Annotated in this window: 54 protein-coding genes and 1 riboswitch (1 of these 55 running past the window's edge); of the genes, 31 read left to right on the top strand and 23 right to left on the bottom strand. The window is 71.1% G+C overall.

Features of this window, described 5'->3' with window-relative positions; all coding sequences use genetic code 11:
* Positions 1-385 precede the first annotated feature (385 nt).
* Entirely contained in the window at positions 386-1,162 is a 777-nt protein-coding gene (locus tag ACIQ8J_RS26945; RefSeq protein WP_403268565.1) for a hypothetical protein, read from the bottom strand.
* Between the two features lie 323 nt (positions 1,163-1,485).
* Here ACIQ8J_RS26945 and purN point away from each other — a divergent pair, with 323 nt between their 5' ends.
* Positions 1,486-2,190 carry a phosphoribosylglycinamide formyltransferase gene (purN, locus tag ACIQ8J_RS26950; RefSeq protein ID WP_403268567.1) on the top strand — a complete coding sequence of 235 codons (705 nt, stop codon included), beginning with the start codon at positions 1,486-1,488 and terminating at the stop codon, positions 2,188-2,190.
* Positions 2,117-3,760 carry a bifunctional phosphoribosylaminoimidazolecarboxamide formyltransferase/IMP cyclohydrolase gene (purH, locus tag ACIQ8J_RS26955; protein WP_403268570.1) on the top strand — a complete coding sequence of 548 codons (1,644 nt, stop codon included), beginning with the start codon at positions 2,117-2,119 and terminating at the stop codon, positions 3,758-3,760. The genes purN and purH overlap by 74 nt, the downstream gene beginning before the upstream one ends.
* Positions 3,761-3,840: 80 nt before the next feature.
* On the opposite strand, the gene ACIQ8J_RS26960 is transcribed toward purH, so the two are convergent.
* Positions 3,841-4,458, bottom strand: coding sequence for an RDD family protein (locus tag ACIQ8J_RS26960; RefSeq protein ID WP_403268573.1), 618 nt, complete (start codon positions 4,456-4,458; stop codon positions 3,841-3,843).
* Positions 4,459-4,703: 245 nt separating this feature from the next.
* On the opposite strand from ACIQ8J_RS26960, the gene ACIQ8J_RS26965 reads away from it, so the two are divergent.
* The 4 genes from ACIQ8J_RS26965 (at position 4,704) to ACIQ8J_RS26980 (ending at position 8,382) form a co-directional block, all read left to right on the top strand.
* Positions 4,704-5,561, top strand: a complete 858-nt coding sequence (locus tag ACIQ8J_RS26965; protein WP_399056017.1) for a bifunctional methylenetetrahydrofolate dehydrogenase/methenyltetrahydrofolate cyclohydrolase — start codon at positions 4,704-4,706, stop codon at positions 5,559-5,561.
* A gap of 19 nt (positions 5,562-5,580) precedes the next feature.
* Entirely contained in the window at positions 5,581-6,066 is a 486-nt protein-coding gene (locus tag ACIQ8J_RS26970) for a DUF3017 domain-containing protein (protein WP_403268576.1), read from the top strand.
* Positions 6,067-6,223: 157 nt separating this feature from the next.
* On the top strand, positions 6,224-7,186 hold the full coding sequence (locus ACIQ8J_RS26975; protein WP_403268579.1) for a DUF2690 domain-containing protein: 963 nt from the start codon (positions 6,224-6,226) through the stop codon (positions 7,184-7,186).
* A 206-nt stretch (positions 7,187-7,392) separates the two neighbouring features.
* On the top strand, positions 7,393-8,382 hold the full coding sequence (locus ACIQ8J_RS26980; protein WP_403268581.1) for a malate dehydrogenase: 990 nt from the start codon (positions 7,393-7,395) through the stop codon (positions 8,380-8,382).
* A 119-nt stretch (positions 8,383-8,501) separates the two neighbouring features.
* Here the strand turns inward: ACIQ8J_RS26980 and ACIQ8J_RS26985 are convergent, their stop codons facing one another.
* Entirely contained in the window at positions 8,502-8,816 is a 315-nt protein-coding gene (locus ACIQ8J_RS26985; protein WP_403268584.1) for a hypothetical protein, read from the bottom strand.
* An 83-nt stretch (positions 8,817-8,899) separates the two neighbouring features.
* On the opposite strand from ACIQ8J_RS26985, the gene ACIQ8J_RS26990 reads away from it, so the two are divergent.
* Positions 8,900-9,145 carry a helix-turn-helix transcriptional regulator gene (locus ACIQ8J_RS26990; RefSeq protein WP_399056031.1) on the top strand — a complete coding sequence of 82 codons (246 nt, stop codon included), beginning with the start codon at positions 8,900-8,902 and terminating at the stop codon, positions 9,143-9,145.
* The gene (locus tag ACIQ8J_RS26995; protein WP_403268587.1) at positions 9,145-9,651 is read left to right on the top strand and encodes a hypothetical protein; all 507 of its coding nucleotides are present in this window, start codon (positions 9,145-9,147) and stop codon (positions 9,649-9,651) included. The genes ACIQ8J_RS26990 and ACIQ8J_RS26995 overlap by 1 nt, the downstream gene beginning before the upstream one ends.
* Positions 9,652-9,717: 66 nt before the next feature.
* Here the strand turns inward: ACIQ8J_RS26995 and ACIQ8J_RS27000 are convergent, their stop codons facing one another.
* Genes ACIQ8J_RS27000 through ACIQ8J_RS27010 form a run of 3 tightly spaced genes read right to left on the bottom strand, consistent with a single transcriptional unit; the run spans position 9,718 to position 11,413 of the window.
* Positions 9,718-10,446: an isocitrate lyase/phosphoenolpyruvate mutase family protein gene (locus ACIQ8J_RS27000; protein ID WP_403268590.1), complete on the bottom strand. Its 729-nt coding sequence runs from the start codon at positions 10,444-10,446 to the stop codon at positions 9,718-9,720.
* A complete protein-coding gene (locus ACIQ8J_RS27005) occupies positions 10,434-10,892 on the bottom strand; it encodes a carboxymuconolactone decarboxylase family protein (protein ID WP_403268592.1) in 459 nt (152 codons plus the stop codon). Before ACIQ8J_RS27005 ends, ACIQ8J_RS27000 begins: the two co-directional genes overlap by 13 nt.
* Positions 10,889-11,413, bottom strand: a complete 525-nt coding sequence (locus tag ACIQ8J_RS27010; protein ID WP_403268594.1) for a carboxymuconolactone decarboxylase family protein — start codon at positions 11,411-11,413, stop codon at positions 10,889-10,891. The genes ACIQ8J_RS27005 and ACIQ8J_RS27010 overlap by 4 nt, the downstream gene beginning before the upstream one ends.
* 47 nt (positions 11,414-11,460) lie before the next feature.
* Here ACIQ8J_RS27010 and ACIQ8J_RS27015 point away from each other — a divergent pair, with 47 nt between their 5' ends.
* Positions 11,461-12,870 carry a PLP-dependent aminotransferase family protein gene (locus ACIQ8J_RS27015; protein WP_403268597.1) on the top strand — a complete coding sequence of 470 codons (1,410 nt, stop codon included), beginning with the start codon at positions 11,461-11,463 and terminating at the stop codon, positions 12,868-12,870.
* Positions 12,871-13,051: 181 nt separating this feature from the next.
* On the opposite strand, the gene ACIQ8J_RS27020 is transcribed toward ACIQ8J_RS27015, so the two are convergent.
* Entirely contained in the window at positions 13,052-13,903 is an 852-nt protein-coding gene (locus ACIQ8J_RS27020; RefSeq protein WP_403268855.1) for a hypothetical protein, read from the bottom strand.
* Between the two features lie 186 nt (positions 13,904-14,089).
* Entirely contained in the window at positions 14,090-14,836 is a 747-nt protein-coding gene (locus tag ACIQ8J_RS27025) for an SAM-dependent methyltransferase (protein WP_403268600.1), read from the bottom strand.
* A 184-nt stretch (positions 14,837-15,020) separates the two neighbouring features.
* On the opposite strand from ACIQ8J_RS27025, the gene ACIQ8J_RS27030 reads away from it, so the two are divergent.
* The 3 genes from ACIQ8J_RS27030 to ACIQ8J_RS27040 are packed head-to-tail and all read left to right on the top strand — an operon-like array spanning position 15,021 to position 18,034.
* Positions 15,021-16,778, top strand: a complete 1,758-nt coding sequence (locus ACIQ8J_RS27030) for a hypothetical protein (RefSeq protein WP_403268603.1) — start codon at positions 15,021-15,023, stop codon at positions 16,776-16,778.
* Between the two features lie 7 nt (positions 16,779-16,785).
* Positions 16,786-17,157, top strand: coding sequence for a hypothetical protein (locus ACIQ8J_RS27035; protein WP_403268605.1), 372 nt, complete (start codon positions 16,786-16,788; stop codon positions 17,155-17,157).
* Between the two features lie 7 nt (positions 17,158-17,164).
* The gene (locus ACIQ8J_RS27040) at positions 17,165-18,034 is read left to right on the top strand and encodes a hypothetical protein (RefSeq protein WP_403268608.1); all 870 of its coding nucleotides are present in this window, start codon (positions 17,165-17,167) and stop codon (positions 18,032-18,034) included.
* 3 nt (positions 18,035-18,037) lie between these two features.
* Here the strand turns inward: ACIQ8J_RS27040 and rocD are convergent, their stop codons facing one another.
* A complete protein-coding gene (gene rocD, locus ACIQ8J_RS27045; protein ID WP_403268610.1) occupies positions 18,038-19,273 on the bottom strand; it encodes an ornithine--oxo-acid transaminase in 1,236 nt (411 codons plus the stop codon).
* A 91-nt stretch (positions 19,274-19,364) separates the two neighbouring features.
* Positions 19,365-19,455: riboswitch (ZMP/ZTP riboswitch) on the top strand.
* A gap of 29 nt (positions 19,456-19,484) precedes the next feature.
* Between rocD and glyA the strand changes: the two genes are divergently transcribed.
* The 3 genes from glyA (at position 19,485) to ACIQ8J_RS27060 (ending at position 22,723) form a co-directional block, all read left to right on the top strand.
* On the top strand, positions 19,485-20,756 hold the full coding sequence (gene glyA, locus ACIQ8J_RS27050) for a serine hydroxymethyltransferase (RefSeq protein WP_403268613.1): 1,272 nt from the start codon (positions 19,485-19,487) through the stop codon (positions 20,754-20,756).
* A gap of 260 nt (positions 20,757-21,016) precedes the next feature.
* Positions 21,017-22,027: a tryptophan--tRNA ligase gene (gene trpS, locus ACIQ8J_RS27055; protein ID WP_403268616.1), complete on the top strand. Its 1,011-nt coding sequence runs from the start codon at positions 21,017-21,019 to the stop codon at positions 22,025-22,027.
* A gap of 117 nt (positions 22,028-22,144) precedes the next feature.
* Positions 22,145-22,723 (top strand): 2'-5' RNA ligase family protein, encoded by a 579-nt coding sequence (locus tag ACIQ8J_RS27060; RefSeq protein ID WP_403268619.1) that lies wholly within the window; start codon positions 22,145-22,147, stop codon positions 22,721-22,723.
* A gap of 150 nt (positions 22,724-22,873) precedes the next feature.
* Here the strand turns inward: ACIQ8J_RS27060 and ACIQ8J_RS27065 are convergent, their stop codons facing one another.
* The gene (locus tag ACIQ8J_RS27065) at positions 22,874-23,629 is read right to left on the bottom strand and encodes a decaprenylphospho-beta-D-erythro-pentofuranosid-2-ulose 2-reductase (RefSeq protein WP_403268622.1); all 756 of its coding nucleotides are present in this window, start codon (positions 23,627-23,629) and stop codon (positions 22,874-22,876) included.
* Positions 23,630-23,691: 62 nt separating this feature from the next.
* Positions 23,692-25,089 carry an FAD-binding protein gene (locus tag ACIQ8J_RS27070; protein ID WP_403268625.1) on the bottom strand — a complete coding sequence of 466 codons (1,398 nt, stop codon included), beginning with the start codon at positions 25,087-25,089 and terminating at the stop codon, positions 23,692-23,694.
* Positions 25,090-25,296: 207 nt separating this feature from the next.
* Between ACIQ8J_RS27070 and ACIQ8J_RS27075 the strand changes: the two genes are divergently transcribed.
* The 4 genes from ACIQ8J_RS27075 to ACIQ8J_RS27090 are packed head-to-tail and all read left to right on the top strand — an operon-like array spanning position 25,297 to position 28,125.
* Positions 25,297-25,836 carry a phosphatase PAP2 family protein gene (locus ACIQ8J_RS27075; protein ID WP_403268628.1) on the top strand — a complete coding sequence of 180 codons (540 nt, stop codon included), beginning with the start codon at positions 25,297-25,299 and terminating at the stop codon, positions 25,834-25,836.
* A complete protein-coding gene (locus ACIQ8J_RS27080) occupies positions 25,833-26,777 on the top strand; it encodes a decaprenyl-phosphate phosphoribosyltransferase (RefSeq protein WP_403268631.1) in 945 nt (314 codons plus the stop codon). Before ACIQ8J_RS27075 ends, ACIQ8J_RS27080 begins: the two co-directional genes overlap by 4 nt.
* Positions 26,774-27,238, top strand: coding sequence for a GtrA family protein (locus tag ACIQ8J_RS27085; RefSeq protein WP_403268634.1), 465 nt, complete (start codon positions 26,774-26,776; stop codon positions 27,236-27,238). Before ACIQ8J_RS27080 ends, ACIQ8J_RS27085 begins: the two co-directional genes overlap by 4 nt.
* Positions 27,226-28,125, top strand: coding sequence for a YihY/virulence factor BrkB family protein (locus tag ACIQ8J_RS27090; RefSeq protein ID WP_403268637.1), 900 nt, complete (start codon positions 27,226-27,228; stop codon positions 28,123-28,125). Before ACIQ8J_RS27085 ends, ACIQ8J_RS27090 begins: the two co-directional genes overlap by 13 nt.
* Here ACIQ8J_RS27090 and ACIQ8J_RS27095 read toward each other — a convergent pair.
* Both ACIQ8J_RS27095 and ACIQ8J_RS27100 read right to left on the bottom strand, forming a co-directional pair.
* Complete coding sequence (locus ACIQ8J_RS27095; protein ID WP_403268640.1) at positions 28,094-29,386, bottom strand: D-alanyl-D-alanine carboxypeptidase family protein; 1,293 nt, start codon at positions 29,384-29,386, stop codon at positions 28,094-28,096. The two genes, ACIQ8J_RS27090 and ACIQ8J_RS27095, sit on opposite strands and share 32 nt — an antisense overlap.
* Before the next feature lie 260 nt (positions 29,387-29,646).
* Complete coding sequence (locus tag ACIQ8J_RS27100) at positions 29,647-30,885, bottom strand: helix-turn-helix transcriptional regulator (RefSeq protein ID WP_403268643.1); 1,239 nt, start codon at positions 30,883-30,885, stop codon at positions 29,647-29,649.
* A 1,194-nt stretch (positions 30,886-32,079) separates the two neighbouring features.
* Between ACIQ8J_RS27100 and ACIQ8J_RS27105 the strand changes: the two genes are divergently transcribed.
* Positions 32,080-32,289, top strand: coding sequence for a DUF397 domain-containing protein (locus ACIQ8J_RS27105; protein ID WP_403268645.1), 210 nt, complete (start codon positions 32,080-32,082; stop codon positions 32,287-32,289).
* 269 nt (positions 32,290-32,558) lie between these two features.
* Here the strand turns inward: ACIQ8J_RS27105 and ACIQ8J_RS27110 are convergent, their stop codons facing one another.
* Positions 32,559-32,789: an SCO4848 family membrane protein gene (locus ACIQ8J_RS27110; protein WP_403268649.1), complete on the bottom strand. Its 231-nt coding sequence runs from the start codon at positions 32,787-32,789 to the stop codon at positions 32,559-32,561.
* A gap of 298 nt (positions 32,790-33,087) precedes the next feature.
* On the opposite strand from ACIQ8J_RS27110, the gene ACIQ8J_RS27115 reads away from it, so the two are divergent.
* Together ACIQ8J_RS27115 and ACIQ8J_RS27120 are read left to right on the top strand one after the other, a co-directional pair.
* Positions 33,088-34,659 carry an ABC transporter substrate-binding protein gene (locus tag ACIQ8J_RS27115; protein WP_403268652.1) on the top strand — a complete coding sequence of 524 codons (1,572 nt, stop codon included), beginning with the start codon at positions 33,088-33,090 and terminating at the stop codon, positions 34,657-34,659.
* A gap of 117 nt (positions 34,660-34,776) precedes the next feature.
* Positions 34,777-36,975 carry an alpha-N-acetylglucosaminidase gene (locus tag ACIQ8J_RS27120; protein ID WP_403268653.1) on the top strand — a complete coding sequence of 733 codons (2,199 nt, stop codon included), beginning with the start codon at positions 34,777-34,779 and terminating at the stop codon, positions 36,973-36,975.
* A gap of 185 nt (positions 36,976-37,160) precedes the next feature.
* Here the strand turns inward: ACIQ8J_RS27120 and ACIQ8J_RS27125 are convergent, their stop codons facing one another.
* Together ACIQ8J_RS27125 and ACIQ8J_RS27130 are read right to left on the bottom strand one after the other, a co-directional pair.
* Positions 37,161-37,928, bottom strand: a complete 768-nt coding sequence (locus tag ACIQ8J_RS27125; protein ID WP_403268656.1) for a TetR/AcrR family transcriptional regulator — start codon at positions 37,926-37,928, stop codon at positions 37,161-37,163.
* Between the two features lie 9 nt (positions 37,929-37,937).
* On the bottom strand, positions 37,938-39,188 hold the full coding sequence (locus ACIQ8J_RS27130) for an MFS transporter (RefSeq protein ID WP_403268659.1): 1,251 nt from the start codon (positions 39,186-39,188) through the stop codon (positions 37,938-37,940).
* A gap of 117 nt (positions 39,189-39,305) precedes the next feature.
* On the opposite strand from ACIQ8J_RS27130, the gene ACIQ8J_RS27135 reads away from it, so the two are divergent.
* From ACIQ8J_RS27135 to ACIQ8J_RS27150, 4 genes are all read left to right on the top strand, one after another.
* A complete protein-coding gene (locus tag ACIQ8J_RS27135) occupies positions 39,306-39,830 on the top strand; it encodes a MarR family winged helix-turn-helix transcriptional regulator (RefSeq protein ID WP_403268662.1) in 525 nt (174 codons plus the stop codon).
* Between the two features lie 248 nt (positions 39,831-40,078).
* Positions 40,079-40,963: a hypothetical protein gene (locus tag ACIQ8J_RS27140; RefSeq protein WP_403268665.1), complete on the top strand. Its 885-nt coding sequence runs from the start codon at positions 40,079-40,081 to the stop codon at positions 40,961-40,963.
* 101 nt (positions 40,964-41,064) lie between these two features.
* Entirely contained in the window at positions 41,065-41,328 is a 264-nt protein-coding gene (locus ACIQ8J_RS27145) for a hypothetical protein (RefSeq protein WP_403268667.1), read from the top strand.
* The gene (locus ACIQ8J_RS27150; protein WP_403268670.1) at positions 41,325-41,723 is read left to right on the top strand and encodes a hypothetical protein; all 399 of its coding nucleotides are present in this window, start codon (positions 41,325-41,327) and stop codon (positions 41,721-41,723) included. Before ACIQ8J_RS27145 ends, ACIQ8J_RS27150 begins: the two co-directional genes overlap by 4 nt.
* 75 nt (positions 41,724-41,798) lie before the next feature.
* Here ACIQ8J_RS27150 and ACIQ8J_RS27155 read toward each other — a convergent pair whose 3' ends face one another.
* The 5 genes from ACIQ8J_RS27155 to ACIQ8J_RS27175 form a co-directional block, all read right to left on the bottom strand.
* A complete protein-coding gene (locus ACIQ8J_RS27155) occupies positions 41,799-42,563 on the bottom strand; it encodes a succinate dehydrogenase iron-sulfur subunit (RefSeq protein WP_403268673.1) in 765 nt (254 codons plus the stop codon).
* The gene (sdhA, locus tag ACIQ8J_RS27160; RefSeq protein ID WP_403268676.1) at positions 42,563-44,317 is read right to left on the bottom strand and encodes a succinate dehydrogenase flavoprotein subunit; all 1,755 of its coding nucleotides are present in this window, start codon (positions 44,315-44,317) and stop codon (positions 42,563-42,565) included. The genes ACIQ8J_RS27155 and sdhA overlap by 1 nt, the downstream gene beginning before the upstream one ends.
* 31 nt (positions 44,318-44,348) lie before the next feature.
* Positions 44,349-44,831 carry a succinate dehydrogenase hydrophobic membrane anchor subunit gene (locus ACIQ8J_RS27165; RefSeq protein WP_403268679.1) on the bottom strand — a complete coding sequence of 161 codons (483 nt, stop codon included), beginning with the start codon at positions 44,829-44,831 and terminating at the stop codon, positions 44,349-44,351.
* Between the two features lie 7 nt (positions 44,832-44,838).
* Positions 44,839-45,219 carry a succinate dehydrogenase, cytochrome b556 subunit gene (gene sdhC, locus ACIQ8J_RS27170; RefSeq protein WP_399055119.1) on the bottom strand — a complete coding sequence of 127 codons (381 nt, stop codon included), beginning with the start codon at positions 45,217-45,219 and terminating at the stop codon, positions 44,839-44,841.
* A gap of 189 nt (positions 45,220-45,408) precedes the next feature.
* On the bottom strand, positions 45,409-45,924 hold the full coding sequence (locus tag ACIQ8J_RS27175) for a 2-oxo-4-hydroxy-4-carboxy-5-ureidoimidazoline decarboxylase (RefSeq protein ID WP_403268683.1): 516 nt from the start codon (positions 45,922-45,924) through the stop codon (positions 45,409-45,411).
* Between the two features lie 451 nt (positions 45,925-46,375).
* On the opposite strand from ACIQ8J_RS27175, the gene ACIQ8J_RS27180 reads away from it, so the two are divergent.
* The 3 genes from ACIQ8J_RS27180 (at position 46,376) to ACIQ8J_RS27190 (ending at position 50,030) form a co-directional block, all read left to right on the top strand.
* Positions 46,376-48,091, top strand: coding sequence for a glycoside hydrolase family 20 protein (locus ACIQ8J_RS27180; RefSeq protein ID WP_403268686.1), 1,716 nt, complete (start codon positions 46,376-46,378; stop codon positions 48,089-48,091).
* 272 nt (positions 48,092-48,363) lie between these two features.
* Positions 48,364-49,026 carry an RNA polymerase sigma factor gene (locus ACIQ8J_RS27185; RefSeq protein WP_403268689.1) on the top strand — a complete coding sequence of 221 codons (663 nt, stop codon included), beginning with the start codon at positions 48,364-48,366 and terminating at the stop codon, positions 49,024-49,026.
* A complete protein-coding gene (locus ACIQ8J_RS27190; RefSeq protein WP_403268692.1) occupies positions 49,026-50,030 on the top strand; it encodes a hypothetical protein in 1,005 nt (334 codons plus the stop codon). Before ACIQ8J_RS27185 ends, ACIQ8J_RS27190 begins: the two co-directional genes overlap by 1 nt.
* A 272-nt stretch (positions 50,031-50,302) precedes the next feature.
* On the opposite strand, the gene ACIQ8J_RS27195 is transcribed toward ACIQ8J_RS27190, so the two are convergent.
* Positions 50,303-51,181, bottom strand: a complete 879-nt coding sequence (locus ACIQ8J_RS27195) for a L,D-transpeptidase family protein (RefSeq protein WP_403268695.1) — start codon at positions 51,179-51,181, stop codon at positions 50,303-50,305.
* A gap of 198 nt (positions 51,182-51,379) precedes the next feature.
* On the opposite strand from ACIQ8J_RS27195, the gene ACIQ8J_RS27200 reads away from it, so the two are divergent.
* Positions 51,380-52,960: a methylmalonyl-CoA mutase gene (locus ACIQ8J_RS27200; RefSeq protein WP_403268697.1), complete on the top strand. Its 1,581-nt coding sequence runs from the start codon at positions 51,380-51,382 to the stop codon at positions 52,958-52,960.
* A 93-nt stretch (positions 52,961-53,053) separates the two neighbouring features.
* Positions 53,054-53,632 (top strand): Uma2 family endonuclease, encoded by a 579-nt coding sequence (locus tag ACIQ8J_RS27205; RefSeq protein ID WP_403268700.1) that lies wholly within the window; start codon positions 53,054-53,056, stop codon positions 53,630-53,632.
* A 25-nt stretch (positions 53,633-53,657) separates the two neighbouring features.
* On the opposite strand, the gene ACIQ8J_RS27210 is transcribed toward ACIQ8J_RS27205, so the two are convergent.
* A protein-coding gene (locus ACIQ8J_RS27210; protein WP_403268703.1) for an acyltransferase family protein crosses the window boundary here: on the bottom strand, positions 53,658-53,999 show its 3' portion. Its footprint extends 813 nt past the window's final position; 342 of the gene's 1,155 nt are visible here — the last part of the coding sequence; the start codon falls outside the window, past its right edge; the stop codon is at positions 53,658-53,660.

The raw sequence follows: 53,999 nt of genomic DNA on the forward strand, positions 1-53,999 counted from the left end.
GGGGGGGGGGGGGGGGGGGGGGGGGGGGGGGGGGGGGGGGGGGGGGGGGGGGGGTTGGGGGGGGGGGGGGGGGGGGGGGGGGGGGGGGGGGGGGCCCCGCTGCGCGCTGCCTCTTCCCCGCCCCGCCCCTTCCCGACCTGGGGCTCCGCCCCAGGCCCCGCTCCTCAAACGCCGGAGGGGCTGGAATTTGTTGCCGAGCCGGATGTGCCGGATGCAGAGGCCGAACCTGTGCCCGCGCCCGAACCGGTGGCCGCGCCCGAACCGGTGCCGACGCCGGAACCAGTGCCCGAACCCGCGCCCGCAACCGCAACCGAACCAGCACCCGGCCCGGCACCAGGCCCCGCCCCCGACCGCGATCCCGACCCCCACGCCACCTGAAAGCCCCCTACTCCTTCACCCCGAACAGCGGGACCAGCTTTGCCGGGAGGAGGTCGTTGCAGGCGAGCTGGCCCGTCTTGGTCAGGGCGTCGTCCACGCACGTGTAGTAGTCGCGGTACACGATCTGCACCGTGAAGCTCGACGCCACGACCGCCAGCGCGAGGACCGCCGTGACCAGGCCGGTCACCGCGGCCGTCATCTGCGGCTTGCCCGGCACGGGCTGCGGCGCGGCCGGGACGGCGGGGGCGGTCGGATAGGCGGCGGTGGCGGGCGCCTTCTCCGGCGGCTTCGGCTTGGCCCGCAGCGCGCTGATCGCCCAGTACAGACCCAGCGCCCCCAGGAGCAGCGCGATCTCCGGCATGTCGAACAGGGCGAAGAAGAAGGCCCACATCCCGGACAGCAGGGCGTAGCGGGCGCGCCGCTGGGCCGGGTCCGTGGGGTCCCAGCGCAGGCCGGCCGGGGGCGGCGGGTTCTGCCCGGGGCCGCCCTCGGGCCGCTCGGGACGCTGGCCGAAGCCGCCCGGCGCGCGGCCCGGCTGGTGGTTGCTCCACTGGCTCCCCCAGGGCGAACCCTGGTTTTCGTCGTCGCCCGGCGCGGGGCGGCGGGGCTGCCAGGGCTGGTCGGGACGGCCCTCGGGCGGCGGTGCGAAGGGGTTGTCGTCGCCGGATCCCGCTCCGGCGCCGCTCCCCGTGCTCCCCGGTCCCGAGTTCCCCGGGTCCGTCGAAGAGGAGCCAGGGGAGGGGGACTGGCGTGCTGCGAACAGCTGGTGGCGTCGGTCCGGCATCTGGTGAACGTCTTCCCCTCGGACCCGTGGCCGGCCGGTCGGGCCGGAGGGGTCGCATCTCGCATGTATGTGGAACAAGTCGGTGGGACAAGTGAGCTGGGCAACTGACTGGGCACCGGCGGAGACGAGTGGGTGAGACACGTCTCGTGTCGCGGCGTCTTCCCAGACGCTACCTGGCGGTCCGGCCCCCGTCCCGTGGGGGCCGTCCGGTGTGCCGGTATCGTTGCTGACGGTCGGCGCTTTCGTAGAGTTCCCCGTATCGAGGGGCGCGATTCGTTCGTACGACCACACAAAGACGTACGACTGCGAGAAAGAGCCCCGCTGTGGCCTCCCCGCCCCCCTCCGCGTCCCCTTCCCCGCCCGAAGACCCGCCCGAGGACCAGACCGCCGCCCGGCCCGAAGCGGCCCGCCCCGCCCGGCTCGTGGTGCTGGTGTCCGGGTCCGGCACGAATCTGCAGGCCCTGCTCGACGCCATCGCCGCCGATCCGGGCGGATACGGCGCCGAGATCGTGGCCGTCGGCGCCGACCGGGGTGCCATCGCCGGTCTGGAGCGCGCCGAGCGGGCCGGGATCCCGACCTTCGTCTGCCGGGTCAAGGACCACGGCTCGCGCGAGGAGTGGGATGCCGCGCTGACCGCGGCGACCGCGGCGTACGCACCGGACCTGGTCGTCTCGGCCGGGTTCATGAAGATCGTGGGCAAGGAGTTCCTCGCCCGGTTCGGCGGGCGTGTGGTCAACACCCACCCCGCGCTGCTGCCCAGTTTTCCCGGAGCCCACGGCGTACGTGACGCACTCGCGTACGGCGCCAGGGTGACCGGGTGCACCGTCCACTTCGTCGACGACGGCGTCGACACCGGCCCGATCATCGCCCAGGGCGTGGTCGAGATCCGGGATGAGGACGATGAAGCCGCTCTGCACGAGCGGATCAAGGACGTCGAGCGACGGCTGCTCGTCGATGTCGTGGGGCGCCTGGCCCGTAACGGCTACCGCATTGAGGGACGAAAGGTTCAGATCGGTGAACTCGGTTAACACGGACGCCGTCAAGCCCATTCGGCGGGCGCTGGTCAGCGTCTACGACAAAACGGGTCTGGAGGAGCTGGCGCAAGGGCTCCACGCGGCCGGGGTCGAGCTGGTGTCCACCGGGTCGACCGCCGCGAAGATCGCCGCCGCCGGGGTGCCCGTCACCAAGGTCGAGGAGCTCACCGGCTTCCCCGAGTGCCTGGACGGCCGGGTCAAGACGCTGCACCCGCGCGTCCACGCGGGCATCCTCGCCGACCTGCGCCTGGACACCCACCGCGCGCAGCTCGACGAGCTCGGGGTGCGCCCCTTCGAGCTGGTCGTCGTCAACCTCTACCCGTTCAAGGAGACCGTCGCCTCCGGCGCGAGCCCCGACGAGTGCGTCGAGCAGATCGACATCGGCGGGCCCTCGATGGTCCGGGCCGCCGCGAAGAACCACCCGTCGGTGGCCGTCGTCACCAGCCCGCAGCGGTACGCGGCCGTGCTCGACGCCGTGAAGAACGGCGGCTTCGACCTGGCCGCCCGCAAGCGCCTGGCCGCAGAAGCGTTCCAGCACACCGCCGCGTACGACGTGGCCGTGGCGTCCTGGATGACCAATGTGTACGCGCCCGAGAAGGCCGAGGAGGGGGGCGCCCAGCTGCCCGAGTTCCTCGGCGGCACCTGGGAGCGCAAGTCCACCCTGCGCTACGGCGAGAACCCGCACCAGGCCGCCGCGCTCTACACCGACGGTCAGCCGGGCGGGATCGCCAACGCCGAGCAGCTGCATGGCAAGGAGATGTCCTTCAACAACTACGTGGACACCGAGGCCGCGCGCCGCGCCGCCTACGACCACGAAGAGCCCTGCGTCGCGATCATCAAGCACGCCAACCCGTGCGGCATCGCGATCGACGCGGACCTCGCCGCCGCCCACCGCAAGGCCCACGAGTGCGACCCGCTGTCCGCGTTCGGCGGCGTCATCGCCGTCAACCGGCCGGTGACGGTGGCGATGGCCGAGCAGGTCGCCGAGATCTTCACCGAGGTCATCGCGGCCCCGGCGTACGAGGACGGCGCCGTCGAGGTGCTCGCCCGCAAGAAGAACATCCGGGTGCTCAAGGTGGACGGCACCCCGCACCAGCCCGGCGACCTCAAGCCGGTCTCCGGCGGCGCGGTGCTCCAGCAGACCGACGTCTTCCAGGCCCCGGGCGACGACCCCGCGAACTGGACGCTGGCCAGCGGACAGGCCCTGAACGAGGCCGAGTTGAAGGAACTCGCCTTCGCCTGGATCGCCTGCCGGGCCGTCAAGTCCAACGCGATCCTGCTCGCCAAGGACGGCGCTTCGGTCGGCGTCGGCATGGGCCAGGTCAACCGGGTCGACTCCGCGAAGCTCGCTGTCGAGCGGGCGGGCGAGGAGCGCGCGCGGGGCTCGTACGCCGCGTCCGACGCCTTCTTCCCGTTCCCCGACGGCTTCGAGATCCTGGCGAACGCCGGGGTCAAGGCCGTGGTCCAGCCCGGCGGTTCGGTCCGCGACGAGCTGGTGGTCGAGGCCGCGAAGAAGGCGGGCGTGACGATGTACTTCACCGGCACGCGCCACTTCTTCCACTGACCCCGGGCGCGTCCGATTCGGCGCAGGTACGCGGAAGGCCGCACCCCGGTGCGGGGTGCGGCCTTCCGGGCCGGGGCGGGTCAGAAGGACTTGACCACCACGGTCGAGCACACCTTGTCGGCGAAGGTCTGCTTCTTGGAGTCCCACAGCGGCCACAGCCAGCCGATGTAGCAGGCGAGGCTGTCCAGGAAGTGGGCGAGACGGCGGACGAAGGCCATGCCGAAGCCGATCGTCTGCCCGTCGCTCTCGCGCAGCACCTTGATGCCGACGGCCTTCTTGCCGGGAGTCTGGCCGGTGGTGCCCTCCTGGTACAGGAGCCAGAGCATGACGCCGATGAGGAGGAGGAAGCCGAGGAGCGCGAAGACGACGGCCACGCCTCCCTTGCCCACGGCCGCGCCGATGATCGACATCAGGGCGTACGGGACACCGACGATCAGGCCGTCGATGATGGTGGCGCCGACGCGCTGGATCCAGCCGGCGAACGGCGGCATGCCGCCGCTGTAGCCGAGCGGGGCCTGCGGGTAGGCGGGGCCGCCCTGCTGAGGGTAGCCGTAGCCCTGCGGCGGGATGCCCTGGGGGGCCTGCTGGCCCTGGGGGTAGCCGTAGCCGGGCTGGCCCTGCTGCTGGCCGTACGGGTTGCCCGGCTGGGGCTGCTGGGGCTGCTGCCCGTAAGGGTTGTTGGGGTCGCCGAAGCTCATGACGGATTTTCCTCCGTTGGTTAATGCGGGGACGACGCGGCCCGAGCGGAGGAAATGCTGTTCTGAGCTTCCCCAAGCTCTCGAACCTCCTCGAGCAGGGGAGGCCCCACTCGCCCCCCGGCACTGCCCGCGGCACTGCGCCGATCATCGTTCTAAATGAGACATAAGTTTGTCCAGCTGAACGCTGGATGTGTTGTGCAAGTGCAACTTGGGCGATGACGCGTCGCCCTGAAAGAATGGGAAACATGACCGCCCAGATTCTCGATGGCAAGGCCACCGCCGCAGCGATCAAGTCCGAACTGGCCGTCCGCGTGGCGGCCCTGAAGGAGCGGGGCGTCACGCCCGGCCTGGGGACCGTGCTCGTCGGGGAGGACCCCGGCAGCCAGAAGTACGTCGCGGGCAAGCACCGCGACTGCGCCGAGGTCGGCATCGCCTCCATCCAGCGCGAACTGCCCGCGACCGCGACGCAGGACGAGATCGAGGCGGTGGTGCGGGAGTTGAACGAGGACCCCGCGTGCACCGGCTACATCGTCCAGCTCCCGCTGCCCAAGGGCATCGACGAGAACCGCATCCTGGAGCTGATGGACCCCGCGAAGGACGCGGACGGTCTGCACCCGATGAACCTCGGGCGCCTCGTCCTCAACGAGCCGGGACCGCTGCCCTGCACCCCGTACGGCATCATCCAGTTGCTCCGCAAGCACGGCGTCGAGATCAACGGGGCCGAGGTCGTCGTGGTCGGACGCGGTGTCACCATCGGGCGCTCCATGCCGCTGCTGCTCACCCGCCGCTCCGAGAACGCCACCGTGACGCAGTGCCACACCGGCACGCGTGACCTGTCGACGCACCTGAAGCAGGCCGACATCGTCATCGCGGCGGCCGGTGTGCCGCACCTGATCAAGCCCGAGGACGTGAAGCCGGGCGCGGCCGTGCTCGACGTCGGCGTCAGCCGCGACGAGAGCGGGAAGATCGTCGGCGATGTGCACCCCGGCGTCGCCGAGGTCGCGGGCTGGCTCTCGCCGAACCCGGGCGGCGTCGGCCCGATGACCCGCGCCCAACTGCTCGTCAACGTCGTCGAGGCGGCCGAGCTCGCCGCGGCCGGCTGACCGGAAAGGGCCTGACCCCATGGGTGCTGGTACGAGTCACGACCCGGCCAAGGACGCGAAGTCTTCGGCGGGCTCGAAGGGCGGGCCCGCCGCGCGGCCCCGCACGGGCGGCTCGCGGCGGTTCCCCTCCGTCACGCGGGACACCGCACGCCCCGAGGGCGGCGGCCGGGCCGCGCCGGGGGACGCCTCGGCACCCGCCCGCCAGTGGCCGCTGCTCTCGGTGCTGCTCGCGGTCGGCCTCGGGCTGCTGATGGTGGCCACCGGGCCGTTCGGACAGGCCTTCAGGGTCGGGCTCGTCATCATCGGCGCCGCCCTCATGGCGGCCGCGGCGATGCGCTGGGCGCTGCCGTCGGTCGGCATGCTCGCGGTCAGGTCCCGCTTCACGGACATCACCACGTACGGAGCGCTGGGCCTCGTCATCGTGCTGCTCGCGCTGATGGCGCAGCCCCGCCCGTGGCTGAACGTGCCGTTCCTCGAAGACGCCGTGCACTTCACGGTGCGCTGAAGCGGCGCGGTGGCCCGCGCTCTCCCCCGGACGAGTGCGGGCCACCGCCATGTCAACCCTGACCCCGGCCCCCGTACCGCATCCGGTGCGCCCCTCCCCGGGAACTGACATCCTGGGGCCGTGCATCCCTGGGGGAGCGACGACAAGGGGGGAAGCGATGCCTCGCTGGAAGGCGCTGCCGGATGAACTGGACCCGCAGGTAAGGGAGTTCGCGAGCCAGCTGCGCAGGCTGGTGGACCGCAGCGGGCTCAGCGTCGCGGCGGTCGCCGACCGCACCGGGTACAGCAGGACGTCGTGGGAGCGGTACCTGGGCGGCCGGCTGCTCGCCCCCAAGCCGGCCGTGCTCGCCCTCGCCGAGGTGACCGGCGCCAACCCGGTCCATCTGACCACCATGTGGGAGCTGGCCGAGCGGGCCTGGAGCCGCTCCGAGCAGCGGCACGACCGGACCATGGAGGACGTCCGGGTCGCCCAGGCGCGGGCCGCGCTCGGGGAGTTCGGGCCCCCCGGATCCGGCGGGGCGCGCGTCCAGTCGCCCAGCGCGGGCCTCGCCGCCGAGCGGCCGGGGAAGACGAAGGCGCCTTCGCGCGCCGGGCCGCCCCCGGGCCGGGCGGACAACCGGCGCCGGATCCTCATGTTCCTGACCGGGGTGGTGGGCGCGCTGCTCGTCATCACGTCGGCGGTGCTCCTCACCGACCTCGGCGGCAGCGACGGCAAGCCCCGGGCGAAGGCGAGCCCGAGCCCGTCGGCATCGGCGCCCGCGCTGCCCGCCGGAGTCAAGTGCGTCGCCGCGTCGTGCACCGGCCAGGACCCCGAAGTCATGGGCTGCACCGACAAGTTGGTCAAGACGGTGGCCAGTGCCAAGGTCGGCGTCTCGGTCGTCGAGGTGCGCTACAGCACGACCTGCCGGGCCGCCTGGGCCCGGCTCAAGCAGGTGGCCCTCGGTGACAAGGTGCAGATCAGCGCGGGCGGCACGGCGGGGGAGTCGGTGGTGGCGGACGCGTACCGCGACACGTACACGAAGATGCTCGCGGTGGACGGGCCGGCGGCGGCGAAGGCGTGCGCCACGCTGAAGAGCGGAAAGAGCGGCTGCGCCGCCGGATCGGCCGCGACCGGTCGATGATCGATCAGCGTGAGGCGTCCCACAGGCGTGCGGGGGTGCGGGACGCCCAGGGTCGGATAGCCTGACCGCGGACATCTCTTCACGTCAAGATTCAGACGGTCGCACGTCAGACTTTCCGGCGGACGGGGTGCCCGGAACGAGAGGGGCCCCTGCTCTACGAGCCCGGGGCACAACCCCACCACCTGCTGTTTCTAACGGAGATCGCCATGACCCGCACTCCCGTGAATGTCACCGTCACCGGCGCGGCCGGCCAGATCGGCTACGCGCTGCTCTTCCGCATCGCCTCCGGTCACCTGCTCGGCCCGGACGTGCCGGTCAACCTGCGCCTCCTGGAGATCACCCCGGCCCTGAAGGCCGCCGAGGGCACCGCCATGGAGCTCGACGACTGCGCGTTCCCGCTGCTGCGCGGCATCGAGATCACCGACGACGCCAATGTCGCCTTCGACGGTGCCAACGTGGCCCTGCTCGTCGGCGCCCGCCCGCGCACCAAGGGCATGGAGCGCGGCGACCTGCTCTCCGCCAACGGCGGCATCTTCAAGCCGCAGGGCAAGGCCATCAACGACAACGCCGCGGACGACATCAAGGTCCTCGTCGTCGGCAACCCGGCCAACACCAACGCGCTCATCGCGCAGGCCTCGGCCCCGGACGTACCGGCCGAGCGCTTCACCGCGATGACCCGTCTGGACCACAACCGGGCGCTCACGCAGCTGGCGAAGAAGACCGGCACCACGGTCTCCGACATCAAGCGCCTCACCATCTGGGGCAACCACTCGGCGACCCAGTACCCGGACATCTTCCACGCGGAGATCGCCGGTAAGAACGCCGCCGAGGTCGTGGGCGACGAGCAGTGGCTGGCCGACGAGTTCATCCCGACCGTCGCCAAGCGCGGCGCCGCGATCATCGAGGCCCGTGGCGCGTCCTCGGCCGCTTCGGCCGCCAACGCCGCCATCGACCACGTGCACACCTGGGTCAACGGCACCGCCGAGGGCGACTGGACCTCGATGGGCATCCCGTCGGACGGCTCCTACGGCGTCCCCGAGGGCCTCATCTCCTCCTTCCCGGTCACCGTCAAGGACGGCCAGTACTCGATCGTCCAGGGCCTGGACATCAACGAGTTCTCCCGCAAGCGCATCGACGCCTCCGTCAAGGAGCTCACCGAGGAGCGCGACGCGGTCCGCGCTCTCGGCCTCATCTGAGCCTGACGACAGGCCTCAACTGAGCCCAGCGGCAGGCGAGTTGACGCGGACCACGATCCGCCGACGCGTCCCGACGAAGCCCCGGCAGCCACTGCCGGGGCTTCGCCCGTTTCCGGCCGCTACCGGGCCGCGTCCTTCGTCAGTTGTACGGCGGCCAGCAGGCTGAGCCCCGGCTGGGCCTGGCGGAGCGCCTTGATGGCGTGCATCGACTCGTCGTCCGGGCCCGGGTAGCCGACCGAGGCCCGCTGGAGGCGGACCCAGCGGGCGCGCAGCTCGCGGTCCGGGACGGCCGCCGCCCGCTCCGCGATCCGGACAGCCGCTTCGAGCCCCGGCCGCTCCGCCTCGCCCGCGCCGGCCAGTGCGTCCCGTATCGCCTCCGTGACGGTGTCCGCGTCGCGCAGCACCAGGACCTCAAGTTCCTTACGGCCGAACATGCAACTCCCCGTTCCTTCGTGTTCCAACGTTGCTTCGTGTTCCAACGTTGTGTACCTGCTCACCAATGTAGTACTTCTTATACATGAGCGAGCAGGTACACAACAGGTTGGCGATGGTGCGTGCCGAGCGCAAGGTGTCGCGCCAGAGCCTGGCCGAGGCGGTGGGCGCCCACTACCAGACCATCGGCTACATCGAACGGGGCCAGTACAACCCGAGCCTCGACCTGGCGTTGAAGATCGCGAAGTACTTCGGACTGCCGGTGGAGGCGCTGTTCTCCCTCGAACCGTTCCGCCCGCTCACCGACGAGGCCTACGGGAGGAACCAGTGATGAACGGGCAACTGACGCGCTACGACCGGCGGATGCAGGAGATCATGAACCGGCGCGAGGCGGCGCCGCTGTACGCGACCGCCGGCCGCAGGCGCCTGCTGGTCGTCGTCCACATCGCACTGACCGCCGCGTTCGTGGCGGCCGGGCTCGCCACCACCCTCGGCGGCTCGGTGGTCGCGCTCTGTCTGCTGCTCGCGCTGCTGCTGCCGTGGTGCGTCGCCACCGGCGCCATCAACGCCTCGACGCGGGGCCTGCTCGAACTGCGCCGCCGCGCCCTCGACGAGCGCCAGCGCACGGAGCGCAGCGAGGTCCTGGCCCGCGCCCACCGCCTCTCCACCGCACTGCTGCTCGCCACCGTCGTGGCCGTCGGCGGGTACCGGCTCGCGGGCGGCGACCTGGGCGGAGCGGCGCTCTTCCGGGTGCTGGTCGGCGCCCTGGTCGTGCACTGGCTGATGCCGCACTGGGTGGCGGGCCTGCGCGCGCAGGACGAGCCGGACGACGAGTGACCGGTCGCGGACATGGGGGTGCCCCCGGCCTCGGTGGCCGGGGGCACCCCCATGTCGGTACGTCCGCTACAACTCACGCACCTGGCGGGCGATGTCCCGCAGCGCCTCCGTCGCACGGATCTGGAGGCCGGGGCCGAACGTGATGCGGCCCGCGCCCAGTTCGCCGAGGCGGCGCGGCGACGGAGCGCCCGGCCGCACGGCCATGTTGACCGGCACCGGTACCGCCGCCGCGATCTCCGGGAGGTGCTCCGGCGGCGCGCCGAACGGATAGACGCCGTCCGCGCCCGCCGCCACGTAGGCGCGGGCCCGCGCGATCGTCGCGGGCAGCTCGGAAACACCGCGGATGTACGTGTCGACCCGGGCGTTGATGAACAGCCGGTCACCCGCCTCCGCCCGCACCTCGGCCAGCCAGTCGGCGTGCCGGGCCGGGTCCTTGAGGGCGCCCTCGGCGGAGTCCTCCAGGTTGCAGCCGACCGCGCCCGTCTCCAGGAGCCGGGCCACCAGTTCCTTCGGGTCGAGGCCGTAGCCGTCCTCGATGTCCGCCGAGACGGGGACCGAGACCGCACGGGCGATCCGGGCGACCGCCGCGAACATCTCGTCCGCGGGCGTCGACCCGTCCTCGTACCCCAGCGACGCCGAGACCCCCGCGCTCGGCGTTGCCAGGGCCGGGAAGCCGGCCTCCTCGAAGACCCGGGCGCTGGCCGCGTCCCACGGGCCCGGCAGCACGAGCGGATCGCTCGGACTGCGGCCCTGGTGCAGGGCGCGGAAGGTGGCGGCGGGGTTCAGCTGTGCCATTCCGTCTCTCCGGGTGCCGTGCGGCGGGTCACCATCAGCCGGTTCCAGCTGTTGATGACGGTGATCGCCGCGATGAGGTGGGCGAGTTGGGTGTCGTCGAAGTGCTGGGCGGCCTTCTCGTACACCGCGTCGGGTACGAAGCCGGGCGCGAGGACGGTGACCGCCTCGGTGAGGGCGAGCGCCGCCCGCTCCCGTTCGGTGAAGACGTCACCCGCCTCCTCCCAGGCGCCCAGGAGGTCGAGCCTGGTCTGCGACTCGCCGCCCTTACGGGCGATCGCGAGGTGCATGTCCAGGCAGAACGCGCAGTGGTTGAGCTGGGAGGCGCGGATCATCACCAGCTCGGCGAGGGCCGGATCGCCCAGTCCCCGCTTGGCGGCGGCGGAGAGCCCCGCGAGGCTCAGATGGACCCGCTCGGGAACCTGGAACTCCCGTGCCGCACCGCTCACTTGTACATGCCGGGGGTGTAGTGACCGGCCACGCCCCGGGTGGTCACGCCGAAGCGGTTCCAGGCGTTGATCATGGTGATGGTGGAGATGAGATGCGCCAGCTCGGTCTCCTCGAACTGCTTGGCGGCCTTCTCGTACACCTCGTCCGGTACGAAGCCTCCCCCAGACTTCGTCCGGGAGGTGCCCCCAGTGAGGACCGTGATCGCCTCGGTCAGCTCGATCGCCGCGAGCTCCTTCTCGGTGTAGAAGTGCGCGGACTCCTCCCAGGCGCTGAGCTGCACGATCCGCTCCACCGACTCGCCCGCCGCGAGCGCGTCCTTGGTGTGCATGTCCAGGCAGAGCGCGCAGTGGTTGAGCTGCGAGGCGCGGATCTTGACCAGCTCGGCGATCACCGGGTCGAGCCCCTGCTCGGCGGCGGTGCTCAGCTTGATCATGGCCTTGTAGACCTCCGGCGCGGCCTTGGCCCACTGGAGGCGGGGGGACTGCTCGGGTGCGTACGTCTTGGTCTCGTTCGTCGTCATGGATGCGACGGTACGTGTCGTATGGCACAGGGGTATGGTCCATTTCCATGGTGAATTCCTGGGCCACTTCTCCGGAAACTCTCGGTGTCGATCTGCACATCGACGTGGGCGGGGTCGGCCTGCGCTCGGGGCTCATGGACGCGCTGCGCGAAGCCGTGCGCAGCGGCCGGCTCGCCCCCGGCACCCGGCTGCCCTCCTCGCGCACGCTCGCCGCCGACCTCGGGATCGCCCGCAACACGGTCGCCGACGCCTACGCCGAACTCGTCGCCGAGGGCTGGCTCACCGCCCGCCAGGGATCCGGCACGAAAGTGGCCCAGCGTGCCGTCGCCCGCCGGGACAAGCGTCTCACCCACCGGCTCCCGGCCCGCCGCAAGCCCACGTACAACCTGATGGCGGGCACCCCCGACCTCGCCTCCTTCCCGCGCGCCGAATGGCTCAAGGCGGCCCGCCGGGCGCTCACCGAGGCCCCGCACGAGGCGTTCGGGTACGGCGATCCGCGCGGCCGGATCGAGCTGCGCACGGTCCTCGCGGACTATCTGGCGCGGGCGCGCGGGGTGTACGCCTCGCCGGACCGCATCGTCGTCTGCTCCGGGTTCGTGCACGGCTTGATGCTGATCGGCAAGGTGCTGCGGGCCCGCCGGGTGCGGGACGTGGCGGTCGAGTCGTACGGCCTGGACGTGCACTGGAACCTGCTGGCCGACGCGGGGCTGCGCCTGCCGCCGCTCCCCTTCGACGAACTGGGCACCCGCACCGAGGAGTTGGGGTCGATGAAGGGGGCCGGGGCGGTGCTCATGACGCCCGCGCACCAGTTCCCGATCGGGGTGCCGCTGCTGCCGGACCGGCGGGCGGCCGCCGTGGACTGGGCGCGCGCCACGGGCGGGCTGATCGTGGAGGACGACTACGACGGGGAGTTCCGCTACGACCGCCAGCCGGTCGGCGCGCTCCAGGGACTCGACCCCGAGCGCGTCGTCTACATCGGCACCGCGAGCAAGTCGCTGGCGCCCGGACTGCGCATCGCGTGGATGGTGCTGCCCGAGCACCTCGCCGACGAGGTCGCCGAGGCGAAGGGCGGGGCGGACTGGACGGGCAGCGCGCTCGACCAGCTGACGCTCGCCGAGTTCATCGGCTCCGGCGCGTACGACCGCCATGTGCGCGGCATGCGGCTGCACTACCGGCGCCGCCGCGACCAACTGGTGGCCGCGATCGCCGAACGGGCCCCCGATGTGCGGGTCAGCGGAATCGCCGCCGGGCTGCACGCGCTGCTCGAACTGCCGCCCGGCACCGAGCGCTCCGTCATCCAGGCCGCCACCTGGCAGGGCCTGGCCCTGGAAGGCCTCTCCCGCTTCCGCCACCCCGAACTCCCGCCGGACCGGGACGCGTTGGTGGTGGGGTACGCGACACCGCCCGACTCGGGATGGGCGGGGGCGCTCGACGCGCTGTGCAGGGCGCTGCCGTAACGCTCCGCGGGAGGTGGCGTTCGTCGGCTGCGGGCCGGCCGTGGCTGGTCGGTCCCCCAAGTTCTCGACTCCGCTCGCACAGGGGGGACCCCCATGCACAGGGGGACCCCCATCGCGGCGGAGCCGCACGGTGTCACAGCCCCGCGCCCCTTCAGGTGTCCGGTGTCGCACCGGACACCCCCTAGCCGTCCTGGAGGGAGGGCTCCGGCGCCGTCTCCGGGGCCTCGCCGAAGCGGGCCAGGGCGAGGGCGCCCGCCACCGCCACCGCGAAGCCGGTGACCGTCAGCCAGCCGAGGCCGTCGCGGGTGCGGTCGCCCAGCCAGGCGACGCCGACCAGGGCCGGGCCGATGGTCTCGCCGATGACCATGCCGGCGGTCGCGGTGGTGACCGAGCCGCGCGACAGCGCGGAGGTGAGCAGCAGGAACGCGGCGCCGCCGCCGAGCAGCAGCGCGTACAGCGCGGGATTCGTCAGGTCGAAGGGGTTGTCGATGAGGCGGACCGCGACCTCGACCACGCCGAATCCGCAGCCCGCGCCGAGACCGAGGACCAGGGCCCGCACGCGGTCCGGAAGGCGGCCCCCGAGCACGCCGGCGGTCAGCACCGCGCCGCTCACCCCGAGCAGCCACCAGGACAGCGAGGCGGGGCCCGCGTCCTTGCCCTCCGCGCCGGACGACAGGCCCAGCATGGCGAGGCCCGCGCAGACCACCCCGACCGCCGCCCACTCCGTACCGGACAGCCTGACCTTCAGGATGCGGGCCGCGACCACCGCCGTCACCGCGAGCGAGGCGGCGAGCGCCGCGCCGACCGCGTAGATCGGCACCGAGCGCAGGGCGACGATCTGGAAGACGAAGCCGAGGCCGTCGAGCGCCAGACCCGCCACATAGCGCCACTGGCGCACGGCACGCAGCAGCAGCGCCGCATCGACACCGGAGCCGGCGCCCGCCCCCGTACTCGGCTCGGTGGCGCGCGTCGCGGCGGCCTGGAGGACGGTGGCCGTACCGAAGCAGACCGCGGACGCAAGCGCGCAGATCATCCCAAAGAACACAGGGGGGACTGTAGCCGCACCCTCGGACGCCCCCTCGGCGGGGCCGGAAAACCCGGAGGCGGGACGTGGCCGACCGGGAACCAGTGTGTGGCCGCAACGCGTCCCGCAACAAGTTCGCCAAGGCCGACAAGGGAACGGGGGAGGTCCGCTGAGGCGAAGGTTCGGCTCCGCCCCCTACCCCGCCCGCAGCTCAAGCGTCACAAAGCCCATCACTCCCCGGTACCCGCGCACGTACCCCGCCCGGTGCTCCTGCGCCACCTTCAACGCCTCGGCCGCGTCCGGGTGTTCGGGGTGGTCCAGGGACCAGCGGGAGAGGGAGCCGGTCCAGGAGAACTCGTAGGTGTCCCACTCCTCCTGTGAGCTGACGTGCGCGGACACCGGCACCCAGCCCGCCCCGGTCACCCGGTCGAAGGTGCCCGCCAGATCGGGATACTCGCCGGGGGTGAAGCCCGCTTCCCGCATCACCCCGTTGATCTCGCCGCCGAAGAAGCCCTCGCCCACCAGGACACCGCCGCCCGGCGCGAGATGGCGGCGGGCCGCCTCCAGGGTGGGGAGCAGGCCGCCGAAGGCGTGGGTGGCGCCGACGCACAGCACCAGGTCGTACGGGTGCGGCTCCGGCGGAGCGAACTCCCTGGCGTCGCCTTCGTGCAGCCGCACCCGGTCCGCGAGGCCCGCCGCCTCGACCGCCGCGCGGGCCTTGTCCAGGGCCGTCCGGCTGATGTCGACCCCGTCCGCCCGCAGGCCGGGCCGGCCGTCCAGGGCCCGCACCAGCCACTCCGCCTCCGCGCAGCCGAGATCGAGCACTCTCCCCTCGCCGCGCGGCAGGGCGCGATCGAGGATCCGGCGTACCGACTCGTCCGAGAGCGGCGCGGCGATCGGGTGGTCGGCGTGGGCGAGGGTGCTGATGAGTCCGTGTTCCATGCCCGCATCGTGCCCGCGCCCCTGCGGAGGCGCGAGGCAATTACGGCGCACTGAGTGATCGCGGGGGTGCGGCGGGCCGGAGCGCCGCTACCATGGCCCCTCTGGCAGCAGCCGCCCTCGAACCCCCTGTCCGGCCGGGCAAGTTGGAGGGCGCGCACGCCCACATCCTCGGGGGAGCAGGAACATGACGCAGGCCCAAGTGCCGCACCAGGGGCAGCCGACGGCCCAGCAGCCGGGCGGGCTGCCGCCGGTCCATCCGGCGCTCAGCGAGGCGACCCGGCTGATGGCCGCGGGCACGTACCTGGACGAGGAGTACCGCGACGCCGTCATCGACGAGCTGTACGTCCACGAGGAGCGGATCGTCGCCCCCTCGCTCGGCTTCGACGCGGCCCGGGTGCTCGCGCACGCGCTGCGCGCCCGCAACCTGGAGATCGCCTGGTCGCTCGGCATCCTCGTGCTCTGGGTGCTGAGCGTGGTCGTCACCCACTACGCCTTCCTCATCGTCCTGGTGCCCTGCCTGCTGCTCGGCCTGGCCCGGATCGTCCGCGGCACCACCGGACCCGCACCCTGGTACCGCACCGTGCCGGCCTTCTTCCTGCGCTGGTGGGGGCGGAGCCTGCTCGTCCTGTTCGCCGTCGCGCTGGTGGTCTCGCTGTTCGGCGGACACCACTCCTCCTCGCACAACTACTCGTCCGGCTACGGGAGTTACGGGGGTTACGGCGGCGGATACGGCGGCTCCTACGGCAGCTCGGGCTCCGTCCCGCAGTTCATCGGCGGCTCCGGTGCGCTCGACCTGGCGAACCAGAGCTTCGGTCCGGGCCTCTCCTGGGGGATCCTCGCCTGCTTCGCCGCACTCGCGCTCTGCGTCGCGATGCAGCGCGCCCAGTTCGCCCGGATCATGGCGGGCGAGCTCTCGCCGGAGGGCTTCCAGGACTTCGCCGCCGACCCCGCGCAGACCAACGCCAACGGGCGGTTCCACCGGCTGGCCGCCATGATCCGCGCCGAGCAGCACGCCAAGCTCGCGGTCTACCGCGCGTACGCCCCGTTCCGCGGCGCGGGCGACCCGTTCGAACCCTGGTCGGTCTCCATCCAGCTGCGCCCCCGCAAGTCGCTCGGCGACCGGAGCCCGGCCCGGGTCAGCAACGCCGAGATCCTGCGCATGGTCGAGCCCCTCATCGCCCAGCTCCGCGTCCCGGCGCCGACGGCGGCGGCCCAGGCCCTCGCCGTACGGGACCGGCTGCGGCAGCTGGAGATGACCGAGTACGTCTTCCTTCCGGTCGACGGGCTCCCCTCGCGCACCCACGCGCCCTACCGCGACGGCGACTTCGAGCAGCACCGGTCCGCCGCTCTGGAGGAGGGCGGCGAGGCCCGCAGGCACTTCCTGCGGATCCGGGTCGGAGGCTGGGAGGAGCACCTGGTCACCACCGTGTTCGTACGGGTCCACACGCAGGGCGGCATGCTGGTCCTGGAAATCGCGCCGCACGTCCTGCCGCCGCTGCGCGAGGACTTCTTCCGCGCCGACCGGGCCGCCCACGACTTCCGCTGCCGCAACCCGCTGGGCAAGGCGGCCTGGGCGCTGCTGCACACCCCGGCGTCCGCGCTGCGCTCCCTCGTCGTCGTGGGCCGCGCGATCGGCTCCACCTGGCACCGCCTCACCGGCGGGTACGGGCGGGCGCTGCCCGACGGCCCCGCCCGGTCGGTGCGCGAGCTGGCCGCGGCGCCCGACACCTCCCTGTTCCAGGCGATGGACTACCAGCGCTATGTGAAGTCCGTCGAGGACCGGGTCACCAGCGGGGTGCGGAACGTGCTGTACGAAGCTGGGTACGACACCGGGCAGTTCGAGCAGAAGATCGTCAATGTCGCCCAGGGCGGAGTCATGATCGAGAACGCCCGCGGGGCGATCAGTGTCGGCGACCACAACACCGTCAAGAACGAGGGGTGAGACGACCATGTCCGACGGCGACAACACACAGCGGTCCGTGCACATCAGCGGGGTGACCGGATCCGTCTCGGTCGGTGACCACAACAAGGTGCAGAGCACGTACCACGCGGGGGCCGGCGACGACGAGGCCCACCGCCAACTCCTGGACGCCATCGTGGAGTTCAGGACCGGCCTCGCCCAGCTCGTCGTCAATGACCAGACCAGCACCCTGGACGCGGAACTGGCCGACGCCGAGGACGAGATCCGCACCGCCGGCCGCGCGACCCCCGGTCGCCTCGCCCGCCTCGGAGAGCTCCTCACCGGAGCCACCGCCATCACGGGCCTGCTCGCCTCGGGCGAGACGCTGGTCCAGCGGGTCCGCGAAGTGATCGGGCTGTGATCGGGCGATGAGCGCGGGCAAGGGCGAGGTCCGCTGGAACGCGGCGACGCAGAAGTGGGAGACGGTACAGGGGTCGGAACCGGCACCCCCCGCACCTCCGGGGCCCCCGGCGCCGCCGACGCCCCCCGCCCCCGAGCCGCCCCCGGAGGAGCCGCACGCCGAGCCCCCCGGGGCGCGCCCCGCCCGGCGGGTGCCGGTCGCCGTCGTCGTCGCGATGGTCGTGGTGGCCGCGGCCGGCGCGGGCGGCGGCTGGCTGCTGGCCCGGGGCGGGTCGGACCACCCGAAGGTCGTGGTCGGCCCGCCCGCGTCCGGGTCGCCCTCCGTCACCCCCGAGCGGAGCGACGACGGCAAGGGCAGCCCCTCGGCCTCCAGCTCCGCCTCCGCCTCACCGGGCTCCACCGCGCCCGCCGGGTTCCAACTCGTCCAGGATCCAAGGGGGTTCACGCTCTACGTGCCGCAGGGCTGGACCCGCGAGGACCAGGGGGTCAAGGGCGTCTTCTACAACTCCGCCGACCACGCCCGGCTGATCCAGGTGTACCCGGTCGCCGAGACGGGCCTCAGCCCGTACGACGCGCTGAAGCAGACCTCGGGGGAGCTGGCGAAGAACCCCGGCTACCAGGAGATCAGCCTCGGCAACGACGCGACCGTGCCCGGCGGCGCCACCCAGGCCGCGCGGCTCGTCTACGCGTACGACAACCAGCAGCTCGGCCACCGGCGCCAGGTGGTCGACTACGCCTTCCTGACGCCCGGCGGCGAACACTACGCCGTACTCTCCGCGGCCCCGGCCGAGGCCTGGCCGGAACAGGAACAGACCCTGAAGGCGGCGCTGAGTGCCTTCTGCTCAGGGTCCAACTGCCGTTCCGCGCAAGCTGGTTGACGGCTACTCCGTCGCGAGCACCGCGCGCAGCTGATCGAGGCCCCAGTCCAGGTCCTCCTTGCTGATGACCAGCGGCGGTGCGATGCGGATCGTGGAACCGTGGGTGTCCTTGACCAGGACCCCGCGGTCCATCAGCTTCTCGGAGATCTGCCGTCCGGTCCCGTACGCCGGATTGATGTCCACGCCCGCCCACAGCCCGCGCCCGCGCACGGTCTCGACCGTGCCGGTGCCGGTCAGCAGGCCGAGCTCGTGGTGCAGGTGCTCACCCAGCTCGGTGGCCCGCTGCTGGTACTCGCCGGTGCGCAGCATGGCGATGACCTCCAGGGCGACCGCGCAGGCGAGGGGGTTCCCGCCGAACGTCGAGCCGTGCTCGCCCGGCCGGAACACGCCGAGCACGTCCGCCGAGGCGACGACCGCGGACACCGGGACCACGCCGCCGCCCAGCGCCTTGCCCAGGATGTAGACGTCCGGCACCACGCCCTCGTGCTCACAGGCGAAGGTCTTCCCGGTGCGGCCGAGGCCGGACTGGATCTCGTCCGCCATGAACAGCACGTTCCGCTCGCGCGTCAACTCCCTTACGCCCGCGAGGTATCCGGGCGGCGGAACGAGGACGCCCGCCTCGCCCTGGATGGGTTCGAGCAGTACGGCCACGGTGTTCTCGGTGACCGCGGCCCGCATCGCGGTGAGATCGCCGTACGGGACGATCTCGAAGCCCGGCGTGTAGGGGCCGTAGTCCGCGCGGGCCTCCGGGTCGGTGGAGAAGCTGACGATCGTGGTCGTACGGCCGTGGAAGTTGTCCCGGGCGACCACGATCTTCGCCGTCCCGTCCTTCACGCCCTTGACCTTGTACCCCCACTTGCGGGCGGTCTTCACGGCGGTCTCCACCGCCTCCGCCCCGGTGTTCATGGGCAGCACCATGTCCTTGCCGCACAGCTCGGCGAGCTCCGTACAGAACTGGGCGAAGCGGTCGTGGTGGAACGCCCTCGACGTCAGCGTCACTCTCTCCAGCTGCGCCTTCGCCGCTTCGATGAGGCGGCGGTTGCCGTGGCCGAAGTTGAGCGCCGAGTAGCCGGCCAGCATGTCGAGATAGCGCCGGCCCTCGATGTCCGTCATCCAGGCGCCCTCGGCGGAGGCGACGACGACGGGCAGGGGGTGGTAGTTGTGCGCACTGTGTGCCTCGGCGGAACGGATGGCGTCTTCGGTCGCTGCGTGGGTCGACACGGGTTCTCCGATCGTCATGCGGCATGGGGCGTAGATGGTGCCCTTTTCTATCGTCGCTCGGATGCCGGACGAAGAAACCTTGCCGTTCGGCGCGGCCGGTAGGGTGTTCGGTACGTACGGCGACTGGCGAACGGGGAAACGACCCCGGGGGAGCCGTGCGCGGCCTGCCGCACGAGGTGCCGCCCGCCTGGGCACCCCGGGAATCTGTCAACGGACCCCGGAGGACGTCATGAGCCTGCCCCTTTCCCATCCCGCCCTGCTCGCCACCGACCCCGAGCTGGCCGCGCTCGTCGCCGCCGAGGAGCGGCTCCAGTCGGACACCCTGCGCCTGATCCCCAGCGAGAACTACGTCTCGACGGCGGTCCTGGAGGCCTCGGGGACGGTGCTGCAGAACAAGTACAGCGAGGGCTACGCGGGCCGCCGCTACTACGAGGGCCAGCAGAACATCGACAAGGTCGAGACGCTGGCCGTCGACCGGGCCAAGGCGCTGTTCGGCGTCGAGCACGCCAACGTCCAGCCGTACTCCGGCTCGCCCGCCAACCTCGCCGTGTACCTCGCGTTCGCCCAGCCCGGCGACACCGTGATGGGCATGGCGCTGCCGATGGGCGGCCACCTCACGCACGGCTGGGGCGTCTCGGCGACCGGCAAGTGGTTCCGGGGCGTGCAGTACGGCGTGCGCGCCGACACCGGTCTGATCGACTTCGACGAGGTGCGCGAACTCGCCCTCAAGGAGCGCCCGAAGCTGATCTTCTGCGGCGGCACGGCGCTGCCCCGCACGATCGACTTCGCCGCGTTCGCGGAGATCGCGCAGGAGGCGGGCGCGGTGCTCGTCGCCGATGTCGCGCACATCGCGGGCCTGATCGCGGGCGGCGCCCACCCGTCCCCGACCCCGTACGCGGACGTCATTTCGACCACCACGCACAAGACCCTGCGGGGTCCGCGCGGGGCGATGCTGATGTCCCGCGAGGAGCACGCGAAGGCCATCGACAAGGCGGTCTTCCCCGGGCTCCAGGGCGGCCCGCACAACCAGACCACGGCGGCGATCGCGGTCGCGCTGCACGAGGCGGCGCAGCCGGCGTTCTGCGCGTACGCGCACGAGGTGGTCGCCAACGCGAAGGCCCTCGCTCAGGCGCTGCTGGCCCGGGGCTTCGACCTGGTGTCGGGCGGCACCGACAACCACCTGATCCTGATGGACCTCACGCCGAAGGACGTTCCCGGCAAGGTCGCGGCGAAGGCGCTCGACCGGGCGGGGATCGTCGTCAACTACAACACGGTCCCGTACGACCCCCGGAAGCCCTTCGACCCCTCCGGCATCCGCATCGGCACGCCGTCCCTGACCTCTCGGGGTCTGGGCGTCGACCACATGCCTGCGGTGGCGGAGTGGATCGACCGGGGTGTGACGGCGGCGCGGGCGGGCGACGAGTCCGCCCTCGCGGTGATCCGGGCGGAGGTGGCCGACCTGATGTCGTCCTACCCGGCCCCGGGCCTGCCCCTGAATTGAGCCCCCACCCCGCCAGGGGCGCGGGGCTGTGACCTGGTGCGGCTCCGCCGCGTGGGCGCGAGCAACCACGCACGGCCCGCAGCCGACGGAACACCTGCACGGGGGTTCGGGGGCGGAGCCCCCGCGGTGCTGGGGCGGTTGTGGGGGCGGTCACAACGGCGCGGGTTTCCGGGCGGGCGCGCGCACCTGAGAGAATGCTGGGCATGGCCTCGACTCGCCCGCCCGTCACCCACCACCACCCTCAGGGGAATGGCTCCGCCATGCAGCGTCGTCCGCGAGTGCTCTCCGGAATCCAGCCCACCGCAGGCTCGTTCCACCTCGGCAACTACCTCGGCGCGGTCCGCCAGTGGGTCGCCCTGCAGGAGTCCCACGACGCGTTCTACATGGTCGTGGACCTCCACGCGATCACCGTCCCGCAGGACCCGGCCGAGCTGCGCGCCAACACCCGCCTCGCCGCGGCCCAGCTGCTCGCCGCGGGTCTCGACCCCGAGCACTGCACGCTGTTCGTCCAGAGCCACGTCCCCGAGCACGCCCAGCTCGCCTGGGTGATGAACTGCCTCACCGGCTTCGGCGAGGCCAGCCGCATGACCCAGTTCAAGGACAAGTCCGCCAAGCAGGGCGCGGGCAACGCGACCGTCGGCCTCTTCACCTACCCGGTCCTCCAGGTCGCCGACATCCTGCTGTACCAGGCCGACCAGGTCCCGGTCGGCGAGGACCAGCGCCAGCACGTCGAGCTGACCCGCGACCTCGCCGAGCGCTTCAACGGCCGCTTCGGCGAGACGTTCACGATCCCGGCGCCGTACATCCTCAAGGAGACGGCGAAGATCTACGACCTCCAGGACCCGTCGATCAAGATGAGCAAGTCGGCGTCGACGCCGAAGGGTCTCATCAACCTCCTCGACGAGCCGAAGACGACGGCCAAGAAGGTCAAGAGCGCGGTCACCGACACCGACACGGTGATCAGGTACGACGCCGAGAACAAGCCCGGCGTCTCGAACCTGCTCACCATCTACTCCACCCTCACCGGCAAGACCGTCGCCGAGCTGGAGGCCGAGTACGAGGGCAAGATGTACGGCGCGCTCAAGACCGAGCTCGCCGAGGTGCTGGTGGAGTTCGTCACGCCCTTCAGGACCCGTACGCAGGAGTACCTGGACGACCCCGAGACGCTCGACTCGCTGCTCGCCAAGGGCGCCGAGAAGGCCCGCGCGGTCGCCGCCGAGACGCTGGCGGCTGCGTACGACAAGGTCGGCTTCCTGCCCGCCAAGCACTGAACCCGAGGGGCGGCCGGTGCCCTGACCCGGGGCACTGGCCAGACGGCGGTGCGGCCGTCACACTGCACACTGACGTATCCGGGACCGACCTGTCCGGACATGACTGAGGAGAACGACGTGGGGACCGTAACGCTCGGCGTTTCGATCGCGGTCCCGGAGCCGTACGGCAGCCTGCTCCAGGAGCGGCGCGCGGGCTTCGGGGACCCCGCCGCACACGGCATCCCCACGCATGTCACCCTCCTCCCGCCGCACGAGGTCGAGGCGGAGCGGCTGCCGGAGATCGAGGCGCACCTGTCCTCGGTCGCGGCGGCGGGCCGCCCGTTCCCGATGCGGCTCGCGGGCACGGGGACGTTCCGTCCGCTCTCCCCGGTCGTGTTCGTCAAGGTGGTGGAGGGCGCGGGCGACTGCGCGTGGCTCCAGCAGCGGGTACGGGACGAGGCGGGCCCGCTCGTGCGCGAGCTCCAGTTCCCCTACCACCCCCATGTGACGGTGGCGCACGCGATCTCCGAGGAGGCGATGGACCGGGCGTACGAGGCGCTGGCGGGGTTCTCGGCGGCCTGGACGTGCGGCGGCTTCGCCCTCTACGAGCAGGGTGCGGACGGGGTGTGGCGCAAGCTCCACGAGTACGCCTTCGGCACGGGAGCAGCGGGCGTCCCACCCCAGGGAGCCTCCCTGGACGCCCCCTCCCTGCGCTGACCAGCCAAAATCCAGCCCCTCATGGGGGTCCCCCCCTGGCCCTTCAGGCCTTGGGGGAGTTTGAGGAGCGGGGGTCCGGGGGCGGAGCCCCAGGGCTCGGCGCTCTCAACCCCCGTCACGGGCGGGCGGGTGGGCGAACCCCCCCCCGGGTCATACCGGCAGGCGTCGGAACACCCCCCGCGGCGCATGCCTGAGCGCTGACATCACCACCCTCAGCGCCCCCGGCACCCACACCACCTCCGCCCGCCTGCGCAGCCCCGATTCGATGGCCAGGGCCACCGCCTCGGGGGTGGTGGCGAGCGGCGCCTGGGCGAGCCCCGCCGTCATCTTCGTGCGGACGAACCCGGGGCGTACGACCATCACGTGCACCCCCGTACCGTGCAGCGCGTCCCCCAGACCCTGCGCGAACGCGTCGAGCCCCGCCTTGCTCGACCCGTAGATGAAGTTGGCGCGGCGGGCCCGCTCGCCGGCCACCGAGGACAGCACGACCAGCGAGCCGTGGCCCTGCGCCTGGAGGGCCTTCGCGCAGATGAGGCCCGCCGAGACCGCGCCGGTGTAGTTGGTCTGCGCGACCCGTACCGCCGCGAGCGGCTCGCCCTCGTCGCGGGACTGGTCGCCGAGCACCCCGAACGCCAGCAGCACCATGTCGATGTCGCCCTGGGAAAACACCCTGCCGAGCGCGCCCTCGTGGGAGACGGCGTCGAGCGCGTCGAAGGAGAGCGTGTGGACGTCCGCGCCCAGTTCGCGCAGCCCGGCCGCCGCCGCGTCCAGGGCGGGGGAGGGGCGGCCCGCGAGCCACACCGTACGGGTGCGGCGGGCCACGAGGCGGCGTGCGGTGGCGAGGCCGATCTCGGACGTGCCGCCGAGCACGAGCAGGGACTGCGGGGTGCCGAATGCGTCCTTCATCAGGGGGCTCCTTCTCGGGAATCGGGCGTGGGGCAGGGCGGTTCACAGGGCCGGGCGGCGGTTCACAGGGACAGGCGGCGGCTCATGTCCGAGGTGAAGATCCCCGACGGGTCCAACTCGGCGCGCAGCGACCGGAATTGGGGCAGCTTCGGATACATGCGCTCCACCAGCTCCCCCCGCATCCGCGCGTCCTTCGCCAGGTAGACGCGGCCGCCCGCGTCCGCCACCTCCTCGTCGAGTTCGTCGAGGAACGCGCCGAGGCCCGGCAGGTTCGCGGGGATGTCCAGGGCCAGGGTCCAGCCCGGCAGCGGGAAGGACAGCCAGCCGGGGTCGCCCTCGCCGAAGCGTTTCAGTACGGCCAGGAAGGACGGGCAGCCGCGCCGGGAGATGCGCCGCACGATCGCGCGCAGGGCGTCCTCCTGCCCGTACCCGACGACGAACTGGTACTGGACGAAGCCGCCCCGGCCGTAGACGCGGTTCCAGTGCGGCACCCCGTCCAGGGGGTGGAAGAACGTCGGGATCCGCTGGAGCTCGCCGGTCCGGCGCCGGGGTGCCTTGCGGTACCAGAGTGCGTTGAACGCCGATACGGAGGCCCGGCCGAGCAGTCCTTCCGGCAGGAAGGAGGGGGCGGCCGGGAGCCGGCCGGGGCGGAAGGCGAGCGGGGTGCGGCGGGCGCGGGGCGGCAGGGCGTCCAGCGGCGCGTGCTCACCGCGGGTCAGCACCGCCCGCCCGGTCCCGGCGCCCCGCGCGAGGAGGTCGATCCACGCCACCGAGTAGCGGTAGCGGTGGTCGGTGGCGCTCAGCCGGGCCATCAAGTCGTCCAGATCCGCCGCCCGTTCGGTGTCGACCACCATCAACGAGCTCTGGACGGGCAGGAGTTGGGCGGTCGCCCGGAGGATCACGCCCGTCAGGCCCATGCCGCCCGCCGTCGCGTCGAACAGCTCGCTGCCCGGCACCACGGTGCGTACCGTGCCGTCCGCCGTGAGCAGTTCCAGCTCGTGCACATGGCGGGCGAAGGACCCCGAGACGTGGTGGTTCTTGCCGTGGATGTCGGCGCCGATCGCCCCGCCGACGGTGACGTACCGCGTGCCGGGCGTCACCGGCACGAACCAGCCGAGCGGCAGCAGTACTTCCATCAGCCGGTGCAGGCTCACGCCCGCGTCGCAGACGACCACGCCCGCATCGGCGTCGATGGTGCGGATGCGGTCGAGGCCGGTCATGTCGAGGACCGCGCCGCCCGCGTTCTGCGCGGCGTCGCCGTACGCCCGGCCGAGCCCGCGGGCGATCGTGCCGCGCGTCCCGCACGCCCGCACGGCGGCCGCGGCCTCCTCGTAGCTGCGGGGGCGCAGCAGCCGGGCGGCGGTGGGGGCGGTGCGCCCCCAGCCGCTCACCGACGTCGGAGCGGCGGATGCGGGCTGTACGGGGTCGGGTGCGGCGGTGGCCTCGGTGTCGGCGGACATGAATGCGACCGTATCGCCTAACTTGCCCTGTTTGTCGCAATCACTCGCGCCGGTATGCGTCGTTCGCCCCGGCGCATCGCTCACCGAAATGGGTGATTAGGTGGGTGTCGGTACCTTTTGTCCCAAATCTGCCTTCCTCGGAGCAGGAGAGTCGCCCATGGCCTACGGCCAGTTGGCGGGGCCGACGTCACGGAAGAGGGGTGGCAGATGCAGAAGCCGTCGTGCACCGACGCCGACCAACGGCTCCTGGCCGCACTGCGCGACTGCGGCACGGACCCACGGGTGGCCGCCGCCGCCCGCGCGCTGTCCCGGGCCGGTGAGCACGGCGCGCTCTGGCTCGCGGCCGGGCTCGCCGCGGCCGCCGCCGACCGGGACCGGCGCGGGGCCTGGCTGCGCGGCACCGCCCTGGTCGCCGCCGCCCACCTCGCCAGCATGGGCGTGAAGCGGGTGGTGCGCAGGCCCCGGCCGCACCTGGTGGCGGGCGAGCCCCTGGTGCGTACCGCCGGGCGGCACTCCTTCCCCAGCTCGCACGCGACGTCCGCGGCCGCCGCGGCCGTCGCCTACGGGGCGCTGCGGCCGGCCGGCGCGCGCCTCGTGCCGCCGCTGGCCGCCGCGGTGTGCGTGTCCCGCCTGGTCGCCGGGGTGCACTACCCCAGCGACATCGCGGCGGGCGCGCTGCTCGGCGGTGTCACCGCGCGGGCCGGCGCCGCCTGGATGCGCAAACCGCTCGAAGGGCGGCGCGGATGACCGAGCCCGGCGCGGCACTCCTCGACGACCCCGGGCCGCTCTCACCGGCCCGGCGCCTGCTCGCGCTGCCCGGCGGCCTGGTGCGCACCGCCCGGCCCCGCCAGTGGATCAAAAATGTGCTCGTGGTGGCCGCGCCCGCCGCCGCCGGCCGGCTCACCAGCCCGCATGTGGTCGGCCAACTCGCCCTGGCCTTCGGCCTGTTCACGGCCGCCGCGTCCGCCGTCTACCTCGTCAACGACGCCCGCGACGCCGACGCCGACCGCGCCCACCCCGACAAGTGCCGCCGCCCGGTCGCCGCCGGGCGGGTGCCGGTGGCCGCCGCCTACGCGACCGGCGGGGTCCTGGCACTGCTCGCCCCGCTCGGCGCAGCCCTGACCTGCAACGCCATGACGGCCGCGCTCCTCACCGCGTACGTCGTCATGCAACTCGCCTACTGCGTCAAGCTGAAGCACGTCCTCGTCGTGGATCTGGTCGTCGTCACCGCCGGGTTCCTGATGCGGGCCATGACCGGCGGGGTCGCGCTCGGCATCCCGCTGTCCCGCTGGTTCCTGATCACCGCCGGGTTCGGCGCGCTGTTCATGGTCTCCGCCAAGCGGTACTCCGAGGCCGTCCAGATGGAGGGCCACGGCGCCGCGACCCGCTCGCTCCTCGACGCCTACACCACCGGCTATCTGCGCTTCGTCTGGCAGCTCGCCGCGGGCGTCGCGGTGCTCGCCTACTGCATGTGGGCGCTGGAGAGCGGCGGCGTCTCGAACGGATCGCTGCTGCCCTGGCGGCAGTTGTCGATGGTCCCGTTCATCGGGGCGATCCTGCGGTACGCCGTCTTCGCCGACCGGGGCAGCGCGGGCGCGCCCGAGGACGTCGTCCTGCACGACCGCGCGCTCGCCGTCATCGGTCTGGTGTGGGTCGCGATGTACGCGCTCGCGGTGGCCGACCTGTGAGCATCGCCAGGTCCGAGGTGATCGGGTTCGCGCTGGCCGGGATCTGCGCGTACGCCGCCGACCTCGGGCTCTTCGTGTGGCTGCGGTCCGGGCTCGGCTGGGACCCGATCGCCGCCAAGTGCCTCTCGTTCGTGGCCGGTTGCACGGTCGCCTACCTCGGCAACGCGTTCGGCACCTATCGCCGGCGGCGGGTCGGCCGGCGCGAGTACGCCGTGTTCCTCGCCGTGAATATCGCGGGCGCGCTGGTGCAGTTGCTCTGCATCGCGGTCTCGCACTACGGCCTCGGTCTCACATCACCGCGCGCCGACACCCTCTCCGGTGCGGTCTTCGGCATGGCCCTCGCCACCTGCCTGCGATTCTGGGGTACGAGAACGCTGGTCTTCGGCCGGGGGCCGGGCAGTCGGCCCGCGCAGGACACGGCCGAGGTCGGAGAGGGTAGTCGTACGTCATGGACTGGCTGAAGAAACTCCCGGTGGTCGGGCCCTGGATCACCCTGCTCATGCGGACCCACGCCTGGCGTTCGTACGAGCGGCTCGACCGGGTCCACTGGTCCCGGCTCGCGGCCGCCATCACCTTCATCAGCTTCCTGGCGCTCTTCCCGCTGCTCACGGTCGGCGCCGCCGTGGCGGCCGCGCTGCTCTCCACCGCACAGGTGCACAAACTCCAGAACACCATCGCCGAACAGGTCCCCGGCATCTCCGACCAGCTCAACCTCCAGACGCTGATCAACAACGCCGGGACCGTGGGCGGCGTCGCGGGCGCCCTGCTGCTGCTCACCGGCATCGGCTGGATCGGGCAGATGCGCGGCTGCCTGCGCGTGGTGTGGGACATGGAGGAGGCCGACGAGGGCGAGAACCTGTTTCTGCGCAAGCTCAAGGACGCGGGCGTCCTCAGCGGGCTCGGTGCCGCGGGCCTCGCCTCCGCGGCGGCCTCGTCCATCGGCTCCACCGCGGTCGGCTGGACCGCCGGCCGGCTCGGCATCGACCAGGGCGCCGCGGGCGGGGTGCTGCTGCGGATCGCGGCCATCGCGGTCGCCGTCCTCGCCGACTTCCTGCTCCTGCTGTACGTACTGACCCTGCTGCCTGGCGTGAACCCGCCGCGCCGCCGCCTGGTGGTGGCCGGGCTGATCGGCGCGGTCGGCTTCGAACTCCTCAAGCTGCTGCTCGGCGGCTACATGAAGGGCGTGGCCGCCAAGAACATGTACGGGGCCTTCGGGGTGCCCATCGCGCTGCTGCTCTGGATCAACTTCACGGCGAAGCTGCTCCTGTTCTGCGCGGCGTGGACGGCCACCCCGTCCGAAGAGAACGCCCCGGAACTCAGCTCTTCCGCAGCGGCCAGCGACGATTGATGAGGAACACCGCGCCCGCGACGAGCACCAGCGCGCCGCCGGTGACGGCGAGCGCGATGCCCACGCCGCCGCTCTCGCCCTTGGCGGCGGCGCTCTGGCCGGTACGGGTCTTCGCACCGCCCTGGGCGGCCGTGGCCGAGCCGTCGCCGTCCCCGGCCAGCGCCGACTTCGGCGGGACCAGCTCACCGACCGGGGTCACCTTGCCGTAGGCCGCGAACCCCCAGTCGAGCAGCCGGGCCGCCTCCTTGTAGACGGCCTGGCTCTCGGTCGGCTGGGGGTTCATGACGGTGACGAGCAGTACCCGGCCGCCCCGGTCGGCGACCCCGGTGAAGGTCGCGCCCGCGTTGGTGGTGTTGCCGTTCTTGACGCCCGCGATGCCCTTGTACGGGCTCAGACCGAAGTCGCCGGTGAGCAGCCGGTTGGTGTTCTGGATGTCGACGCTCTCGCGCTTCTTGTCCTTGCCCTCGGCGCCCGGGAACTTCGCGGTCGCCGTCGCGCAGTACTCGCGGAAGTCCTGCTTCTGGAGCCCCGAGCGGGCGAACAGGGTCAGGTCGTACGCGCTGGACACCTGGCCCGGCGCGTCGTAGCCGTCCGGCGAGATCACGTGGGTGTCCAGGGCCTGGAGTTCGTCCGCGTGGTCCTGCATGTCCTTGACGGTCTTGGGCACCCCGCCGTTCATCGAGGCCAGTACGTGCACGGCGTCGTTGCCGGAGCGCAGGAACACCCCGAGCCACAGGTCGTGCACCGAGTACGGCAGGTTCGGCTTGACCCCCACCAGACTGCTGCCGGGGCCGAGCCCGGCGAGCTCGGCCGGGGTGACGGTGTGCTGCTCGTCCTTGGGGAACTTGGGCAGCACGGTGTCCGCGAAGAGCATCTTCAGGGTGGAGGCGGGCGGCAGCCGCCAGTGCGCGTTGTGCGCGGCGAGCACCTGGCCGCTCTTGGCGTCCGCGACGATCCACGACCGGCCCGTCACGTCCTTGGGCAGGACGGGCGCGCCGGCGCCCAGGCGTACCTGGGTGCCCGGCTCGCCGAGCTGGTCGCCGCCGACCTTCGACATCTCCGCGGGCGGCGGGTCGTTGCGGGGCGCGCCGGGCGCGCCGGGAGTGCTGGACGCGGCCGGCTTCTCGTCCTGGGGCAGCGCGGCGGCGGGGGACGCGGCCAGGGCGGGCAGCAGGGCGGCGGCCACGGCGACGGACAGGGCGAGCCCGGTGGGCCTCTTCGGCGCGTAGGGATGCGATGCGCACTTCTTCACGGCAGACACGATCGAGAACGTACAGGCTGTGCACACCGATCCGATCACCGGACGGATGACCCGTCGCACGCGCCCACCCGGCCGGAGGCGCGGGGCGGCCGGGACGGATGCTGAACTCGACGCGCACACGGCAGACGCCGTGCGGATTCCGACTGACGTCGGGAGTTGTCCCGGCCGGGGCTTTCGCGTGCACCGAGACGGCCTGTACGGCGCCGTGAGGGGCGTTCGATACCCAACCGAAGCCAGAGCCCTGGGCGTGCGGCAAAATCTCAGGTTTCGTCGGCTGAGCCTCGTCCCTCTGTGGCCAGTGCCTTCATTCCCTGATACGCCTCACGCAGATCCAACGCTTCCGGCAGTCTCTTCGACTCCACAGCATTGACGACTTCAAGTGCACGCCAGTGGTTCGACGGAACGATACGACCGGAAAGGATCGCCCTCTGAGCCGCATTACACGCTTCGTCAAGCCGGTCACTTCCCAGCAAGGCCAGGGCCAAATCAATGTTGGCTGACGCGACCCTGCGTGGCCATTTATGGATGTTATCTCCGGGGGAAAGCCTTGAAATCACTTCTCGCGCATACGTTTCGGCTGCCGGATCGCCAACCCATGCCAAGGTGGTCGCTGTGTATGAGAGCGACTTCCCCGGATCGTATTGATAGTGATGCTCGGCGCCTTTTCGTCGATCTAGCGATGCGGACATGCGCTGCACTTTTTCGATGGCAGCATAGGTCTGTTTTGCTTCGCCAAGGCGTGCGCTCGCTCTTCCTTCCTGCGCCGTTGCCTGAATGGCAACCGAACTTCCGGCCGGTGCGAAGCTCTGAGCAATTCGCGACAATTCGAGCGCGCGAGAGTATTCACCATCTGTCAAGACGCGCCAAGCGTCAGTCTCGTAGCACCAGGCATTAATTTCGGCGTGACCGGCTTCCGCTGCGAGTGTCGCGGCGGTTTGCAGGCGAGCCGTGGCGGCGTACTCCTGGTTCAGGTCGATATGCAGCGTCGCTCCCAGGAGCTGGAACCAGCCGCCGACGACCAGCAGGCGGCGATGTTCACCAAGCGTCATGCGGGAGTCCATAAGATGGGCCACGTAGGACGAATGACGACGCACGCGTTCCAGTAGTTCCTGTGGAGGAGACACGGGATATTTCGTGGCCAAATCATCAAAAGCGTGCTCTAGCCTGTTGAGTGTTTCCGTGCCGACATCGCTCGCTTGTACGCGTCGAGCCAATTCCAACGCCTCGAATTCGTCATCGTGGGCGAGGCTGGAATTCGTCAGAAATTCGTTTGCCGACAATTGAGGCACGCGAGTGTCTGGAATGAACAATGCGTCAAGTTCTTTGGCGGTGATCTGAAGCACTTTCGCGAGCTTCGGCCTCTGCCATGGCTGGGGCTCAACTTCTCCCTTTTCCCAACGCTGAACCGTTGAACGATCGACCTTCAGAACTTCCGCAAGGCGTTCTTGGCTGTAGCCGCACGCCTTCCGCCGTGCGGCAAACCGCTCCCGCTTGGTCATCTGTCGTCCTCTCCGATCGCGTGCTGTCCGCCCAGCTCAGCGTATCCAGTGCAGCCCTGATGAGGCCCTTGCAGAGCGAATGTGCAGCGGGAATGAGGCCTTTCTGCCGTGGCTCTGTGCCGCGCAGCCCGGTTGGCTGTGAGGGCCAGCCACCTGGCGATGGTTTGAGGAGTGATCGCGATGGGCTCTGAGTGGCGAACCGAGGGAGCTGACGACGAGGTGGAGTTGGCCACGCTCATAGAGGCGGGTGGCTTCTGGCGCCTGGTCCCGGAGTGGGTCCCGCGCACGGGATACGCAGCGCCAACCAGTAAGACACTCAAGGCTGTTGAGGCGGGACTGCTGAGGCGGCTGGAGCGGTGAACGCCCGGGAGCCGAAGCTTCACGACATCGTCACGGACGCCACAGGGCGCGTAGGACGCGTCATGGGCCACGTGGGTCGGACGCATCCATCTCGACCGCTAACTGATGGGCGTGAGTGGGCGGTTGACCCCAGATCCGTCTAACTCACCACCCAATCCGAAGCGTTGAGCGCAGCCGTCCCCAAGCCAACCGCAGAAGTCGAGGAGAGATCTAATGTCGCCGACCCCGCGCACGCAGCAGTGGCGGGATGCCACGAAGGAAGCTGAGCACGCCAGCCGTGCCCTGCAAGATGTGCTTAGCCGGCTGGGCGCCGAACCACACGTCGTACGCAAGGTCCTCGGGGGGCCGGGGCACCGTAATGTGCCGATGGTGGCGATTCCCAATCTGCCCGCCGACGTGGTGGAAGAGCTCGCGGAAGTCGCCCGAAAGGGGATGGGCTACCCACGTCCACGGGGCACGTAGCAGGCGTGGTCATGGTCTTCGTGGGCGTCGCCCTCCCCGCGGCGCTCATCGTCTGGGCAGCAACCGGACACCTATGAACTTCCGCTCTCTGAGCGGAGCGCAACCCCCGCGCGTGACCACTACCGGTTTCCCGGCGCGCGGTATGGGCCGCCCGTGATCCGGAGCCTCTTCTGCCGGTAGGTGGTACCAGCAGCGGGCTCCGGGTCGAGCCAAGGCAGGACCGTCACCCGGGGACCCGCTGTAACCCAGACTCCGTCCCTGCCGGGATATCCGACGCATCGTGTCCCCCACGGTCGTTCGGACCCAGCAGGGGCGGATCGCAAGACGGCGCGGGGACCGCTTCCCCGCAGGTATGGCGAAGGGAAACGAACCATGACCGTACGGCCCGAGTTCGAGTTCGTGCGCACGGCCGCGTGCAGGGATGCGAAAGTGAACAACTGCCCGGAGGTGGCGATGAACGTTCCGGGCGTCGTCGCCCTGCGCGACAGTGACCGGCCGGGCATCGTCGTCACAATGACGGCGGCGCAGTGGTCGAACCTGACGACCGCGGTGAAGGCCGGAGAGTACGACCTGAGCGCCTGAGAGCAGGTCCGGTGGAACACTGCCCCCGCTGCTCTGCCGAGTGCCCCACCGACCCGGAGATCGGGTTGCCGTGGTGTGCACGGTGCGGGAAGTTCTTCGGGATCACTCAGCCCTCTTGCCGGGGTCTGTGGTGGTGGCGCAGCGCTGAGACCCGGGCCCCGGTCCGGCCCCGCAGTCACTGAGCAGAACTGCCTGCAACGGCCCCGTCGGTACGTCGCTTCGGCGTGCCGGCGGGGCTGTCTGCTGTCCGGGGCGCATGGGCGGGGCCTCTACTTGTTCGCCCGAACGCCCCGAAGCCCGATAACGCCAATGACCGTCCCGAGGATGAACGAGACGATGGCGAGCGTCAGGTGGACCCAGAAGTACGCCGTGGGCTGGCCGTGGTCGAAGGCGAGCCCGCTGGCGTCGGCCCATAGGTTCTTGGCGAAGGTCACCCAGACCACCCAAGACCAGACCCCGAACGCGAGCAGGAACCAGGAGACGCGGCGGCTGAGCTTCATGGGGAGTCCTTCGGGGTGGGGTGGCCGTGCCCTGCCAGTATCGGACTGGCCCGCCTTCGTTGTGCAGCAGGGTCGGGGGACGGGCGTGGGAGCCATCGGGTTCCGGTCGCTGCGGCAGCTCAAGCGTGAGCGGGCGGCTACGGAGAGTTCCGTCACGCTCGGCTAACGAGTGGCTGTGAGTGGAACGTTGACCCTTCCACGATGTGAAGGCCGTGTGATTGGGTGAGCGCCGTCACAGACGCCGCGTGCTGACTCCGCGCGTCGACCAGGGGTGGGGCGTTCCGAGGAGATCACGGCGATGCGGTCGATCCGTATGCGGATGCTGGCTATTGGTGCGGCAGTGGTGGTCGCCGGTGTCGGCGGCTGGCAGCTGCTGCCCTCCGACCAGGCGAAGAAGGCGCCGATCGTCGTCGGCACCACCGACGTGATCACCTCGCTCGACCCGGCGGGCGCCTACGACGCCGGTTCCTGGGCGGTCTACAACAACGTCTACCAGTCGCTGCTCACCTTCCGGCCGGGCAGCTCGACCCCGGTCCCGGACGCCGCGAAGAGCTGCGAGTTCGTCGGCCAGAAGCTCCAGACGTACCGCTGCGCTCTGCGGGACGACATCAGCTTCTCCAGCGGGCGCAGGATGACCGCCGAGGACGTGAAGTTCTCCTTCGACCGGGTGCTGACGATCAAATCCAGGGTGGGTCCCGCGCCGCTGTTCTCCATGCTCGGCTCGGTGGACGCCGAGGGGGACACCGTCACCTTCAACCTGAAGAGCAAGGACGCCACCTTCCCCTCGAAGCTGGCCACCGGCGCGGGCTCGATCGTCGACAGCAGCCAGTACCCGGCGACCGGGCTGCGCACCGGCGACTCGGTGGTCGGCTCGGGCCCGTACCTGCTCAAGGAGTACAAGAAGGACGCCACGGGCCGGCCGGTGAGCGCGAGCCTTGAGCCCAACCCCGGCTACAAGGGCGCGGTGACCAAGAAGGGGCTGCCGGTCACCGTCCACTACTTCGCCGAGTCCGACCAGCTGAACGCGGCCTGGCAGGCCAAGCAGGTCGACGTCACCCACCGCGAGATGCCGCCCTCGGTGCTCTCCAAGCTCTCGCCCGGCGACCCGAACCTGCGGATCACCACCTCGCCCGGCTACGACATCCGCGAGCTCAACTTCAACGCGAAGTCGGCGAGTCCGGTCGCCAAGACCAAGGTCCGCGAGGCCGCCGCCGCCCTCATCGACCGCCCGGCCCTCGCCGACGCCGTCTACAGCGGCACCGTCGAGCCCCTCTACTCGCTGATCCCGCAGGGTTTCACCGGGCACAGCACCGCCTTCTTCGACGCCTATCCGAAGCCCGACCCGGCGAAGGCGAAGGCGCTCCTGAGGGCGGCGGACGAGCAGCTGCCGGTCCGCTTCAACCTGGCCTACCGCAAGCTGGGCGCCAACGGCGCCGAGGCCGAGCAGATCAAGCGGCAACTGGAGCGGGACGGCATCTTCCAGGTCGACCTGATCGCCGAGGCCGACTGGCCGAAGATGCAGGACAACTTCGCCCAGGGCAAGTACGACGCCTACACCGCGGGCTGGCTCGCCGACTTCCCCGACCCGGACAACTTCGGCCAGCCGCTCGTCGGCACCGGCAACAGCCTCCACAACAACTACTCCGACAAGGAGAGCGACGGCATCATCCAGCGGACCCAGGAGTACACCGACCGGGGCCGCGCCGCCGACGACTTCAAGGCGCTCCAGGACAAGGTCGCCCAAGACGTTCCGCTGATCCCGCTGTGGCAGGGCAAGAACTACGTACTCGGCAGCAAGGACATCAGCGGCTCGCAGTACCTCTCGGACGGCACGGGCGTGTGGCGGCTGTGGGAACTGGGCTGGATCTGAGGAGGCGGGAGGGGCGGGCCGGTTCGATCGGGCCGGGTTCGCCCAAAGGGCTTTTGTCCAAGGAGTCACCGGTTCTGCTCCATTGACCGCGCTCGGTCACACTGCTTCCGTCGGGGGATGCGCCTTTCCCGTCGTACGCTCCTGAGCTCACTCGCCGGATCGGCCCTCGCCCTCGGGGCGGGCACCGAGGCCGGGTACGCCGCCGAGACCGGGTCCGTGGCCGCCCGGGGCCCCGCCGCGCGGGCGCTGGCCCGGCTGCTGCCCCGCCATCGCGAACAGGTCACCTTCCGCACGGTGCCGCGCGCGGCCGGCCGAGACCGCTTCCGCGTCTCGGGCGGGGCCGGCCGGATCCTGGTGGAGGGCAGCACCCCGGCCGTTCAACTCACTGGATTCCACTGGTACTTGAGGCATGTGGCGCACGCCCACATCTCCTGGGCGGGCGAGCAGACCCGGCTGCCGAACCGGCTCCCGGCACTGCCCGAGCCCATCGAGCGGACCGCCAACGTCACCCACCGCTTCGTCTTCAACGACACCAATGACGGCTACACCGGCGCCTACCGCGACTGGGCGTACTGGGAGCGCGAGCTCGACGTCCTCGCCCTGCACGGCTACAACGAGGTCCTCGTCTACCTCGGCGCGGACTGCGTCTACCACCGCACCTTCCTCCAACACGGCTACGCCGACGAGGAGTTGCGCGCCTGGCTCCCGGGCCCCTCGCACCAGCCGTGGTGGCTGCTCCAGAACATGGCGGCCTTCGGCGGCCCGGTGTCCCAGCAACTCCTGGCAGCCCGCGCCGAGTTGGCGCGCCGCATCGTCGCCCGGCTGCGCGAACTCGGCATGACGCCGGTGCTGCCCGGCTACTTCGGTACGGTCCCGCCCGGCTTCGCCGCCCGCAATCCCGGTGCCCACGTCGTGCCGCAGGGCGACTGGGCGGGCTTCCCCCGGCCCGGCTGGCTCGACCCGCGCACGGACCACTTCGCCCGGATCGCCGAGACCTTCTACTGCGTACAGGCCGACCTGCTCGGCGCCACGTCCATGTACAAGATGGACCTGCTGCACGAGGGCGGCACCCCCGGCGACGTGCCGGTCGGCGCGGCGGCGCGGGCGGTGGAAACGGCGCTGCGCACCGCGCACCCCGGCGCGATCTGGAACATCCTGGGCTGGCAGTCCAACCCGCGCCGCGACATCATCGAAGCGGTCGACAAGACGAAGCTCTTCATCGTGGACGGCCTCTCCGACCGCTTCCCGTCGGTCACCGACCGCGAGGAGTCCTGGGCGGGCGCGCCGTACGCCTTCGGGTCCATCTGGAACTTCGGCGGCCATACGGCGATGGGCGCGAACGCCCCCGACTGGGCCTCCCTGTACGAGAGGTGGCGCACCAAGCCGGACAGCGCCCTGGACGGCATCGCGCTCATGCCGGAGGGCGCGGACAACAACCCCGCCGCGTTCGCCCTCTTCTCCGACCTGCCCTGGACGGACGGCCCGGTCGACCTGGAGAACTGGTTCCGGGAGTGGCCGCGCTACCGCTACGGATCCGCCGACCGGCACGCCGCCGACGCCTGGGACACCCTGCGCCGCACCGCGTACGGCACCACGCGCGCGGACTCCTGGAGCGAGGCCGCGGACGGCCTGTTCGGCGCCCGCCCCGACCTGAAGGCGGCCTCGGCGGCGTCCTGGTCCCCGCACCAACTCCGCTACGACGGAGGAGAGTTCGCGAAAGCGCTGCCGTCCCTGCTGGCCGCGGCCCCGGCCCTGCGCTCCTCGTCGGCGTACCGCTACGACCTGCTGGACGTCACCCGTCAGACCCTCTCCAACCACTCGCGGGTGCTGCTCCCGCGCATCCGGGCGGCGTACGAGTGCGGCGACAACGCTGTCTTCTCCCAGCTGACCGATGAGTGGCTGCGCTGCCTGGCCCTGCTGGAGCGGGCGGTGGCCACGGACCGGGGGCATCTGCTCGGCCGCTGGATCGCGGACGCGCGCTCGTGGGGTGCGACGGAGGCGGAGAAGGACCGGCTCGCGTACGACGCGGTGTCACTGCTCACGGTGTGGGGAGCGCGGGCCGGGGCGGACGGCGGGGGGCTGCGGGACTACGCGAACCGGGAGTGGTCCGGCCTGGTGGGCGGCCTCTACACGCTGCGCTGGCGCACCTACTTCGACACCCTGTCGATGTCGCTGACCTCGGGCCGCCCGCCGGCCCCGGTCGACTGGTACGCGCTGGAGGACACATGGGTGCGGACGCATCCGGCGTACGAGGTGGAGCCTCGGGGGGACATCGTGGGGGTGGCGGGGGAGGTGCGGGTGGCGCTGGGGCTGTGAGGAGTGGGAGTCCAGGGGGGCTAGGGGGTGTCCGGTGGGTCAGGGCCGGATAGGGCGCGGCGGCTGGTGCGGTGCATCGCAAGGCGCCGGAGCGTTTCGATAGCGGAGCTATCGGGACGGTTCGGCAACGCGGCGAGGTGCCGTGCCAGCCGCCGCGACCCCGGCCATGATCCGCCGGACACCCCCTAACCCTTTTTGCGGGAGGCCGCCGCCTGGGACATGCCCGGGAGGAAGTCCGTGAAGAGTTCGTGCACCTCGTGGACGAGGGGCCGCAGCACCCGGAACCGGGCCAGCGCCACTCCCCGCGTGGTCAGCTTCGCCCCCCGCGCCGCGAGCCGATAGCTCCGCTCCCGCTCCGGCGACCGGTCGAACACCCAGTACAGGACGAGCCCCATCTGCGAGAGCCACATCAACTCCGGCAGTACGTCCACGAGTTCGGCCGGAACCTTCGTCTTCGTACCCGCCAGCACCTCCCGGTGCACGGAGATCGCCGCCTGGCGCGCATGCTGCGACTCCGGGGAGAACGGACTGAGCGGACTGTCCGGATCCGCCGCGTTCTTGAAGAACTGCGCCGCGAACTCGTGGTACGGCGAGGCGATGTCCAGCCACACCCGCAGCACCCCGGCGAGCCGGGCCTCCAGGTCGGTCTCGGTGTCCAGGACCTCCCGGACCGCCGCCTGGTGCTCGGCCGCGATCCGGTCGTAGAACCCCTGGATGAGGTGTTCCTTGCCGGCGAAGTAGTAGTACGCGTTGCCGACCGAGACCCCGGCCTCCTGAGCGATGGCCCGCATCGTGGTCTTGTCGTAGCCCCGCTCCTGGAACAGCCGCATCGCGGTCTCCAGGATCAGGGTGCGGGTCTGCTCGCCCTTGGCGGGGCGGGGCCCGGACGCTTCGGCCCCGGCCCGCCCGTGCGCGTCGGGGGCCGTCTCTTCGGGCGCGTTCTCTGCTGGCACGGCAAGAGCCTAATCGGCCATGGAGCGGCCGCGGTCGCAGGGCTGTGGCGCTTCGTACGCCAAGCTCGGCGGGCGCCGGCCGAAGCCGCGTACGCCGGGCACCGCCGCCGTCGCCAGACAGGCCCCGCCCACCAGCAACGCGGCGGCGAGCAGCGGGACTTCGGGCCCCCAGGCGCGGGCGGCGAGCGGCGCGAGGGCGTAGCCGAGCGGCATCGAGGCGAGCGAGAGCAGCCAGTCGTAGGAGGTGACGCGGGCCAGCGTGTGGGCGGGGATCGCGGACTGGACCGAGGTCTCCCAGACCGGCGAGAGGAAGCCGAGGCCCGCCTGGGCGACGGCGTACGCCGCGACGGTGAGCGGCGCGGGCGCGGCGAGCGCGAGGAGGGTGAGCGGCAGGGTGTAGGTGGCCAGGCCCAGGTTGGCGGTCAGGACCGGTCGCCGGGGGCGGGCGCGGGAGGCGAGCAGCGAACCGAGGAACAGGCCGATCGCCCCGGCCTCGATGAAGGTGCTCCAGAAGACGGTGCCGCTGAAGTGCCGGAAGGCGATGGCGGGGCCGAGCGTCATGAGGACGGCGGCGGCGCCGTTCCAGGCGGAGTGGGCGATCAGGCTGGTCCAGTACCAGTCCCGTGAGCGGACCTCGCTCCAGCCCTCCTTGAGGTCGGCGGCGAGCGAACGGCGCGGTATCGGGACGTGCTCGACCCGGATCAGGGTGAGCAGCGCGGCGCTGACCGCGAAGCTGCACCCGTCCAGGACGAACGCCCAGCCCGCGCCCGCGGTCTCCACGAGCAGGGCGGCGAGCAGCGGCCCGCCGAGCCGGGCGGAGCTGTTGGCCACGGCCATCAGGGAGTTGGCGCGCTGTCGCCCGTCCGGGCCGACCGTGCCGGTGATGAGGGGAGCGGCGGTCGGCATCGCGAAGGCGGACGCGGCGCCGCCGATCGCCTCGGCGAGCGCGATCTGCCACAACTGCGGTGCGCCGCCGAGGAGTTCGTACCCGACGAAGAGCTGGGCCGCGCACCGTACGAGATCGGTGGTGAGCGCGACCGTGCGGGCCCGGAAGCGGTCGCCCGCCACTCCGCCGAGCGGCAGCAGGAGCAGTTTGGGCACCAGCGCGCAGCCGAGTACGAGCGCGAGCGCGCCGGCCGACCCGGTGGCGGCGTAGACGGCGAGCACCAGGGCGACGGGGACGACGGCGTCGCCGGCGAGGGAGAGGGAGCGGCCTATGAAGAGCAGCCGGAAGGGGCGCGAGCGCAGAGGGTGCGACATGAGCGGAACATACTTCGGAACCGAAATATTGGTCAACGAAATATCTGCTTCCGAAATATTCGACGGCGAAGGGGTGCTGAAGGGATGTCGGGGATGCGGTCTACGTACGATCGGCACATGGAGACGCAGCGGGACTGGACCGACGGGCATGTGGAGCGCTGGCTGCCGGTGCTGCCCGGCCTCGATCCCGAGATCGAGGGCGCGGTCACGCGGATGAAGAAGCTGTCGGTGCACCTGCGCCGGGTGCGCGAGCAGTCCCTGGTCGACTTCGCGCTCGACCGCCCCGAGTTCGAGACGCTGCACAAACTCGCGGGCCGGGGCGGCGCCGCGAGCCCCTCCCAGCTCGCCGCCGACCTCGACCTGGCCCCGGCCTCGGTGACCGGCCGCCTCGACGGCCTGGAGCGCCGGGGCCTGCTCCGCCGCACCCCCTCGAAGTCCGACCGGCGCCGCGTCGACGTCCAACTGACCGACGAGGGGCGCCAGGTGTGGCTCGGCGCGATGGACGTCCTGGGTCACGAGGAGTACCGCCTCCTCGGCGTCCTCGACGCGACCGAGCGCACCGTGTTCAACGACATGCTGCGGCGGATCATGCTGGCGGCGGAGGCGGGCGGGGACGCGGACCTGGACGGCCGGCGGCACTGACAACTGGTTACCCCAATTCACCCTGGAGGGTGAACTGTTGTGGGGTGATCGCGGGGTGGCCGCAGTGGTGTCGGCGCAGGTCGGGCCGTGTGTTCGGGGGGCTCAACTGGCATATGCCGCACGGTAGTTGCGGGTTGCGTTGCTCACTTAGCGTGGCTGTACAGTCGCCGACACCACAACGTGAGACATGGATAGCCCCCGCGGTGCGCCAACACCCGGGGGCCTGACACCAGGAGCTGCAACCTCCGATGCGCATTCACCGTACAGCGCCGACGCGCTCGTTCTCCAGCTTCGCCAACGCCCTCATCCGGGATCACGAGATCTCCTGGTGCGCGGCAGGCGTGCTGATGTACCTCCTCAGCCTTCCGTCGGGGGCCCACGCCTCGATCCGTTCGCTCGCGCTGCTCCGCAAGGAAGGGCGCACGCGGATCGCCGAAGCCCTGCGCGAGCTGGAGGAACGCCGGTATCTGCGGCGGCTGGTGGTGAAGGATCCCGGGACCGGGCTCTTCTCCACCGAATACGAGCTCTTCGACACCCCGTACGACCAGTTCCCGGCGGAAGACGATCAACTCCCTGAAGCCATCGGGGAATTCACCGGTTCGAGTGGCACAAAGCGGGCCTCCGGTGACCCGGTCGGCGGTGCTGCGGGACCGCTTCCCTCCGGGGCAAAGACCGGGGTGAAAAGACCTCCCACCCCGCCGGTCGCCGAGAGCGATCCGCCGGTGCCTGAGTCGCTGCGGTCCGCGACCGGCCTGCTGCTCGCTCTGCGGCGCACCGACGCGCGGCTCGCGCTGGGCGTGGCGGAGGCCGTGCGGCTGGCGCCGCTGGTGGCGGAGTGGCGGGCCGCCGGGGCCAGTGACCAACTGGTGCGCGGGGCGCTGACCTCCGGACTTCCACCGCGTGTCCACTGCGCGGCCGCGCTGCTCGGGGACCGGCTGCGGCGCAAGATGCCACAGCCGGTGCGGGTGGTGGCGCCGCCGCCCGAGTGCGAGGAGTGCCGGGCGCCGGTGGCCTCGCCGGGACTCTGTCCCGACTGCGACCCCGGTCGCGCCCGGTCCCGTACCGCCGTCACCGAATTCGCCCTCGCCGCCAGACGCGGCGCCGCCGCGGCCCGCGCCGCCTGCGTCGGCTGAAGACTTCCGGCCCCGTCCGGGGTCGGCCCCCCGATGAAAGGAACACTGTGACCCTTCAGCTTGAGAGGCCCACAGCGGTATACCGCCGGTATACTGTGCTCATGGCCGACACCACGATCAAGGTTGACCCTGCCGTCCGTGACCGCCTCATGGCGCTTGCCCGTGAGCGGGGGATGACCATGCGTGACTTCGTCGCCGAGCTGGCCGGGGCGACTCCGACCCGGGAGGAGCTGCAGGCGCGGTACGAGGCCACCAAGGCGTACTGCGAGAAGGCCTTCGGTGTGAAGCTCACCGACGAGGACCACGACCGGGCCGAGAAGGTCTGGCAGGACCTGGAGGCAGGCCGCGAGGTGGACGCCCTGTGAGCGTCAGCAAAGCTGTCGTGTACGACGAGTCGGCTCTGCTCGCCCTGGGTGCGGGCAATCGCCTCGCCTCCCAGTTCGTCTCGAACACGGAGCACGCCGCGACCCGGCACGTCTACGTCCCCGCCCTGTGCCTCGCCGCCGCGGACGCGCAGCGAGAGGGCGTCGCCGATCACCTCGGGGCGCTGGAGGCCGCGAACATCGTCGCGCTGGACTTCGCTGGTGCGTCCACGGTGGGGCAGTTGGTCCGGAGCGGGCTGGACTGGCGCATCGCCCACGCGGTGCATCTGGCGCGGCCGTCGGCGGAGTGGCCCGATGGCTGCCCGGTGCTGACTCAGGAGCCGGAGCTTTACAAGGACACCCCGCTGGTCCGCACCATCCGCCTGCCCCAGCGGTAGCCGACAGGACGAAGGCCCCGCCCCCCCGGAGCAAGTTCCAGGGGGCGGGGCCCTCTTCAGACCCGTACGGAAGGGTCAGAAGCGGCGCGTGATCAGGGCGCGCTTCACTTCCTGGATGGCCTTGGTGACCTCGATGCCTCGGGGGCACGCGTCCGTGCAGTTGAACGTCGTGCGGCAACGCCACACGCCGTCCTTGTCGTTGAGGATCTCCAGGCGCTGCTCGCCCGCCTCGTCACGGCTGTCGAAGATGAAGCGGTGCGCGTTCACGATCGCGGCCGGGCCGAAGTACTGGCCGTCGTTCCAGAAGACCGGGCAGGAGGAGGTGCAGGCCGCGCACAGGATGCACTTCGTCGTGTCGTCGAAGCGCTCGCGGTCCTCCGCCGACTGCAGACGCTCGCGCGTCGGCTCGTTGCCCTTGGTGATGAGGAAGGGCATCACGTCGCGGTACGCCTGGAAGAACGGCTCCATGTCCACGACCAGGTCCTTCTGGACCGTGAGGCCCTTGATGGCCTCGATGGTGATGGGCTTGGACGGGTTGATGTCCTTGATCAGCGTCTTGCAGGCGAGGCGGTTCTTGCCGTTGATGCGCATGGCGTCGGAACCGCAGATGCCGTGGGCGCAGGAGCGACGGAAGGTCAGCGAACCGTCCATCTCCCACTTGATCTTGTGGAGACCGTCGAGCACGCGCTCCTTCGGGTCGATCTCCAGCTGGAAGTCCTCCCACTGCGCCTCGTCCGAGATCTCCGGGTTGAAGCGGCGGATCCGGAACGTGACCGTGATGAGGTGCGAACCGTTGTCCGCCTCCAGCGCCTGGAGCTTGTCCATCGTCGGGGTTGCCATCAGTACTTACGCTCCATCGGCTGGTAGCGGGTCTGGACGACGGGCTTGTAGTCGAGGCGGATCGAGTCCCTGCCGCCGTCCGCGACCTCGCGGTACGCCATGGTGTGGCGCATGAAGTTGACGTCGTCGCGGTTGGGGTAGTCCTCGCGGTAGTGACCGCCGCGGGACTCCTTGCGCGCCAGGGCGGACACGGCCATGACCTCGGCCAGGTCGAGCAGGTTGCCCAGCTCGATGGCCTCCAGGAGGTCGGTGTTGAACCGCTTGCCCTTGTCCTGGACGGACACGTTCTTGTAGCGCTCGCGCAGCTCGGCGATCTTCTCGACCGCCGTCTTGATCGTCTGCTCGGTGCGGAACACCATGACGTTGGCGTCCATGGTCTCCTGCAGCTCCTTGCGGATGACCGAGACCCGCTCGGTGCCGGTCGCCGACAGCAGGTTCTTGACCTGTGCCTCGACCTGCGACGCCGGGTCCTGCGGGAGCTCCACGTAGTCCGCGGTGTGCGCGTACTCGGCGGCGGCGATACCGGCCCGCTTGCCGAACACGTTGATGTCCAGGAGGGAGTTGGTGCCCAGCCGGTTGGCGCCGTGCACCGACACGCAGGCGACCTCGCCCGCCGCGTACAGGCCCGGGACCACCGTGGTGTTGTCCGACAGGACCTCACCCTCGACGTTCGTCGGGATGCCGCCCATGGCGTAGTGCGCGGTCGGCTGGATCGGGATCGGGTCCGTGTAGGGCTCGATGCCGAGGTAGGTGCGCGCGAACTCCGTGATGTCGGGCAGCTTCGCGTCGAGCTGCTCCGGCGGGAGGTGCGTCAGGTCGAGGTAGACGTGGTCGCCCTCGGGGCCGCAGCCGCGGCCTTCGCGGATCTCCGTGTAGATGGAGCGCGAGACGACGTCACGGGACGCGAGGTCCTTCATGACCGGCGCGTACTTCTCCATGAAGCGCTCGCCGTCCTTGTTGCGGAGGATGCCGCCCTCACCGCGGGCGCCCTCCGTCAGCAGGATGCCCATGCGCCAGATGCCCGTCGGGTGGAACTGGAAGAACTCCATGTCCTCCAGCGGCAGTCCGCGGCGGTAGCACGCGGCCTGGCCGTCACCGGTCAGGGTGTGCGCGTTGGAGGTCACCTTGAAGAACTTGCCGGTGCCGCCGGACGCGTAGATCACGGACTTCGCCTGGAAGACGTGGATCTCGCCGGTCGCCAGCTCGTAGGCGACGACACCCGCGGACTTCTTGACGCCGTCCTCCTCGACGAGGAGCTGGTCGAGCACGTAGAACTCGTTGAAGAACTCCACGCCCTCCTTGACGCAGTTCTGGTACAGCGTCTGGAGGATCATGTGGCCGGTGCGGTCCGCGGCGTAGCAGGCCCGGCGGACCGGGGCCTCGCCGTGGTTGCGGGAGTGGCCGCCGAAGCGGCGCTGGTCGATCTCGCCGGCGGGCGTCCGGTTGAATGGCAGGCCCATCTTCTCCAGGTCGAGAACGGCGTCGATGGCCTCCTTCGCCAGGATCTCGGCGGCGTCCTGGTCGACCAGGTAGTCACCGCCCTTGATCGTGTCGAAGGTGTGCCACTCCCAGTTGTCCTCTTCCACGTTGGCGAGGGCCGCGGCCATGCCGCCCTGCGCGGCGCCGGTGTGGGAGCGGGTCGGGTAGAGCTTTGTCAGCACGGCGGTGCGGCTGCGCTTCGTCGCCTCGATGGCGGCGCGCATACCGGCGCCGCCGGCGCCGACGATGACGGTGTCGTACTTGTGGATCTTCATCAGAGAATTCCTCAGTCCCTCAGCCCGTGGCCTAGCGGATGTTCGGGTCGAAGGTGAAGATCACCAGCGTGCCCAGCAGGACGGTGAACACCGTGGCGGTGTAGAGCAGCATCTTCAGCCAGAAGCGGGTGTTGTCCCGCTGCGCGTAGTCGTTGATGACGGTGCGCAGGCCGTTGGCGCCGTGCAGCATGGCCAGCCACAGCATGGCCAGGTCCCAGATCTGCCAGAACGGGGACGCCCAGCGGCCCGCCACGAAGGCGAAGCCGATCTTGGAGACACCGCCGTCGAGCACGAGCTGGATCAGCAGGTGGCCGAGGACCAGGACGACCAGCACGATGCCGGACAGCCGCATGAACAGCCAGCCGTACAGCTCGAAGTTGGTGCGGGTCGACTTCGGGGTCTTCTTGGTGCGCTGGCGCGGGGCCTCGATGAGCGGGGCCGGGTGATCGGTGTCGTACAGGCTCACGCCCTCGACCTCGCCGATCGCGGAGGCGGAAGAGGTTTCGGCAGACATTCAGTCCTCAGCTCCCGAACAGTTCACGGACGGCGTGGCCGAGCACCGGGTAGAGCGCGCCCACCATCAGCACGACCCAGACGCCCACGACGCTCCAGAGCATCTGCTTCTGGTAGCGGGGGCCCTTGGCCCAGAAGTCGACCGCGATGATGCGCAGGCCGTTGAGCGCGTGGAACAGGATGGCGGCGACGAGGCCGTACTCCAGGCACGCGACGATCGGCGTCTTGTAGGTCGCCACGACTTTGTCGTACGCCTCGGGGGAGACACGCACGAGAGCGGTGTCGAGGACGTGTACGAACAGGAAGAAGAAGATGAGGACGCCGGTGACTCGATGAGCCACCCAGGACCACATTCCTTCCCGGCCGCGGTACAGCGTTCCAGCCGGCACGGAAGAACCCTCCGGGAGCGGTGTTTAGGGCCGGCCGTCAATCTTCTAGTCCAAAGAAGAACAGCTCTGTCGGTCTGACCCGGCCGGGTACGGTCCACCGGCCCCGGTCATCGTAGCGACGAGATGTCGGTTCCCTCGCGCCGGGTCCATAGGTGTGATCAAACAGGCAATCAAACAGCCACGTACGGGCTAGAGAACGCGGTGCGCGGTGCTCGGCGTGCCGGATTCGGGGTGTTTGCGTACGAGATGGGCGAGTCTGGCGCGGGCGAGCCGGCGCAGTTCGTCGGCGGCGATCGACCACTCCTCGTCGCGCTCGTTGGTCATCCGTACCCGGATCCCGGCCAGTACCTCGTCCTGGTGCTCGGCCGGGCTGAACCCGTCGAGGCAGATCACGAAGGCGTGCCCGAACCGGCTCTCGTACGCGGCGTGGGCGGCCCGGAGCGCGGTGTGCGCGGATTGCGGTGCGCTGTGGTGCAGTCCGGGCGAGGACTCCTCGGCCAGCGCCTCGGCGAGATCGTCGGCGCACAGGTCGTAGCTGGCCTCGTCGGCCGCGGCGAGCAGCGCGTCCAGATCGGGGTAGGGGCGGTGGGCGGTGATCCGCAGGGCCCAGCGGCGGCTGGCGCAGCAGCCGAGCAGGGCCGCCTCGGCCGCCTCCGGGGAGGCGGAGTTGAACCCGTCCAGGCCCTCCAGCTGCGGCGACGCCACCGGAACGGATGTGCCCCGCAGCTGATTCGGTATGGCCGCCCGCCCCTGGGCACGTGGAGTGTGATGGAGTGTCGGCGGTCGCTTCCTGGGGCCGGCGTGGGAATCGCTGGACAGCGTGGGCTCCTCGTACGCGACGCGGGACGGGCGGTGCGGGACGGGACGGGGCACTGAGCGCGGAGACTTGAGTGGAACGGGAGGCGGGAGTGCCGCCACGCTATCTACGTGGAGCGGGAGCCGTGCGACGGATGCGCGAATTTCACCCGGACGTGAGTGCCGGGCCGTGCGTGGTGGACGAGCTCCTGGGCATTTCGGCGTACCTTCGCCCCAGTTGTCTGCGCGGGATCCGGGACATCCGAGACGGTCGGCACGCCTGGGATGCCTTGGTTCACCCACATGTTGTTGGACGGGAGGTTTCTGAGTGATGTCGCGTTTCAGGATGTCACGGGCCCGGATGCCGGGATCCGGTGACCCGGAGCGGTCGTCCTTGCCGTCCGAGGCGCGCGCCTCCCAGCCGCGTGCGCCGCGGCCCCGCCCCGCCTGGCTGCACCGGCCCCGCGGCCGGCGCGCGCTGGTGCTCAAGGTGGCTCTCGCGGGCCTCGCGCTGCTCGCGCTGATCATCGCGGTCTGGCCGGACGACGACACCGACGGCGGGCACGGCGGCCCGGCCGACAGCAAGCGCGGCTCCTCGGTGCTGCCCTCCCCGTCCCCGATCTACCCGATCTCCTCGCCGCCCCGCACCATCCCGTCCGTCCTCGAACACCGGCCGGCCCGCGGGCCCGGCTTCCGTCCGGTCGACTCGACGCGGGTGATCGTGGACGCCGGCAGCGGGGGCCTCAGCGACACGGGGCAGCTGCTCGCGCAGGAGCTCGGCGCGGACTACTCGCTGGGCGGCGCGCCGCGCGAGGGCGACATCGAGCTGGCGCTGACCCCGCCGCGCGCCGGCCAGAAGGCCCTGCCCGAGTCGTACGTCCTCACCACCCGCGACCGCCGGGTGAAGATCACCGGCCCCGACGCGGCCGGGGTGTTCTACGGCACCCGCACCCTCAAGCAGGCGCTCAAGGGCGGCGCGGTGATGCCCGAGGGCGTGGTCGAGGACCACCCGGACCGGCCGCAGCGCGGGCTCGGCCTCGACATCGCGCGCAAGCAGTACAGCGCGGCCTGGATCGAGGACCAGCTGCGGCAGATGGCCGACCTGAAGCTCAACCAGCTGGAACTGCACTTCTCCGACGACCAGGGCTTCCGCATCGAGTCGTCGAGCCACCCCGAGGTGGTCTCGCGCGACCACCTCAGCAAGCGCGACGTCCAGCGGATCGTGGCGCTCGCCGCCAAGCTGCACATCACGGTGGTCCCCGAGCTCGACTCGCCGGGCCACCTCGGCGCGGTGATCGCCGCCCACCCCGCCCTCCAGCTGCGCGACAAGGACGGCAAGCCGGTCAAGGGCGCGATCGACATCGCCAACCCCGAGGCCGCGCGGATCGTGGACGACCTGCTGCGCGAGTACGCCGACCTGTTCCCCGGGGCGTACTGGCAGCTGGGCGGCGACGAGTACGAGGCGCTGACGGTGAAGGCCCCCGCCACCCCCGAAACCACCTATCCGGGTCTCGCCGACGCCGCCCGCACGAAATACGGGCCGAAGGCGGGCATCGAGGACCTGGTGACGGGCTGGCTCAACGACCGTGCCGCGGTGCTCCGTTCGGCGACCGCCGGCCGCACCTTCAAGGAGTGGAACGACGGCTTCTTCCCCGGCGGCCAGGTCGGCGCCGACCAGGGGCGCGAGGTCGAGTACTGGACCGGCAAGGAGCCCGGGGCCCGCGCGCCCGAGGACTACCTCGCCGAGGGGCGCCGGCTGGTCAACCTCAACGACGAGTACCTGTACTACGTGCTCGGCGAGCCGGGCGGCTACAAGTACCCGACGGGCAAGCGGATCTACGAGGAGTGGACGCCGCTGGTGCTGCGCGGCACCAAGCCCGTCGACGCCAAGTACGCGGGGCAGATCCTCGGCGGCCGGTTCGCACTCTGGTCGGACAACGCGGCCGCGCAGACCGAGGAGCAGGTGGCGCGCGGCATCCGGCTGCCGCTGCGCGCCATGGCCCAGAAGCTGTGGGACCCGCGGACCCCGGCCATGGGGTGGGAAGAGTTCAAGTCCCTGGCGGACCGGCTCGGCTGAGGCGGGGAGTACGGAGTACGACCGGGGCCGCCACCCCCCACAGGAGAGGCCCCGGCCGTCTTCCGTCGGGGTCGTTGTGGCGACCCCGTACTCCTTTCAGCGCCGAGCGTGCGTTTTCTGTCACACCGCGCTGTGTCAGCGGGTTGTTGCAGGTTGTACAAGCCATGGACTTATGGGGCGCCGAGGCCGTAGCGTGCTGCCTCGCGTTCGGGGACGCGACAGTGATGACCAGCGGTGACAACGGATCAGTCAGTCAAGACAGGGTGCAGGGATTGCTGGGGGACGACGCGGAGCTGACCGCCGCGGTGCTCAGGGCGCAGGACGGGGACGAGGAAGCCTTCCGTGCTGTGTACCGTGCCGTGCACCCGCGGCTGCTCGGCTACATCCGCACACTGGTCGGCGAACCCGACACCGAGGACGTGGCCTCCGAGGCCTGGCTGCAGATCGCCCGCGACCTCGGACGCTTCAAGGGCGACGGGGACCGGTTCCGCGGCTGGGCCGCGCGCATCGCCCGCAACCGGGCGCTCGACCACATCCGGATGCGCGGCCGCAGGCCCGCCGTCGGCGGCGACGAGACCGAGCTGACCGGACGTGCCGCCGACTCGGACACCGCGGACGAGGCGATGGAGGCGCTCGGCACCGGACGTACGATGGCGCTCATCGCCCAGCTCCCGCAGGACCAGGCCGAGGCCGTCGTGCTGCGTGTGGTGGTCGGCCTCGACGCGAAGAGCGCGGCGCAGACCCTGGGCAAACGGCCCGGCGCGGTGCGGACCGCCGCGCACCGGGGCCTGAAGCGCCTTGCCGAACTGCTCGGCGCGGACGGTCTCGCCGGGGACGTACCCCAGGATGCGGAGGAACTGGGTGCCGTGCCGTCGCAGCGGGCGCCGGAACGCGGTGTGACGCAATCGCGCGCCCGGACGCAGAAGGACATGTGATGGCTGACGAGCGGCACGAGTGGCTCGACCGGGATGCCGCCGAGCGACTGCTGCGCGGAGAATCCGTCGCGCCGGGTGACGAGCGGGCCCGCGCCGAGGCCGAGCGGCTCTCGGCTCTGCTGCGTTCGGTGGCCCGGCCCGAGCCGTCCGCCACCGAACTCCCCGGCGAGGCGGCCGCCCTGGCCGCGTTCCGCAAGGCCCGCCCCGAAGGCGCGGCCGACACCGAGGCGTTCGGTGTCGTGCGGGTCGGACGGGTCGCCCCGGTCCCGGAGCCTCCCCGGCGCCGGCGGTTCGCCCCGGTGCGGCTCGGGCTCGCCGCCGCGGTGGCCTGCTGTGCGCTCGGCGGGGTCGCCGTCGCCGCGGGCACCGGTGTGCTGCCGGGCCCCTTCGCCTCCGACGACCAGGACCCGACGCCCGCCGCGACCGTCTCCGCCGCGATGACCCCGGACCCCGTCGCCACCTCGCCCTCGCACTCCCAGGGCCCCGGTTCCCCGACGCCCGGCCACCACCAGCCGTCGTCCGGTACGGCCACGTCCGGCAGCGGCTCGCCCGACGCCACCCCCGGCGGCCCGGCCTCGGACGGCAGCGGCGACGCCGGGAAGAAGGGCGGCCCGGATCAGGGCGGCACCGGTGGCGACCAGGGCGACGGCCCCGCCCAGTGGCTCGCCAAGGCGGCCGACGACTGCCGCGACTACCGCTCGGGCCGGCTCGACCAGGAGCGCCGCCGCAGCCTGGAGTCCGCGGCGCACGGTTCGGCCGGGGTGAAGGGCTTCTGCGATCTGCTGCTCGACGGCAAGGGCGGCAAGTCCGGCGGTTCGGACGGCGGTAGCGGCGACGGCGGCGACGGCGGCGACGGCAAGGACAAGGGCAGGGGCGACGGTTCGGGCAACGGGAACGGGAACGGCGGCGGGGGCGGTGGCAGGCAGAACTCCGTCACCACCCGGCCCGGCCAGATCCTGGACTGGCTGAAGCCCGGCGCGATCAGCGCGCCCGTAACGCACTGAATCCCGGTGTGCGTCCAGCACCTCCGTACCGCACCGGCCCACGGTCGAATGCGCGTGCCGAAGCGCAGGTCGGAACCGGCAGTAACGTTTTCTGAGACGGTGGCGCAGTACTGAGTGAGCCGACTGGTCATCGGCGGCGCAGAAGAGCCGGGGTTCCCCCCGTACCCAAGGCTCCGCGCGAATGGCGCGGGCGGGACACGTTCCCCCGGTCCCGCCCGCGCCCTCCCTCTTTCGACCTCTTGCGATCTCTTTCGACCGGCCGCCGCTGCCGGCTACCAGTGGACGACGACCTTGTCGCCGATGTGGACCTGGTCGAACAGCGCGGCGATCTTGCCCTTGTCCCGGACGTTGACGCAGCCGTGCGAGGCGCCGTTGTAGCCGCGCGCCGCGAAGTCCGAGGAGTAGTGCACCGCCTGGCCGCCGCTGAAGAACATCGCGTACGGCATGGCCGTGTGGTAGATCGTCGACACGTGGTTGCGGCTCTTCTCGAAGACGCTGAAGACGCCCTCGCGGGTCGGGGTGTACTGCGAGCCGAAGCGCACGTCCATGGTCGACTGCACCTTGCCGTTGACCACCCACGACAGCGTGCGGCTGGTCTTGCTGATGCACATCACGTGGCCCGTCATACAGCGCGGATCGAGCTTGGCCGCCGGCTTGTTGACCGCCTCGCCCGCGAGTTCCTCGGCCGTCGGCTTCGTCGTCATGGCGAGGAGCCTGTTCCAGGTCACGCTGTCCGTGCTGCCCGTCTCGGCGAGCCCGCGCTTGGCCTGGAAGCCCTTGACGGCTTCGCTGGTCGCCGCGCCGTACGTGCCCGTCGGGGTGTCGTCGAACCAGCCGATCTGGGCGAGCCGCGCCTGGAGCTCCTTGACCCGGTCGCCCTTGGCGCCGTTCGCCATCACGATCTGGGGCGCGGGCTTGGCCGCGGTGGTGGCCGAGCCGCTGGGCGCGGGCGACCCGACCGGCTTGTCGTCGGTGGCGGCGGAGGCGGCCGCCGAGGGCGCGGCGGGCGACGCCGACCCGGGCGTGGCGGGTGTCGCGGGCGTACCCGCATCGGCCTTGCTGCTCTGCGGACTGCACCCCACGGCGACCGCGACGACGGCGGTCGCGGCGAGGGTTCTGGCTATGAGAGTGGTGCGGTGGATCCGGCGCATCGGTCGCCCCCCTGATTCTCTGGTGTCCCCAGAGACAGATTCCCCCGATGAACGGTTGCACAAGCAGCCGGCCGCATCGCGCACGCTGTGAGCAAGCTCCCAGCGTGCGCCTCTCCACCCGCCGCACGCCCGCCGCTACAGTCCGTCGCGAGGGTTGGGTACCAGTGAGTAGTAGAGCTCTAGCGGGAGGCACAGCACATGGCGCGCGAGTCGGAATCCGGGTTGCCCATCGAGCCGGTCTACGGACCGGAGACCCTCGCCGGATGGGATCCCGCCGAGAAACTGGGCGAGCCGGGCTCGTACCCGTTCACCCGTGGTGTGTACCCGTCGATGTACACCGGGCGCCCGTGGACGATGCGGCAGTACGCCGGTTTCGGCACCGCCGTCGAGTCCAACGCCCGCTACAAGCAGCTCATCGCGAACGGCACGATGGGCCTGTCGGTCGCCTTCGACCTGCCGACCCAGATGGGCCACGACTCGGACGCCGCGATCGCCTCCGGTGAGGTCGGCAAGGTCGGCGTCGCCATCGACTCGGTGGACGACATGCGGGTCCTGTTCGGCGGCATCCCGCTCGACAAGGTGTCGACGTCGATGACGATCAACGCCCCGGCGGCGCTGCTGCTCCTGATGTACCAACTGGTCGGCGAGGAACAGGGAGTTCCGGCCGATAAGCTCACCGGGACGATCCAGAACGACGTACTCAAGGAGTACATCGCGCGCGGGACGTACATCTTCCCGCCCAAGCCCTCGCTCCGTCTGATCGCGGACATCTTCAAGTACTGCCGGGCCGAGATCCCCAAGTGGAACACCATCTCGATCTCCGGCTACCACATGGCCGAGGCCGGCGCCTCGCCCGCGCAGGAGATCGCGTTCACGCTCGCCGACGGCATCGAGTACGTGCGCACCGCGGTCGCGGCCGGGATGGACGTGGACGACTTCGCGCCCCGCCTCTCCTTCTTCTTCGTCTCGCGCACGACGATCCTCGAAGAGGTCGCCAAGTTCCGTGCCGCGCGCCGCATTTGGGCCCGGGTGATGCGCGACGAGTTCGGCGCGAAGAACCCCAAGTCGCTGATGCTGCGCTTCCACACGCAGACCGCGGGCGTGCAGCTGACGGCCCAGCAGCCGGAGGTGAACCTGGTGCGCGTCGCCGTGCAGGGCCTCGCGGCGGTTCTCGGCGGCACCCAGTCCCTCCACACCAACTCCTTCGACGAGGCGATCGCCCTGCCGACGGACAAGAGCGCCCGGCTCGCCCTGCGCACCCAGCAGGTCCTGGCGTACGAGACCGACGTGACGGCCACCGTCGACCCCTTCGCCGGGTCGTACGTCGTGGAGCGGATGACCGACGAGGTCGAGGCGGCGGCCGTCGAACTCATGGCGAAGGTCGAGGAGTTGGGCGGCGCGGTCAACGCGATCGAGCACGGCTTCCAGAAGGGCGAGATCGAGCGCTCCGCCTACCGCATCGCCCAGGAGACCGACTCCGGCGAGCGTGTCGTGGTCGGCGTCAACCGCTTCCAGATCGAGACCGAGGACCCGTACGAGCCGCTGCGCGTCGACCCGGCGATCGAGGCCCAGCAGGCCGCCCGCCTCGCGACCCTGCGCGCCGAGCGCGACCAGGGCGCGGTGGACGCGGCGCTGGCCGAACTGAAGAAGGCGGCCGAGGGCGCGGACAACGTCCTGTACCCCATGAAGGACGCCCTCAAGGCCCGCGCCACGGTGGGCGAGGTGTGCAACGCGCTGCGCGAGGTGTGGGGGACTTACGTTCCTACGGACGCGTTCTGAGCAGGGCGAATCCCTCGAATGGGTGATCGGGGGCGGAAATCGCACGCCCCCGGTTACGCTCGTGAAGTGTGAGCTTCCGAAAAGGAGGATGCCGTGGCCGTACTGCAACACGAGCTGACGATGAGCGAAGCCGCCGACCTGCTCTCCAGTGCACTGCCTGGGCACCGCGTGGAGATTCTCCAGGGGAGGCTCGTTGTGACACCGCCGCCGGACGGCTCGCACGCACTGTCGTTGACTTGGCTGGTTGAGGCTTTTGGAGGGGCGGGGGCGCGAAAGGCCGGGCTCAGGTATGTCCAGGGCGTCGGCCTCTGGCTACCCACGCTTCCCGAGGACTTCGCGATCCCAGACTTCTCGGTCGTGGATGAGGACTTTCGCGATGCCCACGTCAAGAAGAACTACTACGCCCCGAACGTCTTCCGCTTGGTCGTCGAAGTGACGTCGTCGAACTGGTCCGACGACCTCGGCCCCAAGGTCGAGTGTTACGCCCAGGCCGGAATCCCCGTCTACCTCATCGCTGACCGCAAGCACGACGAGGTGCTCCTGTACCAGGACCCCGTCGACGGGAAGTACGCCAAGCCCCAGCACTACAAGCGCGGGCAGAGCGTGCCGGTGCCGGAATCCGTGGGCGTCGCCCTCGAACTGTCCGTGGACACCCTGCTCGACGGCGACTGATCCTCAACCCGCATCCGGCTGATGCTCAGCGGGGCGTGACCGCCGGGGTCGGCTTGCGGGACAGGGCCCGCCGGATCATCGGGGTTGCCCACCTCTCGATGTAGCGGTTGAGCAGCCAGGCGAGGAGCAGCATCGCGGCGATCGTCAGGGCGAAGGTGGCGGGGGCCGGGATGTGGAGTTTGCGGTGCAGTACGCCGACGACCACCCAGCCCAGGTGCTCGTGGACCAGGTAGAAGGGGTACGTGAGGGCGCCCGCGACCGTGAGCCAGCTCCAGTTCGCCCAGCGGAAGTAGCCGAGTGCGATCGCGCCGACCAGGAGGAAGCCGATCGTCACGATGGCGATGATCACCGGGGCCTGCCGGTTGGA

Source organism: Streptomyces sp. NPDC094147 (assembly GCF_044764265.1).
GTDB lineage: Bacteria > Actinomycetota > Actinomycetes > Streptomycetales > Streptomycetaceae > Streptomyces.

What these genes read in the sequence shown, in the direction of transcription:
- ACIQ8J_RS27130 (WP_403268659.1), bottom strand. Translation starts at nt 39,188, where the DNA reads ATGTCGCACCCTCTGCGCTCGCGCCCCTTCCGGCTGCTCTTCATAGGC.
- sdhA (WP_403268676.1), bottom strand. Translation starts at nt 44,317, where the DNA reads ATGAAGATCCACAAGTACGACACCGTCATCGTCGGCGCCGGCGGCGCC.
- ACIQ8J_RS26995 (WP_403268587.1), top strand. Translation starts at nt 9,145, where the DNA reads ATGAACGGGCAACTGACGCGCTACGACCGGCGGATGCAGGAGATCATG.
- ACIQ8J_RS26975 (WP_403268579.1), top strand. Translation starts at nt 6,224, where the DNA reads ATGCCTCGCTGGAAGGCGCTGCCGGATGAACTGGACCCGCAGGTAAGG.
- ACIQ8J_RS27020 (WP_403268855.1), bottom strand. Translation starts at nt 13,903, where the DNA reads ATGATCTGCGCGCTTGCGTCCGCGGTCTGCTTCGGTACGGCCACCGTC.
- ACIQ8J_RS27000 (WP_403268590.1), bottom strand. Translation starts at nt 10,446, where the DNA reads ATGGCACAGCTGAACCCCGCCGCCACCTTCCGCGCCCTGCACCAGGGC.
- ACIQ8J_RS27155 (WP_403268673.1), bottom strand. Translation starts at nt 42,563, where the DNA reads ATGGCAACCCCGACGATGGACAAGCTCCAGGCGCTGGAGGCGGACAAC.
- ACIQ8J_RS27115 (WP_403268652.1), top strand. Translation starts at nt 33,088, where the DNA reads ATGCGGTCGATCCGTATGCGGATGCTGGCTATTGGTGCGGCAGTGGTG.
- ACIQ8J_RS27140 (WP_403268665.1), top strand. Translation starts at nt 40,079, where the DNA reads ATGCGCATTCACCGTACAGCGCCGACGCGCTCGTTCTCCAGCTTCGCC.
- ACIQ8J_RS26970 (WP_403268576.1), top strand. Translation starts at nt 5,581, where the DNA reads ATGGGTGCTGGTACGAGTCACGACCCGGCCAAGGACGCGAAGTCTTCG.
- ACIQ8J_RS27110 (WP_403268649.1), bottom strand. Translation starts at nt 32,789, where the DNA reads ATGAAGCTCAGCCGCCGCGTCTCCTGGTTCCTGCTCGCGTTCGGGGTC.
- ACIQ8J_RS27075 (WP_403268628.1), top strand. Translation starts at nt 25,297, where the DNA reads ATGCAGAAGCCGTCGTGCACCGACGCCGACCAACGGCTCCTGGCCGCA.
- ACIQ8J_RS27070 (WP_403268625.1), bottom strand. Translation starts at nt 25,089, where the DNA reads ATGTCCGCCGACACCGAGGCCACCGCCGCACCCGACCCCGTACAGCCC.
- ACIQ8J_RS26965 (WP_399056017.1), top strand. Translation starts at nt 4,704, where the DNA reads ATGACCGCCCAGATTCTCGATGGCAAGGCCACCGCCGCAGCGATCAAG.
- ACIQ8J_RS27040 (WP_403268608.1), top strand. Translation starts at nt 17,165, where the DNA reads ATGAGCGCGGGCAAGGGCGAGGTCCGCTGGAACGCGGCGACGCAGAAG.
- ACIQ8J_RS27080 (WP_403268631.1), top strand. Translation starts at nt 25,833, where the DNA reads ATGACCGAGCCCGGCGCGGCACTCCTCGACGACCCCGGGCCGCTCTCA.
- ACIQ8J_RS26990 (WP_399056031.1), top strand. Translation starts at nt 8,900, where the DNA reads ATGAGCGAGCAGGTACACAACAGGTTGGCGATGGTGCGTGCCGAGCGC.
- ACIQ8J_RS26945 (WP_403268565.1), bottom strand. Translation starts at nt 1,162, where the DNA reads ATGCCGGACCGACGCCACCAGCTGTTCGCAGCACGCCAGTCCCCCTCC.
- ACIQ8J_RS27025 (WP_403268600.1), bottom strand. Translation starts at nt 14,836, where the DNA reads ATGGAACACGGACTCATCAGCACCCTCGCCCACGCCGACCACCCGATC.
- ACIQ8J_RS27015 (WP_403268597.1), top strand. Translation starts at nt 11,461, where the DNA reads ATGGTGAATTCCTGGGCCACTTCTCCGGAAACTCTCGGTGTCGATCTG.
- ACIQ8J_RS27105 (WP_403268645.1), top strand. Translation starts at nt 32,080, where the DNA reads ATGACCGTACGGCCCGAGTTCGAGTTCGTGCGCACGGCCGCGTGCAGG.
- ACIQ8J_RS27120 (WP_403268653.1), top strand. Translation starts at nt 34,777, where the DNA reads ATGCGCCTTTCCCGTCGTACGCTCCTGAGCTCACTCGCCGGATCGGCC.
- ACIQ8J_RS26980 (WP_403268581.1), top strand. Translation starts at nt 7,393, where the DNA reads ATGACCCGCACTCCCGTGAATGTCACCGTCACCGGCGCGGCCGGCCAG.
- purH (WP_403268570.1), top strand. Translation starts at nt 2,117, where the DNA reads ATGTCGTGGGGCGCCTGGCCCGTAACGGCTACCGCATTGAGGGACGAA.
- trpS (WP_403268616.1), top strand. Translation starts at nt 21,017, where the DNA reads ATGCAGCGTCGTCCGCGAGTGCTCTCCGGAATCCAGCCCACCGCAGGC.
- ACIQ8J_RS27195 (WP_403268695.1), bottom strand. Translation starts at nt 51,181, where the DNA reads ATGCGCCGGATCCACCGCACCACTCTCATAGCCAGAACCCTCGCCGCG.
- ACIQ8J_RS27165 (WP_403268679.1), bottom strand. Translation starts at nt 44,831, where the DNA reads ATGTCTGCCGAAACCTCTTCCGCCTCCGCGATCGGCGAGGTCGAGGGC.
- ACIQ8J_RS26985 (WP_403268584.1), bottom strand. Translation starts at nt 8,816, where the DNA reads ATGTTCGGCCGTAAGGAACTTGAGGTCCTGGTGCTGCGCGACGCGGAC.
- ACIQ8J_RS27145 (WP_403268667.1), top strand. Translation starts at nt 41,065, where the DNA reads ATGGCCGACACCACGATCAAGGTTGACCCTGCCGTCCGTGACCGCCTC.
- ACIQ8J_RS27200 (WP_403268697.1), top strand. Translation starts at nt 51,380, where the DNA reads ATGGCGCGCGAGTCGGAATCCGGGTTGCCCATCGAGCCGGTCTACGGA.
- ACIQ8J_RS27090 (WP_403268637.1), top strand. Translation starts at nt 27,226, where the DNA reads ATGGACTGGCTGAAGAAACTCCCGGTGGTCGGGCCCTGGATCACCCTG.
- glyA (WP_403268613.1), top strand. Translation starts at nt 19,485, where the DNA reads ATGAGCCTGCCCCTTTCCCATCCCGCCCTGCTCGCCACCGACCCCGAG.
- ACIQ8J_RS27010 (WP_403268594.1), bottom strand. Translation starts at nt 11,413, where the DNA reads ATGACGACGAACGAGACCAAGACGTACGCACCCGAGCAGTCCCCCCGC.
- ACIQ8J_RS27065 (WP_403268622.1), bottom strand. Translation starts at nt 23,629, where the DNA reads ATGAAGGACGCATTCGGCACCCCGCAGTCCCTGCTCGTGCTCGGCGGC.
- ACIQ8J_RS27100 (WP_403268643.1), bottom strand. Translation starts at nt 30,885, where the DNA reads ATGACCAAGCGGGAGCGGTTTGCCGCACGGCGGAAGGCGTGCGGCTAC.
- ACIQ8J_RS26960 (WP_403268573.1), bottom strand. Translation starts at nt 4,458, where the DNA reads ATGAGCTTCGGCGACCCCAACAACCCTTACGGGCAGCAGCCCCAGCAG.
- rocD (WP_403268610.1), bottom strand. Translation starts at nt 19,273, where the DNA reads ATGACGATCGGAGAACCCGTGTCGACCCACGCAGCGACCGAAGACGCC.
- ACIQ8J_RS27030 (WP_403268603.1), top strand. Translation starts at nt 15,021, where the DNA reads ATGACGCAGGCCCAAGTGCCGCACCAGGGGCAGCCGACGGCCCAGCAG.
- ACIQ8J_RS27135 (WP_403268662.1), top strand. Translation starts at nt 39,306, where the DNA reads ATGGAGACGCAGCGGGACTGGACCGACGGGCATGTGGAGCGCTGGCTG.
- ACIQ8J_RS27190 (WP_403268692.1), top strand. Translation starts at nt 49,026, where the DNA reads ATGGCTGACGAGCGGCACGAGTGGCTCGACCGGGATGCCGCCGAGCGA.
- ACIQ8J_RS27035 (WP_403268605.1), top strand. Translation starts at nt 16,786, where the DNA reads ATGTCCGACGGCGACAACACACAGCGGTCCGTGCACATCAGCGGGGTG.
- ACIQ8J_RS27180 (WP_403268686.1), top strand. Translation starts at nt 46,376, where the DNA reads ATGCCGGGATCCGGTGACCCGGAGCGGTCGTCCTTGCCGTCCGAGGCG.